Origin of the sequence: Bacillus cereus group sp. BceL291, from assembly GCF_051776705.1 — a bacterium.
GTDB classification, from domain to species: domain Bacteria; phylum Bacillota; class Bacilli; order Bacillales; family Bacillaceae_G; genus Bacillus_A; species Bacillus_A cereus.
In genome coordinates this window covers 1-46,365 of record NZ_JBPWAP010000043.1, presented here as the reverse complement: position 1 = coordinate 46,365, position 46,365 = coordinate 1, and the positions used below count along the sequence as shown (strand labels likewise).

Here is a 46,365-nt window from a genome sequence, read left to right as displayed (position 1 = left end):
CACAAAAGAATTAAAACAAAACTAAAAGGATTGTCCCCTGTGCAATACAGAGTTCAATCCTTAGTAGCTGCTTAATATATTTGTCTAATTTTTTGGGTTCAGTTCAATTTTATCGGTGGTCTTTTATTGAGAAAAAATATATATGCATAAAAGCATATTTTATCCTACCCATTATCGTATACAATATTAATTGTAACAAAACTGATTACAACTAATAAGGAGGCTTTTTCTATTATGAAAAAAATGATTTTAGCAGGTGCATTAACTTTAGCAGGAATTACTGGAGCTACTGCGTTTATTCCTGAAACAAAAGTCGCTGCTGCCGCTCAAGAACAAAGCTTTACAAAATTTTATTCTTTGCAAACTGGAGGTAGTTCTGAACAAGAACCTATTTTCCTTCAAAAAGGACAAGAACTAACAATTCATCCTAACAGCAAAACTCCTAGTTACAGTGTTTATGACTCAAATCATAACCTAATTGGACGTTATTCTGATGGTTACGGCCGAATTTTCACTGCAAAAACAGATGGAAATATGTATGTTCAATTTCATGCACCTTACGTTTACTATAGTCCTGTTAGTTTTTCTGTTACTTATACTATTCAATAAAAAAGAGGTCCTTTATAGGGCCCCTTTTATTTCTCTTGCCAATTCACTTTTACAAATCCATCTTTTACTGTTAATCCGCTTATATTCAATACATATTCTTCATTTGCTTTTAAAGTAACTGTAAAAGTACCTTTTTTCGATTCACAAATTTCCTTTAACTCTTTTATACCTTCTCCTTGTCTTTCATACACACTAAAACATAAGTTTCCTCGTTTTGCATCTGTCTCATAAGAAAATGTCACTTCTGTATCCTTTTCATACTGAAATTCAATATCCTTACTGGCAATATCCCATGATGAGAATTTTGCCTCATAACTTGTTTTCCCTTGCTTCTCATTTGCTAAATATATATCCCCGGCTCTCCATGCATCATCTAACGTTTGTGCAAAAGTAAAAGCACTAAGTAATACAAACATTGTGCTTGCCAATATCGCAACTAATGTTACTTTCTGTTTTTTAACAAAATTCACCTTACATTCTCCTTCAACCTTCTTTTTACTTCTTCTTACCATATATAATAAAAACCCAATAAAGAATGGCAATATAACTGCTAAAATACTCCATCCTTTGCTCATTTGATGTGCTTTAGCATCTGTATATACCCATGATGCAACACATATTAAAAGTGCTATAAAAGCTAAAAACATCGTCACTCCAGCTACTTCAAATAGTACAAACGGATTAGCGAACTCTTTCATGTAATCTATACTCCTTCTTTAAAAATGACTGTATTACAACATATATCGGAATGTATACATGCATCATAATCACAATGGCTATCAACATAGGAATTTTATAATCCAAATGTGTGACAAATTGTTCTATAACAATTGTTAACAAAACAATCCAAATGGTGTGAATACAAATCATCCATTTCCTCTCTAACTTCTGAGCCTTTCGCACGCCCTGCTTCGTGTTATTTATTAGCTCTTCGCTTGGAGTTATCTCTTCTGCTAAGCTACTCTTTACCTTCTGTTCAAATTTATCTTCTGTCATAAACGAACCCCTCCAAATGTTCTCGCATTTGCTTCTTCGCATAATTAAGGCGATATTTCACTGTACCAATCGGTATATTTAATATTTCGCTCATTTCTTTATAAGAGTATTGTTCATAATAGTAGAGTACGAGCACGGTTTTATATTTTTCATTCAATAGCTGTATAACTTCCCGTATCATTTCCGCTTCCACTTTTTGAATAAATTCTTCTGATATATTCACATCATCTGCGAAATCTATTTCTCCACCATCTTCTTTATGAAATAAATCTAAGACGCGATCTTTCCATCTTTTCTTCTTGCGGTAAAAGTCATAAAATGTACGAACGCAAATTGTAGTAATCCACTTTTTATAATTATCCACATAAAAAAAGTTGGTGCCTTGATGAAAAAACCTTTATCCACGTCTCTTGAAAAATATCTTCCGCATCTTCTTTCGTTTTCGCTAACTTATAGCATAAGGAATATATTTGCTGCTTATATATATCAATTAATTCTTCTATCTTTTCTTCCATCATAAGCCTCCTGTCATTTATATAAGACGACGCAAATTCCCCTTTTGTTTGATAAATTTTTTTTATTATCTCCACATAAAAAGGCAATCACAACATCGTGTGATTGCCTTTTATTTAAAAACGAAAGTCCGCTTCCGCTTTTCTTTATGTCCAGCTCTGCCTCCTAGCCCCTTCTGTCTAAGAACCTTAGCCTTCGGGACTAAACAGTCGGCTCCGCTTTTCTTTATTGTCCAGTTCCAGCGGCTAGAATACTCGGTGGCTTCGCGCCTTCCTCCGAGGCAAAGTACACCTCTCTGTCAGGAGCTCCATCCCCCTCCTATTCTAAACGAGCCGCTTCCGCTTTTCTTCATTACATTTTTTCTGGTGCAGATACTCCTACGATTGCTAATGCATTTTGAAGTGTAGTGCGTACTGCTTTCATTAACTCATAACGAGCTTTACTTAATTCTAAGTTATCTTGGTTTAATACTTTTTCTGCATTGTAGAAGCTGTGTAATGTTGCTGCTAATTCAAATACATAGTTTGTAATACGGTGTGGTAGACGTTTTTGTGCTGCATCCGCAACTACCGCTGGGAATTCACCAAGTTTTTTCAGTAACTCTACTTCTTTCTCAGAAGTAACAAGTTTATAGTTCACATCTCCATCTACAGCTAATCCTAATTCTTCGCCTTGACGAAGGATACTGCATACGCGAGCATGAGCATATTGTGCATAGTATACTGGGTTTTCATTAGATTTTGATACAGCTAAGTCCATATCGAAGTCTAAATGAGAATCACCGCTACGCATTGCGAAGAAGTAACGCATTGCGTCCACGCCTACTTCTTCCATAAGCTCACGAAGTGTAACTGCTTTACCCGTACGCTTACTCATCTTCATTTTTTCACCATTTTGGTATAGTTGTACCATTTGGATGATTTCTACTTCAAGCGTGTCTTTATCGTAACCAAGTGCTTGAATAGCAGCCTTCATACGAGGAATGTAACCGTGGTGGTCAGCACCCCAAATGTTGATTAACTTATCAAAACCACGCTCTAATTTATCACGGTGATACGCGATATCTGGCGTTAAGTATGTGTAAGAACCGTCGTTTTTAATTAATACACGATTTTTGTCATCGCCGTAAGTCATTGAACGGAACCAAGTTGCGCCGTCTTCTTCAAAGATCTCTTCACGCTCTTTTAATACAGCAAGAGCTTGATCGATTTTTCCGTTTTTGTATAGTGATGTTTCTGAGAACCATACATCAAATTTAACGCGGAAGCTTTCTAAGTCTTTTTGAAGTTTTGCTAATTCATATTTTAAACCGTACTCACGGTAGAATTCATAGCTTTCTTTTTCATCAGCTTTCGCATAACGATCGCCGAATTCTTCTGCTAAACGTTTACCAATTCCAATGATATCCGCACCATGGTAACCGTCTTCTGGCATTTCTTTATCTAAGCCTAAAGCTTGCATGTAACGAGCTTCAACAGAAAGAGCTAAGTTATGAATTTGGTTACCAGCATCATTAATGTAGTACTCACGAGATACATCGTAGCCTGCTTTTGCTAATAGGTTACATAAAGTGTCACCTACTGCCGCACCACGTGCATGTCCTAAGTGAAGGTCACCTGTTGGATTAGCAGATACGAACTCAACTTGTACTTTTTCACCTTTACCAGTATTCGTTTCACCGTAAGCTTCACCAGCGTTTACGATTGTTGGAATTAAATCTGTTAAGTAGCTATTATCCATATAGAAGTTAATAAAACCAGGACCAGCGATTTCGATTTTTTCAATAGAAGCTTTTGCTTTATCGAAGTTTGCAACTAGTTCTTCTGCAATCATACGAGGTGCTTTTTTCGCAACGCGTGCAAGTTGCATTGCCATATTTGTAGAGAAGTCACCATTTGTTTTATCTTTTGGAGATTCTAATACAACGTTTGGAATCTGTTCTTCTGTCGCTAATTCTGCCTTTAATACAGCAGCCTGAATTTCTTCTTTAATCAATCCTTTTACTTGTTCTAAGGAATTCATTATTTTGCCTCCTTCAAATTAATTGTAATAGTATATCTGCCAGCTTCTTGTTCACTTAGAAGCAATGCGTAAGTTAAGAAGAGTTGTCCTTTTTTCTTTTCATCCGACCATTTAAAAAGAACGTTATCAGTCTTTGTTTGCAATGCAAACGTACCAAGTTCACTCGTATACGTACCAGTTGTCCATTCACCTTTCACATGCGTCTGACGCATAGAAACAGCACCTGAACGCATAATGAGAACTTGTTCATCTTGAATTTTAATAATTGTTTTCACTTCGCCTTGTTCGTTCGGCTCCTGGAATGTTACATATGTACCTTGACCTTTTACATAGTATTGACCATTTGCTTCAAAAGCAACGGTTTCCTTCCTCGCCCCTTCACGGATTTCTGTTACGAAATGAACGTGTACCGGCAAGCCTGCAAGTTGTTTCTCCACGTCTTGCACACCTTTCAAATGTTATAGATATTAAATACTACTTATAATAAATCACTTTTCCTATCATATCAAAAAAAGACTCTGTCTGTCTGCTGAAAAATCAGGAAAACTCCATTTCAAAAAATAATTCACTTCTACTTTATTTCATATGATAAAATATTTTTTAAATCTAAATATTCTTTCAATTAAAGAGGTGAATATAGTGATACCAACAAAGTTAAAAAAGGGTGATGAAATACGAGTGATTTCACCATCGTGTAGTTTAAGTATTGTTTCAAATGAAAATAGAAAACTTGCTATAAAGAGATTAACCGACATGGGCTTTCAAGTTACATTCTCAAAATATGCCGATGAGATAGATCGATTTGCTTCCTCTTCTATTTCTTCCCGCATTCAAGACCTCCATAAAGCATTTGGAGACCCTAATGTAAAAGCTATTTTGACGACACTTGGCGGATACAACTCCAATGGTTTATTGAAACATCTCGATTATGATCTAATTCATAAAAACCCGAAATTTTTCTGTGGTTATTCAGATATTACTGCTTTAAATAATGCAATTTACGCAAAAACAGGTCTCGTTACATATTCAGGACCCCATTTCTCTTCCTTTGGAATGGAGAAAGGGCTCGAGTATACAACCGATTACTTTTTAAAGTGCTTAACTTCTAATGAGCCTATTGAAGTCCTGCCATCTGAAACATGGAGCGATGATTCTTGGTATATAGATCAGGAAAATCGAGAATTTATTAAAAATGAAGGATACGTTTCAATTCAGGAAGGAGAAGCTACGGGAGATATTATCGGTGGCAATATGAGCACATTTAACTTACTGCAAGGCACACCATATATGCCAAATTTAAAGGACAAAATTTTATTTATTGAAGAAGATAGTTTAACTGGAACATCTACTCTTAAAACTTTTGATCGTTATTTACATTCCCTTATGCAGCAGCAAGATTTTGAATACATAAAGGGAATCATTATAGGAAAGATGCAAAAAGGTGCAGAATGTACGATAGAAGACATTCAAGAAATGATTGCTTCAAAACCTGAACTTGCACATATTCCTATCATTGCAAACGCAAGTTTCGGGCATACAACCCCGATTTTCACTTTCCCAATTGGTAGACGTGCAAAAATTATTTCTAACAAGGAAAAAACATCTATCACTATTTTAACGCACTAAAAAGGAGCGAATGAGTCGCTCCTTTTATGGTTTTTCTATTTTTTCCAACGCTTTTTGTGGAATAGATTCTTTCGGGATTTCAGCCCATCCTTTTCCTTGCATACCTTTTGCATAAATTTTTATAAACGCCCCCGTATGCAATTCACGGTTCATCATTCTTTTAATGATCTGTAACTTTCCGTCTTCTGTATACCCTTTAAAAGTATACAAGTATTCTCCGTCTTTTTTCTCACCTTTACCTATAACCGCATAATAATCTTGTATTTCTTTATTTGAAAAGAAGTTGTCTACAAAAGCATGTACACCTTCTGTTTTTGTGTTCAAATAATACGCTGTTCCACCTAGAATAATGGCGAATATAGCTAAAACTTTAATTACCAATTTCATACATGAACCTCCTGTTTGCACTTCTTTCTCACTAGTATTATATCTATACTTGTATTATACGGAAAAGAGCATACTATACTCTATCTAAAAGTCTTACACTTTCCTTACATTATTGTAAGGGATTTTTTCTTACAGCAAGTTCCCAAGAAAAAATTTTTCCGTTTCATACACTTTTATATTATTATTGAATGATACGAATTTTTATTACAAAAATCAAAGGAGACAGTTTTCAAATGGCTATCTTGCAAGGTTTAGCACTATTACTTGTTGTACTTTGTCTATTTACACTTTTTAGTTACCGTGCGCCTTATGGAATGAAGGCGATGGGTGCTTTAGCTAATGCAGCAATCGCAAGTTTTCTTATTGAAGCATTTCACCGTTATATAGGTGGAGAAATGTTTCATAATGACTTTTTACAATCAGTAGGAGAAGCTTCCGGTAGTATGAGCGGTGTCGCAGCAGCGATTTTAGTCGCATTAGCAATCGGTGTTTCCCCCGTATACGCTGTTTTAATTGGTATCGCTACTAGTGGATTCGGTATTTTACCAGGATTTTTCGCTGGATACGTTTGTGCTTTCGTCGTGAAATTTCTCGAAAAGAAATTACCAGCTGGCGTGGAATTTTTAGCAATCCTATTTATCGCTGCACCAATCTCACGCGGAATGGCAATGCTTATGGATCCGCTTGTTAACGCAACACTCGGTAAAATCGGTTCTATGATTTCAGTTGCAACTACAGAAAGTCCTATCATTATGGGTATTATGCTTGGTGGATTAATAACAGTTATTTCTACCTCTCCACTAAGTTCTATGGCACTAACTGCAATGCTTGGATTAACAGGTTTACCTATGGCAATTGGTAGTCTTGCCGTTGCGGCCTCAGCCCCGATGAACTTTATTTTCTTTAAACGATTAAAAATTTGTTCAAAGAAAGATACAATTGCTGTAGCAATCGAGCCTTTAACACAAGCCGATATTGTCTCAGCAAATCCAATTCCTATCTATATGACAAATTTCGTTGGCGGTGCACTTGCCGGTATTATTACATCGCTATTCCAACTTGTTAATAATGCACCAGGAACAGCATCACCAATTCCAGGTCTTCTTGTCCTATTCGGATTTAATGACGTTATAAAAGTAACGATCGCTGCCGTACTATGTGGAATCGTTACCACTATTGTCGGATACATTGGATCTATTGTGTTCCGTAAATATCCAATCCGCTCTGCTGATGAAATTCGCGGAGTTACTTCGGAAGAGAAGGTTGCATAAGAAAAAGAGCTATTCCCATCGTTTGAGAATAGCTTTTTTTTGTGTTGCGTAACGGTAAATGAAATTATATCGGCGGTTTTTTTAATATATCAGCGCAACTCGAATTATATCGGCGATTTTTTTAATATATCGGCGCAACTCGAATTATATCAGCGATTTTTTTAATATATCGGCGCAACTCGAATTATATCAGCGATTTTTTTAATATATCGGCGCAACTCGAATTATATCAGCGATTTTTTTAATATATCGACTTACCGACACATAACGACAAAATAAGAGCCCTCTAATCATATAGAGGGCTCTTACTTTATCTAGCTGCAGCGGCTAGAATCTCCAGCCATTTCACACTCTCGGCCTACGCTAAAAGTACTTCTCGGTCGAGCGTTCCAATGACCTGCGATTCTGAGCGAGCTGCCTCCGCTTTTATTACTATCCAGTTACGCCTCCTAGACCCTTGCGTCTAAGAACCTTAGTCACCGGGTCTAAACAGTCGGCTTCCGCTTTTATTTCACCCAACCGAGCAGCATTTCCCGCACGAATTTGCTTGCTGCGACTGGTGTTTGATCACTATGGTCGTAGACTGGAGCTACTTCTACTAAGTCTGCTCCAACTACATTTATATTTGAATTTGCAATTGCTACGATGGAATCTAATAATTCTTTAGATGTGATACCGCCAGCTTCTAACGTTCCTGTTCCTGGAGCGTGAGCTGGGTCTAATACATCAATGTCGATTGTGACATAGACTGGGCGGCCAGCAAGTTTCGGTAATACTTCTTTTAACGGTTCTAATACGTCAAATTTGTATAAGTTCATACCTACTTCTTTCGCCCATTCAAATTCTTCCTTCATTCCAGAACGAATTCCGAAAGAATATACGTTTTCCGGACCAATTAAATCACACACTTTACGAATTGGTGTAGAGTGGGATAAAGGCTCCCCTTCATACGATTCACGTAAATCAGTATGAGCATCCATGTGGATGATTGCTAAATCCGGATATTTTTTTGCCATTGCCTTAAAAATTGGCCAAGACACTAGGTGCTCACCGCCGAGACCTAGTGGAAACTTATCGGCATCTAAAAGTTTTGATACATACTCTTCAATCATGTCTAAGCTGCGTTGTGCGTTTCCGAATGGTAATGGGATATCACCCGCATCAAAATATTTTACCTCTTCTAGTTCACGATCTAAATACGGGCTATATTCTTCAAGACCGATTGATACTTCACGAATACGTGCAGGGCCAAAACGAGATCCCGGACGGTAACTTACTGTCCAATCCATAGGCATCCCATAAATAACTACCTTTGACTCTTCAAAACTTGGATGACTTTTAATAAATACTTTACCTGAATAAGCTTCATCAAAACGCATATTCTTTTCCTCCTTATGTGGAACTTAAGGTATCCCAACCTTTCACTATTTCTCAAATTTGGAGCGAATTGCTCCTCTTTCTCGATTTACCGGGTCTTCTTTTTAACAACAAGAAGAAGATTTTCTTTACAGGAGTGTAAGTAGCTAGCATGTTCAAGTCTTCTGGACAAACACCTTAAATGAGCTACTTACACTTTATTTATTTGATACAATTCTCTTACTTAATTAAATCGCCAACAAATTTCGGTAATGCGAATGCTGCATTGTGTAATTCTTTTGTGTAGTATTTCGTTTCGATTTCGTGGAAACGCTCTTCACTTACTTCTAATGGATCATGTTTTTTAGATCCAATTGTGAACGTCCAAAGACCACTTGGGTAAGTTGGAATGTTTGCTGTGTATAAACGAGTAATTGGGAAGATCTCTTTTACGTCTTTAAACACAGTTGTAATTAGTTCTGGTGTAAACCAAGGGTTGTCCGTTTGTGCAACGAAAATACCATCTTCTTTTAACGCTTTTGAAATTCCAGCGTAGAAGCCTTTTGTAAATAGGTTTACTGCTGGTCCTACTGGCTCAGTAGAATCTACCATAATTACATCGTATTCATTTTCGCTTTCTGCGATATGTAGGAAACCGTCTCCTACTTTTACTTCTACACGCTCATTATCTAATGCGCCTGCAATTGATGGTAAGTATTGTTTAGAGTACTCAATTACTTTTCCATCGATTTCAACAAGAGTTGCTTTCTTTACACTTGGGTGTTTTAACACTTCACGAATAACACCACCATCACCGCCACCAACAACTAATACGTTTTCAGGGTTTGGATGTGTAAATAAGGGTACGTGTGCTACCATTTCGTGATAAACGAACTCATCTTTTTCTGTTGTCATAACCATGCCATCTAAAATAAGCATGTTTCCGAACTCTTCCGTTTCGACCATATCAAGTTTTTGGAATTCTGTTTGCTCCGTATGTAATGTGCGGTTAATACGCGCCGTAATCCCAAAATGTTTTGTTTGTTTTTCAGTGAACCATAGTTCCATCGTACAATCACGCCTTTCAATGCAAATTTATAATAGGGACATCATTAATGTCCCCTAACAAAAATAAAACAAAACATCCAAAATGTATAGTTAAAAGTACAAAAATACCGAAAATATATTTTAGTCAGAGGGTTCTAACATATGTGCGGAAAGGGTTTGCACCGTAAAAGGAAAGAAAACCCTTTCTTAAGAAAGGGCTTTTGTCTCTATTTCTACTGGTTTACGAATTGGAATTAGGATCATAATACAACCAACTAACACAACAATTCCACCTACTAAAAACGGACTTTGTGGTGAAACAGTATGACCGATAATTCCTGATAAAATTGGAGCAATCGCACCACCTAACCAACGAACAAAGTTATAAACACCTGACGTAACAGATCTTTCATAAGGTGAAATATCCATTACATAACTTGTATATAATGCATTGTTTAAGCCAGATGCCAATCCTGATAAAACGATAAGAGTAATTTGTAACCACATAATTTTCACAAAGAATAGTGCAATTAAGAAAATCGCAAATACGAGTAAACTACCCTTTAATAATGTTTTTGGTTCATATTTCCCTTCTAGCTTATGTGCTAAAATTGCAGAACCGTAAGCTAACGCGAGCCCCCATCCGCAAAATACAAAGCCTAATTGAATAGCTGATAAATGCATAATAAGTGGTGAATATGCTAACACAACGAAAAATCCGTAGTAGTATAACATTCCTGAAATCGCACCTTGCATAAACGGTTTATACTTCACCAGGTTAAGTAATTCCCCTACCCCAGCAGCCTTACGCTTCACTTTTCGCTCCGGTTCTTTTACAAAAAAGAATACTAAAATAAATGCTAAGAAAATTAAAATACTTGTCGCGAAAAACGGATAACGCCAAGAATGACCACCTAATATCCCGCCTAATAATGGTCCGCCAGCCATGCCTAAACCGATAGCTGCTTCGTATAATCCTACTGCTTCATGAACTTCTTTACTTAATGCTATTAATAGCGTCATTGCTGTAGCAAAAAACATCGCATTTCCTAATCCCCATCCAGCGCGGAAAAGAGATAATTGAGCAATCGTTTGCGATATACCGCATATAAACGCAAATACAGTCACAATCGCAAGACCGATTGTCATCATCCGTTTATCACCAAATCTCGATGCAAATATACCAGCTGGTAACATCATGATTGCCATCGTTAAAATATAAGCGGTAAATAACATTTCAACTTGCCAATGCGTTGCACCGATTTTCTCAGCAATAATTGGCAAAATTGGGTCAACTACCCCTATACCCGAAAAGGCAAGGAAGGTAGCCACCACTGTAATCAATCTCCCTAGTTTTTGTTTGCTCTCCATTTTGATTACTCTCCTTTTGTGTTCTCTAAAAATGTTACTGCACGATGTAAACTATCTTCTAGTTCTGCCTTTACACGTTGCATTTGCTCCATTTTTTCGTCTAGCGTTTCCACTTGTTTTTCAAGCATATCTTTAATTTCTTGAATCACTTCACGATCACGAGGGTTTTCGCTATTTCTTCTTTGCTCCATTCTTTCTTTTAACGATAAAAAATGCTGCATCTCTTGAAGCGTAATTCCTAACACTTCTTTCGCTTCCACAATTTTTTTAATTCTGGCGATATCCCCGTCTGTATACAGGCGAATGTTCCCCTCACTACGTTCAGGGGGATGAATTAAACCAATTTCCTCATAATAACGAAGTGTACGTTTTGTCAAACCAACTTGCTTTGTTACTTCATCAATTTTATACATGTTTATTCCTCCCTTCACTTGATTATTACATTTTACGTTAACGTTAACTTTTGTGCAACTGTTAGACTTTTGTAAATGTTTGTCATATTCAATTGTATTTTCCCTAAAGCAGTTTCATAATGAAAGAAAAGAGATAATAAGGAGAATTTCACATGAGTAAACCACTTATTTTCGCTCACCGCGGAGTAAAAGGAACACATCCCGAAAATACGATGATTGCCTTCCAAGAAGCAGAACGCATTGGCGCTCACGGAATTGAACTCGATGTCCACTTATCAAAAGATGGTGAACTTGTCGTAATTCACGATGAAACCGTCGATCGTACAACAAATGGCGTTGGACTTGTTTCGGAAAAAACGGTAGAGGAACTACAATCATTGGACGCTGGTAGCTATAAAGACCCTTCTTTCCATGAAGCAAAAATCCCAACGTTGCGTGAGGTTTTCATTTGGCTTTCCACAACGAACTTACAACTAAATATTGAATTAAAGACAGATGTTATTCATTACCCAAATATTGAGGAAAAAGCTGTTGCACTTGTGCGTGAATATCATCTTTCTAATCAAATTGTATTTTCATCATTTAACCATGACTCTGTTTCATTATTAGCAGAAATTGCTCCTGAAATCCCAAGAGCAATTTTATATGATACACCACTTTCTGATCCAATTGCCGAAGCAAAACATAGAGAAGCAAATGGATTACATCCAAACTTCCAGTTATTAACGAAAGAATTTGTGCAGTTAGCACAAGAGCAAGGGTATGTTTTCCGTCCATATACAATTAATGAATACAAAGATTTACAAACTATGATTGATTATGGTGTAGATGTCATCATTACTGATTGGCCAGCACGTGCCTTTGAGCTCCTTTCTTAATGGAAGGGGCTTTTTTATTTTCGAAATTTCATTGTTTAAAATAAATGAAAACCCTCAATACTAATACAATAACGCTTGTATTAATGAGGGGCTGAAAAAAGATGGATCAAACTATGAATCCAAAACTTAAAAAATATAAACGTCTTTTCTTCACCGCAATGTTTTCTTGCGTCCTTTTCTTCGTTTTTTCTTTTTTTATTATTATTATAGTTGCAAAAATTATGGGACCTCCTCCTGTTGCGGTCCCGCAAACAAGCGTCTTTTACGCAAATGATGACACTGTTATAGGACAAAGTAATGAAATGCAAAAACGTTACAATGTATCTCTTAATGAAATTTCACCTTATGTAAAAGAGGCGACACTATCTATTGAAGATCAACGATTCTACAAACATCATGGCTTTGATATGAAACGTATTGCTGGTGCCATTGTTGCCGATTTAAAAGCGATGGCAAAAGTCCAAGGTGCTAGTACGATTACACAACAGTATGCTCGTAACCTTTACTTAGATCATGATAAAACGTGGAAACGTAAACTATTAGAAGCAATGTACACAATTCGCCTTGAGGTGAATTATAATAAAAATCATATTTTAGAAGGATATTTAAATACAATTTATTACGGACATGGCGCTTATGGCATCGAAGCTGCATCCCGTCTATATTTCGATAAAACGGCAAAAGAGTTAACATTAGCAGAAGCTAGTATGCTCGCAGGTATCCCGAAAGGGCCAAGTGTCTATTCTCCCTTTTTGAAAGAGGATCGTGCGAAAGGACGACAAGCTCTCATATTAGATGAAATGGTAGAACAAGGATATATTACGAAGCAACAAGCAGCCTTAGCGAAGAAAGAGCCACTAACTTTTGCCTCATTAGATACGAAAAAAGTAGCAGAGGTCGCACCATATTTCCAAGATGCTGTACAAGCTTCGCTCCTTCGTGATGTTGGATTAGACGAACAAGCTTTACAACGGGGTGGCTTGCGAATTTATACAACGCTAGACCCTAAACTACAAGCTGTAGCAGAACAAGCTGTAAAAGATCACATACCTGACACAACAAACATACAAACTGCTCTCGTCTCTATGAATCCAAAGACAGGTGAAGTGGCTGCTCTTGTTGGTGGAACTGATTATACTACGAGTCAATTTAACAGGGCTACACAAGCCATTCGTCAGCCTGGTTCTACATTTAAGCCATTTCTATATTATGCGGCATTAGAACGAGGATTCACGCCTGCTACGCGCTTAAAAAGCGAATATACTGTATTCACCTTAGGTGACGGCGTTTCAAAGTATAAACCGAAGAACTATAAAGATTATTATGCAGATGATTTCGTAACGATGGCACAAGCTCTCGCAGTCTCTGATAACATATATGCTGTGAAAACGAATTTGTTTTTAGGCGATGACGCGCTTGCAAAAACAGCGAAACAATTTGGAATTAAAAGTGCATTAAAAGATGTGCCTTCTCTAGCTCTTGGTACATCACCAGTAAAACCAATTGAAATGGTTAACGCTTATAGCATGTTCGCAAATGGTGGCAAAGAAGTAAAACCTACTTTCATTCGCCGCATTATGGATCATGAAGGAAATATATTATACGATGCTCATTTAGAGAGTAAACAAGTTCTCGACAAGAGCAAAGCGTTTGTAATGGAAGAAATGATGACTGGTATGTTTAATAAGAAACTAAGCAGCTATGCTGCTGTAACTGGTCAATCGATGTTATCCAAACTATCAAGAACATATGCCGGCAAATCTGGTTCTACTGAAACGGATAGTTGGATGATCGGATTTACTCCGCAAATCGTAACTGGTGTGTGGGTCGGATATGATCAACCTAAATCTATTTCAAACGTAGCAGAACAAGGATATGCGAAGAAAATATGGACTGATACGATGGAGAAAGGGTTAGAGGGACAACCAAAAAAAGAATTTAAACAACCAAGTGACGTCGTAGCGGTTAATATCAATCCAGAGAACGGTAAAATTGCTACAAAAAATTGTCCTATTTCTGTGAAAATGTATTTCGCTAAAGGTACCGAACCGACTGAATATTGTATGGATCACGTCGATGATAAAGAAGAATTTGAAAAAACGACTGAAGAAAAGAAAAAAACAAGTTGGTGGAAAAAATATCTTCCTTGGTAAAAAAAATAGCTGACGGGCATCCGTCAGCTATTTTTTATTCACTTAATAATGCACGGCGCAATTCTTCACTAGATTCGTTCCAAATCGCTTCATTATGTTCTTTCAAGAACGTACCAAGTACCTTTTTAGATGATTCATCCATATGGTCAACCATAATGTGACGCTTCAATGATTTATCCATTTTATTTACGTGCTCTGGAAGTGATTTATATCCGCGGCGAATTTCACGGTCTACTGTCATTTCACAAGCTGTTACACCTGCATAATACGCACCTGTCGCAGTTCTTTCAATCGTTACCCAAACAAGCCAAAATGGTTTTCCGTTTGGAACTTCATCTTTATTTGTTAAAAACTTAATACCTTTTTCTACTGTACTACGCGCGTGCATCGCACCAATATCAACGAATGCAGTTCTCTCTAGTACATCAACAAATACAGGTGAAATGTTTTCTAAGCTTAATGCCCCAACACCAAATCCACCATGTCCATCTGTTGAATCATTTTTCACGATATTAAAACCGATTTTTTTCTTTTTCTCTGTCATATGTAAGTTCCTCCTCGTTTAAAGGCCGAAAATAGGCGCAATGATATTCTGTAAAAATATTAATACATACGGAATAACAACATTAAAAATAGGCTGAATTGTGTAATTACTAAGCGGTGTAATAACAAGAATTAATAACGCAATTGCCCCGTATTTTTCATACTGTGTCATTTTCGCGCGAATATTTGCTGGTGCTAAATCTTCCACTACGCGATACCCATCAAGTGGCGGTATCGGTAATAAATTAAAGACAAGTAAAACGATATTCAGCATAATAAAAATCTGGAAAAATTGAGCTAACGTATCTGCTACTGCAGATGGAATTGAGTATAATACACCAAATTTTAATAAGCTATACCAAATAATTAAACCAATTGCGCTTAAAATTAAGTTACTAATCGGCCCTGCAATTGAAACTAATATACCTGCAAGACGCGGTCTTTTAAAGTTATATGGGTTAACAGGAACCGGTCTTGCCCAACCGAATCCAAGAATTAATACTGCAATCAAACCTATAGGATCTAAGTGTGCCATCGGTGATAACGTTAAACGGCCTTGTCTCTTTGCTGTATCGTCTCCAAATTTATATGCTACATATGCATGTGCAAATTCATGAACTGATAATGCGATAATAATGGCCATTGCTACCAAAGGAATTTGGTGCAACGGGTATCTAAATAACTGATCCATGCTTCATCTCCTCTTCCATATGTCAAAAAAAGAAATTATTTGTTTTTTCGATTGTTCTTCCCCATAATCCGCTATAATAAGAGTGTAACTTACATAAAAGGAGCGATTGTACATGCCATACGTAACAGTGAAAATGCTAGAAGGACGCACAGAAGAACAAAAGAAAGCTCTTGCTGAGAAAGTAACAGCAGCAGTAAGCGAAACAACTGGTGCTCCTGAAGAAAACATCGTTGTTTTCATCGAAGAAATGTCTAAAAACCATTATGCAGTTGGCGGAAAACGCTTAAGCGACAAATAATTTCAAGTTTTTTCATAAGAAGCAGTCATTAGCTGCTTCTTATTTCTTTCCTTCTAACAACTCAATAATTCTCTCTTTATATTTTCCTTTTCTTCCATCTTCATAGATTAAATCATGCGGATAGAATGGCTTTTGATCTGTTCTTTTCTTACCTGTAATCGCCTCAACAATATCCGACTCACGTGAAAGCTCTCTAAGCTCTCCGTTTGGCATAAGAAGTAGGATTGGTAGACGCTCTTCTTCTTCTCCTGCACGATAAAAGTCATACGGTAAGTCTGATGTTGAATCAACTACTAAATAATACTCTGGATCAAGTCCAATCTTTTTAAATAAACTACTTAACTCCATCCAATTATCTAAACCGTGTTTATCTGTAAACTCTACATATTTAAATAGATTTCGATTCATAAAACGGCGGCATAAATCGCTTAAAATTGGATCTTCTTCTTCCTGCCATACTTGGAAGTAGTAATACATAACGTTCTCGTCTAACTTTAAATAATCCTCTACTGTTACTTCTTCTTCAAATAAAGAATAGAAATGAACAGGATGATTTTTAAATGTATAATACTTCTCGTGCAGTGATTTCGCACGGTGTAAAATCTTCGTTAAAATAACTTCTGCACTTCGCGTTACCGGGTGGAAATATACTTGCCAATACATTTGATAACGACTCATAATGTAATGCTCAACAGCATGCATACCACTATTTTTAATGACTACTTGATTCCCATACGGACGCATTACACGCAGTATACGTTCCATATCGAAGTTTCCGTACTTTACGCCTGTAAAATAAGCATCTCTTAATAAATAATCCATACGATCCGCATCAATTTGGCTCGAAATCATACTAATCGCTAATTTATTAGTAGATGTTTTTGCAATTACATCTGCTACCTTTTGTGGAAACTCCTTATCAACACGACTTAATACATCATTAATCTCCGTATCGCCTACGATAATCTTTTGCGTAAATTTCTCATGATCTAATGAAAATACTTTTTCAAACGAGTGAGAAAATGGGCCGTGACCGACATCATGAAGTAATGCCGCACATAAACATAACAATCTATCTTCAGCATTCCAATTTGGTCTGCCATCAAACACATCATCAATCATACGACGAATAATTTCGTATACACCTAACGAATGAGTAAAGCGACTATGCTCTGCACCGTGAAATGTAAAAAATGTCGTTCCAAGCTGCTTAATACGGCGCAAGCGTTGAAATTCTTTCGTTCCGATTAAATCCCAAATAACACGATCACGCACGTGCACATATTTATGTACTGGGTCTTTAAACACTTTTGTTTCGCTGAGTTTGTCGTTTAAATATACCACTTTCCGACATCCCCCTTTCTTTACTACATTCTTACTTTATATTATAAACGAAATGAGAAACAGAAAGAAATGAAAGACTGTATTAATTCCCTTTATAAAAAGAAAAAATCACCTTTACCGAAGTAAAAGTGATTTCCTTTATACATTATTTACCTAAAACGAATTCAGCAACTTCGTCTAAGATCATATCTTTCCCTAGTGGGAAGTAACCTTTGTTTAAGTCTTCATTTTTAATTGTAAATACGTGGTTATTTTTAACAGCGTTCATGTTTTTCCAAATTGATTCTTCTTGGAATTCTTTTAAGCGCTGAGAACCGTCACCAGTTGTAAATACGAATAAGTAATCTGGGTTGTAATCGATTAAAGCTTCTTTTTGTACTTGTACTAACGGTTTATCAGTTGGTGTACCTTTAACTGCTGGTAGTTTTAAATCATTAAAGATTACGCTACCGTAACCGTAATCACCATATACGCGGAAAGCATTTGGATATGCAGCCATTTTCATAAATGTTGCTTCACCAGTTTTAGCGACGATTTTGTCATGTAATTTGCTTGCTTTTTCATCATACTTTTTGAACCATTCTTTTGTTTCTTTTTCTTTACCGAAGATTTGACCTACTTCTTCGAATTTTGGACGCCATTGATCTAATGGAGTGTTTAACATAACTGTTGGTGCAATTTTAGATAATTGATCATAAATCTTTTCTTGACGATTATTTACAAGAATTAAATCTGGTTTTGCAGCAGCTACTGCTTCAATGTTAATTTTATCGCCCCAAGCAGAACCAACTGGTTTAACGTCTTTTAGTTTCTTTTCAATATGTGCATCAATTTTTTCTTGAGATGTATTAGCAGTAATAACCGGTTTCATACCGAAAATTAATAATTCTTCTGTTGAACCACTAAGGTCAGCAATTTTCTTTGGGTTTGCAGGAATTTTAATTTCCCCTTTTGCATGTTTTACAGTGCGCTCTTCAGTCTTTGCATCTGCTTTCTTTTCTTCTTCTTTGTTAGAACAAGCTGCAAATAGTACAGAAGTCACAACTAGTACCATTGCTAATAGTGCCATTTTAAAATTCTTCATGTTCCCACTCCTTCTAGCTGTATTTATCTTATAAGTTACAATGAACTATAAGAAACAAAGATAACAATTAATTAATATATATTTATTAACTGTTGTTAATAACCCATTCTAACGGGCGTTCAACTTCCCATTCATATATAAGAAGCTCAACGTCCATTAGAAGCCCCCCTCTTTACGAGGGGGTTCTACTTATGCTTTTTTACGCAATTGATTACTAATCATCGCTAAATCATATGTTAAACAAATTGGCTTACAGTTTACTGGACATGGAACGATTTGAGCTTCAATCTCAAATACGTTACGAAGTGTTTCACTTGTCATAACTTCATCTGGCGTTCCTTGTTTCATTAACTTACCTGCTTTTAATGCAATCATATGATCAGAGAAACGAGAAGCGTGGTTTAAGTCATGGATAACCATAACAATCGTTCTACCTTCTTCTTCATTTAACTTTTTCAATAAGTTTAATACTTCTAATTGATGAGCCATATCTAAGTACGTTGTTGGTTCATCCAATACAAGTAATTCTGTTCCTTGTGCAAGAGCCATTGCGATCCAAACACGTTGACGTTGGCCACCTGATAGCGCTTCTGCTGGACGATTCGCAAATTCTTTCATTCCTGTCACTTCAAGTGCCCAGTTAATGTAGCGATAATCCTCTTCTTTCAACGTGCCAAACCCTTTTTGATGAGGGAATCTTCCATATGACACAAGCTCAAATACAGTAAGGCCCGTTGGCACTTCTGCAGTTTGTGGTAAAATCGCCATTTTCTTTGCAATTTCTTTCGTTGGCTGTTTCTCAATTGCTTTTCCGTCGAGATAAACAGTACCTTGCTTTGCCTTCAAAATACGAGACGCCGTTTTTAATAATGTGGACTTCCCACAACCATTTGGTCCAATAATTGTTGTAATTTTCCCTTCCGGAATTTCAACTGTTAACCCGTCAATAATTAAACCTTCATTATAGCCAACAGATACCGCATCCACCGCTAAAGTTGCCATACGAAAAGCCTCCCTTTATTTTGTCCTCATAAGTAAATAAATGAAATATGGTGCACCAATTACAGAAATAACAAGACCGACTGGTATTTCTGAAGTTGTTAATACACTTCTTGAAATTACGTCTGCGAATAAAAGTAAAAACGTTCCTATTAGCGCAGCGGTGGGCAACATAATTTGATGTTTACCACCAACAAGGCGCCTTGCTAAATGCGGGGCCATTAAACCGATAAAGCCAATTCCGCCCGCAACAGCAACAGATGCACCTGCTAAACAAACTGCAATAAATAATAATTTACGTCTTTCTTTTTCTACGTTTACACCAAGGCCAACTGCTGTAGAATCGCCTAGGTTCATTACATTTAATATGTGTGCTTTACTTATAGCAAGCGGTAAGAAAATAACCATCCATGGAAGTACACTTAATACGAATTTCCAATCTGTACCCCATAGACTTCCCGCCAGCCAAATCGTAGCAAAACGAAAATCGTTAGATGTCATCTTCATAGAGAAAATTAAACTAACAGCTCCAAATCCAGCTGCAACGGCAATACCGACAAGTATTAATCGAGTCGATGAAACGCCATCTTTCCATGCTAGTAAATAAATAATTACCGCTGCTAATATCGCTCCAACTAGTGCGAAGAATGGAAGAATGAATACAGATAAAAATGTACCAGTCCCTACTTTCCCGAAGAAGAAGTAGACGAATATAACAACTGTTAATCCCGCTCCAGCATTAATACCTATAATACCTGGATCAGCAAGCGGATTTCGTGATAAACCTTGCAAAATCGCACCTGACATAGCTAAAGCAGATCCGACTAGTATAGCAATTACCATACGCGGCATGCGGAATTCAAATAAAATAACAGACTGATCTTCAGCCCCTAGTCCAACCAATGACTTTAATACGTCCATTGGCGGGATTTTAAAAGTTCCTGTATTTAAACTAATAAGAAATATAGAAACGATTAGTCCTACTAAAATCGTTAATATAGAAATGTTCTTTTTTGTTAAGACACTCGTCCTCACATCTTTCCTCTCCCTTCATTACGTGCTAAGTAGAGGAAGAATGGAACCCCAATTAGCGCTGTAATTGCTCCAATTGGCGTTTCAAATGGCGGGTTAATAACGCGAGATAACATATCTGCACATTCAATTAACAGCCCGCCTAAGACCGCAGAACATGGAATAACCCATCTATAGTCCGAGCCTACAAGAAAACGAGTCATATGCGGAATTACAAGACCAACAAATCCAACTGATCCTGCCATGGAAACTGCGGAACCCGTTAAAACAAGAACAAGTACTGTTCCGATAAATTTAATTAATGTCGTATTTTGACCAAGTCCAATTGCAATTTCTTCACCGAAGCTCAAAATTGTAATATATCTCGACATCATAATTGCGATAAAAAGACAAACAAGGCCAATTGGCACTAACATATTAATACTTTGCCATTTCACTCCAGCAACCCCGCCTGCATTCCACATGCTTACCTCTTGGGCAAGATTGAAATACAATGCGATTCCAGATGAAATTGCCCCTAATAAAGCACTAATAGCTGCACCTGCTAAAGCTAATTTCACAGGTGTTAATCCACCTGGTGAAGAAGACCCAATTCCATATACAATGCTTGCACCAAACGCAGCTCCAATAAAAGATGCGATAACAAACATTAAATAAGGTGAATTAGGAAAAAATGCATACATAATTGCAATTCCAAATACAGCCCCATCTGTAATCCCCATTAACGATGGCGAAGCAAGTGGATTTCGCGTCATACCTTGCATAATTGCTCCCGATACCGCTAAAAAGGCACCTGCAACTACGCCCCCTATTGCTCTAGGCATGCGAAGCTCTTGAATTACATTATGATGTGTAATAGATCCATCAAACTGAAATACAGCTTGCCATACAGTCTTTAAACTAATATCTGCAGCCCCAAAAGAAATAGAAACTGCCATGCTTAAAGCTAACAAAACTGTACCCGCTACTAAAATAATAGAAGCGATAAGCGGTCTGCTCTTAATCTCTTTAACATTCTCTTCTTGCTGTTCTATACTGCTTGCGCTCGCTTCCATCCCTCAACCATCCTAACTAACAACATATATTTATTGAAATGAAATTTATTCTCAAATAGTAATAAAAAAATTAGGTGAATTGTTATTTTCCTGATAATGATTCTCAGAATCAGACACTTCTATTCTACCTATCGCTTTAAAAGACTGTCAACCATTATTTTGAAATATAAATTTATACAAATTGGAATTTTAATACAAAAGTTGTGTCTATCCTTTAGAAAACGTTCGTCCATACAAGAGTACTTTCGCAGAATAAATTATTCCTCTTATGGGCATAAAAAAGAAGAGTAATCTTTTCACTCTTCTTTTTCTTACTTATTTAACTTTGCTTCAATTTTTGCGATTAACTCATCTTCTGTTGGAGCCGCAACTGGACGGTTATTTACAAATGCGAATGATTTTTTACGACCAGGACCACAGTAAGACTGACATCCAACTTCAATCGTTGCACATGAATCTACTTTTTTTAACTTCGGAACTAACGTTTTAACGTTCGTTGCCTGACAGTCATCGCACACGCGAAACTCGTTTCCCATTATATAACACTTCCTCTATTTTAAACTTTTCTCAAGTACGTTTAAAAATAAACACTAAATGGTATTTTACCGCTCTTTGAAGCTCGTTGCAAGTTTCCCTACAAAGCCTATTCTCTACATAATGCTACATATTTTATATGCTCTCCTACAGAAGCGCTCACCATTCATGGGAAAATTTTTACCTTTCATCGAAATCTACCATATTTTTAAAAGCTTTGTATAAAAGTTTATTTTTTTGCCCATTATAAAAATAGGAAGTTCATAAAAAGAAAGGGAGTTGAATCTATGAAAGTAAGACAAGATGCTTGGACAGATGAGGATGATTTATTACTTGCTGAAACGGTACTTCGTCATGTTAGAGAAGGAAGTACGCAATTAAATGCATTTGAGGAAGTAGGGGATCAGTTAAATCGTACATCTGCTGCTTGTGGTTTCCGCTGGAATGCTGTTGTTCGCTATAGCTATGAACAAGCTCTTCAACTAGCAAAAAAACATCGTAAAGATAAAATGCGTGCTGCAAGCGGTGAACAAGCGAAAAAACGTTTACTTTATACACCACCAGCTTCAGATTCGATAACTGATTATGAAGAATTAGTACAAGAAGAATCAATCGTACAATATAAAGAAGCTATTCCATATCAAGAATCTACTGCTCCTGCTGCAAGAAGCTCTATGACAATGCAAGATGTTATTTATTTTTTACAAACAGTCGGATCTTCAAATATAAAAGTGACAGCTCTTGAAAACGAGAATACGAGATTGAAACAAGAAATTAAAGCACAAATCCTTCGGAATGAGGAACTAGAAAAGAAACTAGAAAAATTAGAAAAGCAATCTCATACTGTACAAGAAGATTACGAAACACTTATGAACATTATGAACCGAGCTCGTAAATTGGCAGTCATGGATGACGAAGAACGTTCTCAAACATCTTTCCGAATGGACCGAAACGGTAATTTAGAAAAAATTGCAGAATAAAAAGGATGCATGTAATGCATCCTTTTTATTATTTCACCTATAAGCTCCCCCTTTATATGTGAGAAAACTCCATTCTTCATTTTTTGCTATAATAGAGATTGTCATTTTAAAGATAAGGGGTTAGTTATATGAGCAATTCCCGTTCCATTTTATCTCAGCCAGAGTGGCGCATTGTAGATCAATCTAGTTTAGGACCAACATTCCATGCACTTCAGTCATTCGCAATGGATGACACATTATGCACAAGCATTGGAAATGGCAAGTCAGCGGCAACAATGCGTTCATGGGTTCATCACAATACAATTGTCCTTGGCATTCAAGATTCACGCCTTCCGCATTTAGAAGAAGGTATTTCTTTTTTAAAACAAAACAACTTCAATGTTATTGTCCGTAATTCTGGCGGGCTTGCGGTCGTGCTTGATGAAGGTGTTTTAAACGTATCACTTTTATTCCAAGAAACAGAAAAAGGTATCGATATTGACCTTGGATACGATACAATGTGGCATTTGATTAAGGAGATGTTAAAGGATTACGACGTTACTATCGAGGCAAAAGAAATTGTCGGCTCTTACTGTCCTGGTAGTTATGACTTAAGTATTCGCGATCAAAAATTCGCTGGTATTTCACAACGTCGTATTCGCGGAGGTGTCGCTGTCCAAATCTATCTCTGCGCTACCGGAAGTGGCTCTGAGCGTGCCGCACTCGTTCGTGATTTCTACAACCTAGCAATTCAAGGGGAAGAAACACGCTTTACGTACCCTGAAATTGTACCAAGTACGATGGCCTCACTCTCAGAATTACTTGGTGAAACCATTACAGTACAAGATTTAATGATGCGTCTTTTAAAAACATTGCAGCAATTCGCTCCAAAGTTAACACCATCTCAATTAACAATAGATGAGATTCCTTTATATGAGACGAATTTACAACGTATTATTGATCGTAATAATAAAGCACTTGGTTTAGAAAAATAAAGACCGTCGCTATAATAGCGACGGTCTTTATTTCAATTCATTATAGAATTAAAGTGCTTGAGCTGCTGTAATTAAAGCTAACTTGTACACTTCTTCCTCGTTACATCCACGAGATAGGTCATTTACAGGCATGTTTAAGCCTTGTAAGATTGGTCCTACTGCTTCGAAGTTACCTAAACGTTGAGCGATTTTGTAGCCGATATTACCAGCTTCTAAGCTTGGGAATACGAATACGTTAGCATCACCTTTAATTGTAGAACCTGGAGCTTTTTTCTCAGCTACAGATGGTACGAATGCAGCATCGAATTGGAATTCTCCATCTAAAGTTAACTCAGGAGCCATTTCTTTTGCAATACGAGTTGCTTCTACAACTTTTTCTGTTTCTGGAGATTTCGCAGAACCTTTTGTAGAGAAGCTTAACATAGCAACGCGTGGATCAATGCCGAATAACTCAGCAGTTTTCGCACTTTCGATACCGATTTCAGCTAAATCTTGGCTGTTTGGTGCAATGTTAATTGCGCAATCAGCGAATACATATTTCTCTTCTTCACGTACCATGATGAATACGCCAGAAGTTTTTGTAACGCCTGGTTTTGTTTTAATAATTTGAAGTGCTGGACGAACTGTATCAGCTGTAGAGTGAGCTGCACCACTTACTAGACCGTGTGCTTTGCCCATGTATACAAGCATTGTACCGAAGTAGTTTTCGTCTTTAAGGATTTTGCGAGCGTCTTCTTCAGTTGCTTTACCTTTACGGCGTTCAACGAAAGATGCTACCATTGCATCCATTTCTTCGTATGTAGCTGGGTCGTAAATATCAACGCCTGCTAATGTTAAATTCATGCTAGCAGCTTTTGCGCTAATTTCTTCTCTATTACCAACTAAGATTGGTTTTACTAACTCTTCTTTTGCTAAACGCTCTGCAGCGCCTAAAATTCTTTCATCAGTTCCTTCAGGAAGTACGATAGAAATGCCTTTTCCTTGAACTTTTTCTTTTACTGTTGTAAATAAGTTGCTCACGAATAAACCCTCCTACATATGTTAAAAAAACTCTATCTTTAAGAATACTGCTTTTCTTCTATATTTTAAACTTATAGCTCCCAAAAAATAGATAAAATAAAAATGATTATATTTTCATAAAATTCAGCCGTTAAATTCACCTTGCTTAAACACTTAAATGTGACAATTTTATGCGCCAAGGTTTTATATAGATGATTTTAAAACTATATATGCTATAGTTAACGTGTAAAACTATCATTAACTGAGGTGAATAGAATGAGTGAAGCAACAACAACGTTAGATGGCTGGTATTGTTTACATGATTTACGTTCTATTGATTGGGCTGCATGGAAAACATTATCTAGCGACGAACGCGGACAAGCAGTGTCTGAATTTTTAAATGTCGTTGAAAAATGGAACGAAGTAGCTACTGCGAAAAAAGGTAGTCACGCAATGTATACAGTTGTTGGCCAAAAAGCTGATATTATGCTTATGATTTTACGTCCAACAATGGAAGAGTTAAATGAAATTGAGACAGAATTGAATAAAACAACTTTAGCTGAATATATGGTTCCTGCATATTCTTACGTATCTGTTGTTGAATTAAGCAACTATCTTCCAGCTGATGAGGATCCATACCAAAACCCGCAAATTTTAGCTCGCTTATATCCTGAATTGCCGAAAGCAAATCATATTTGCTTCTATCCAATGGATAAGCGTCGCCAAGGTGATGACAACTGGTACATGCTTCCTATGGAAGAGCGTAAAAAAATGATGTACAGTCATAGTAAAATTGGCCGTCAATACGCAGGTAAAGTACGCCAAGTGATTTCAGGATCTGTTGGATTCGACGATTTCGAATGGGGCGTAACATTATTCGCTGACGATGTTCTTCAATTTAAAAAACTTATATATGAAATGCGCTTCGATGAAGTAAGTGCTCGTTATGGTGAATTTGGAACATTCTTCGTTGGAAACATTTTACCAGACGAAAAAGTAGAGAAATTTTTACACATATAAATGGTGAAAAGGAACGAAATTCGTTCCTTTTTTTATTCTTCTCTATATTTATCCTCAAAAATCTCCTTTTTTCTGCACTTTTGAAGAAAAACCGACATTTTTTCAAATTTATTGTAAAATTGTAACCTTTTTATATATAAAGATATGCTAAAATGATACGAGCTATATGCTAAATAACGATGCGAAGGTGATAATCTATATGAAAAAAATTTTGTCTATTTTACTATTGCTTGTATTGTCAATTTCTTCCTTAGGAGTAACAACATCCCATGCGGAAGAAAAAATACATATTGAGGCAGCCGCTGCACTTTTATTTGATGCAGATACTGGAAAAATACTTCACGAGCAAAATCCAGATGAATTGCTGGCTATTGCTAGTATGTCGAAATTAATTGTTGTTTACGCTGTTTTAGAAGCAATTAAAGAAGGAAAAATCACATGGGATACGAAAGTAAATATTTCTGATTACGCTTATGAAGTCTCTCGTAATAATGAATTCTCTAATGTACCGTTCGAAAAAGGACGTCAATATACTGTAAAAGAATTATATCATTCTATTGTTATATTCTCAGCAAATGGATCTAGTATCGCTTTAGCAGAACTTCTTGCAGGAAGTGAGAAAAACTTCTTAAATCTTGCAAATGAACATGCTAAAAAGCTAGGATTAAAGAAATATAAATTTGTAAACGCTACTGGCTTAAATAACGCTGACTTAAAAGGAAAACATCCTGAGGGTACTGATCCAAATGCAGAAAACTCTATGTCAGCTCGTGATATGGGTATGCTTTCAAAAGCAATGATTACAAAGTATCCAGAAATACTAGAGGATACAAAACAAAGATTTAGAAACTTCCCAGACAATCACCCAAAACCAATTCGTATGGAAAACTGGAATTGGATGTTACCAGGAGCTTCTTTCGCTTATGAAGGTACCGATGGTTTAAAAACCGGAAGCTCTGATACAGCTGGATACGGATTTACTATTACTGCTAAACGTGGTGATGTACGTCTTATCTCGGTTATTATTAAAACAAAATCAATGGATGAACGTTTCACAGAATCTCGTGAATTAATCGAATATGGATTTAATAACTTTGAAAAACAAAAACTAAAAGTTAATAAGAACAATACAATCTCTGTAGTAAAAGGGAAAGAAGACCAAGTAACTGTTGCACCCGAAAAAGAAATAACAGTAATTGCGAAAAAAGGTAGCAAAGAACCTTATAAAATTGGGACTGAATTAGATAAATCTCTTGCTGAAGATGGACATTTAGTTGCTCCTATTAAGAAAGATGCCAAAGTAGGCTCAATTACTTTAGAATCAACTGATAAATATGGTTTCTTAGACGGTAGTAAAAGTATGAAAGTTACTGCAAAAACGACAGAGGAAGTTGAAAAAGCAAATTGGTTTGTGTTAACAATGCGCTCTATTGGTGATTTCTTCTCAAACTTATGGTCTAAAGTTTTTTAATAAAAAAGCTGGCTCACGCTAGCTTTTTTTATTTTCCACTCTCAATGTAAAACTTCGTTTGGTTGTCATATCTGAGCCCTTTTCCTCATACGTATGAACTAGTAATTGTTACACACTTCATCTAGAGATAAACCTCTTTCCAAAAGGTATTCCAAAAAGAGAGGTGACACATAATGGGTGTTATTGCTTATAACGAAGAAGATGTAAAGTTGTTGGCTAGACTGATGCGTGCTGAAGCCGAAGGAGAAGGGCAACAAGGAATGTTAATGGTCGGAAACGTTGGGGTAAATCGTGTCCGCGGAAATTGTTTAGACTTTAAAAGCATTCGTAATTTACGTCAAATGGTTTATCAAAACCCCGGCGGTTTTGAAGCAACGCAAAAAGGATACTTTTATCAACGGGCACGTGAACAAGATATTGCCCTAGCGAGACGGACCATTCAAGGGCAACGTTTTTGGCCTGCCAACTTTGCCTTATGGTTCTTTAGACCTGAAGGGGCATGTCCACCGACTTGGTATAACCAACAAAACTCTGGTCGCTTTAAAAAGCACTGCTTCTTCCAGCCATCTGCTGGAGACTGCCCTAGCGTATATTAAGGAATAAAAATGAGGAGGGATTTTTGAATGACACAGCAACAAAACCCGTATTATGGAACAGGTTTTTATCAACCATCTGGAACTTATGTACAACCGCAACAAATGACCGCTGGGCAACAGCAACAAATGACCGCTGGGCAACAGCAACAACAAGCAATGCAGCAACAAGCTGCGCAAGCGCAATATGCAATTTCTCAAGGGATGTTACCTCTAGAACAATCATATATTGAAAATATCCTTCGTCTAAACAAAGGTAAGCAAGCTACAGTTGTAATGACTTATGAGCGTGGTAGTTCTCTTGGTACTCAATCTTATACAGGTATTATCGAGGCAGCTGGTCGTGATCATATTATCATTAGTGAGCCTGAATCCGGAAAGCGTTACTTATTACTAATGATTTACTTAGATTATGTAGAATTTCCAGAAAGAATTACGTATTTACCGGGTCAACAAGCAACTTATGCTCCAAGACCATAAAAAAGCTGGCAAATGCCAGCTTTTGTTTTTTATAATCCTTTTACAACTGCAGTCCCTACTAGAATCCACGCCACAATAAACGCTACACCACCAAGAGGTGTAATTGGACCAAAGAACTTAATGCCTGTCGTACTTAATGCATACAAACTACCTGAGAACATAATAATTCCAGCTACCATTAGCCAACCAGCAGTAGTTAAAAGTGATGATTGAACCTTATCCATCAATAAAGCAACTACGAATAGTCCACCTGCATGAAACATTTGATATGTAACGCCTGTTTTCCAAACTTCTAACATTTTTGCAGAAATTTTATTTTCTAAACCGTGTGCTCCAAAGGCCCCTAACGCAACAGATAGCCCCGCTGCAATACAACCTAGTAAAAAGAAAATTTTCATCTTAATTCCCCTTTTTTACCTTTATCATAAGCAATTTTTGCATATAAGCCAAACGATTTATCTTCTAAAAATCAAATAAAGAATTACCGTTTGCATCACTTTCTTTTATATATACTGGCTCCCCAGAAACAGGTGCAATTGGTTGCATAGTTGTTACTGGTTGTGATCCAATTACTTGCGATTGAATTTTCGGTTCTCTATATGTAGATGTTTCAACTTGTTCATCTAATAATAAGTCACATAAAGCACGCACAACTAATAAATGTTCTTTTGACTTTTGTCCTTCACTACTTTTTGCCTTCGCAATTTCATTCGCCATTTTATTTAAAATCTTGTCGCTAGATATTTGCATTCCTTATCACCTCGTACTTTGTAATTCTTTCTCGAATTGTCCCAATTTTTCTACTGAACCAAATACTATTATCATATCACGTTCTTTCAATTTTTCCTGCCCTGCCGGATTATGTATAATATTCCCATTTCTTGAAATCGCTAATATTGTTACATCAAACTGATTCCTTACATTACTCTCTAGTAACGATTTACCAACTAATATTGAATCTTTTCCAACTAGAATTTCTTCAATGACAAATGACTGTTCTACTCCATACAACACTGTATCAATATAATGAACGGTTAATGGATTTGCAATACCTTTTGCGATATGAATACCCGCCATACTAGATGGATTAATAACCTTATTTGCACCAGCACGCCTTAATTTCTCTTCAGTTTCTGGCTTTTCAGATCTCGCCACAATTTTAATCGTATCGTTTAACCCTCTTGCTGTTAATGTAATAAATACATTTTCGGCATCATTTGCAACAATAGCAACTAAACCAGCTGCTTTTAAAATTCCGGCATTATGTAATACTTGATCTTCCGTTGCATCTCCATGTACAAATAAAAGCTTTTCCTGCTCCAATATACTTTCATCTTTATCAACAACGACAAATGGAATATTCTTTTCTTGCAATTCATGTACAACTTGAAGCCCCACTCTACCGCAACCACATACTATAATATGATTTTTCAACTGCGCTATTTGTTTATCCATCTTCTTCCTCCGTACTGCATGAAATAAATTCCCTTCAATAATCATAGCTGCCACTACCCCAATTGCATACGTAACAATACCTACGCCAACAGGAATAATAAGAAGCGCAAATACTTTCCCCGTTTGCGTTACAGGAACGGCATCTCCGTATCCAACAGTCAATACAGTAATCATTGTCATCCAAAATGCTTGAAACAAACTAATCTCTTCAATCGTCATAAATCCTATCGTTCCTAGAATTACAACAAAAGTCATACATATAACTGCTATCCATAATTGCTTACGTGCATTCATACTGTGTTTCAACTCTTTTCTCTATCTACAATCTTTGCCAGTGGAAATAAAATACGTATATACTAGATACGGAATCTATGAAAGAGGTTGATATAATGAAGACATTTCTTTCCGCCTTACAATGGGCACTATTTATTTTAGCTGGAAGCCTTATTGTACCAATTAGTGTCGCAACTAGTTATGGTCTTAATGGCGCTGAAGCCATCGCATTTGTACAAAGAACATTATTTGTTCTAGGTTTTGCTGGTCTCTTGCAAGCTATATTTGGGCATAAACTTCCTATTCAAGAAGGTCCTGCTGGCCTTTGGTGGGGAATTTTCTCCCTTTACGCAAGTTTAGGCGTCGTACTATTTGGATCAAATAATGAGACACTTAAAGTTCTTCAATATGCTTTCTTATTAAGTGGTATTATTTGTATTATTCTTAGCGTTTTTGGACTTATTGATAAACTCGTTCGCTATTTTACACCGACAGTCATTGGAACGTATTTATTTCTTCTTGTCGCGCAGCTTAGTGGCTCCTTCTTAAAGGGAATGTTTGGCCTTGATGGAAAACATTCAGAAGTACAACCTAACGTATTTATTCTTTCACTCATTGTTATTTTACTATCTTTTTTCATCATGAAGCTACCTATTATTGGACAATATTCCGTTCTTTTCAGTATCGTATGCGGCTGGATATTATTCGCATGCTTCGGATTATCTAATCCAATAACACCAGTGACAGACATAATCCGTTTTCCATCCTTATTTGTTTTCGGAATGCCTCGTGTTGAATGGAACATGGTAATTACGGTCATTTTCGTTACGCTCTTACTTCTAACAAATATGTTAGCAAGTATTCGCGTTGTACAAAAGGTTGTCTCTAAATATGAAGAAAACGCTGCATCAGATCGTTTTAAACAAGCTGGCATTATAACAGGAATCAACCAATTGCTAGGCGGCCTATTTTCAGCTATTGGGCCTGTCGCTATTTCTGGATCAGCAGGTTTTATTGCAACGACTAATATTTATAAACGTCTCCCGTTTATATTAGGGTCAAGCTTTATTATTGTCGTTAGTATATTTCCAAAGATTACTTCATTCTTTGCAGCAATCCCTGTTGCAGTTGGTTATGCCGCTATTTATCCTGTATTCGCAAGCATGATTGGCCTCGCCTTTCGAGAATACGAAACTGTCCAGGATAAAGAACGATTATTTAAAGTAGCCGGTCTTTCAATCTTTACGGGAGTCGGAGTTATGTTTGTTCCAGCAGGAGCATATTCCACACTTCCACCATTTCTAGCATCGTTTTTAAGTAATGGTCTCGTTCTTGGATCTGTAATGGCAATCTTGCTAGAAATACTATTTTCTCGTTCCACAGCAAAACAAATATCTTAAATTGGAAAACTTCCATTATTGCACTCTACCTTTAGAGTTGTTACGATAAAATCAAACTTTAATCATTGGGGTTTTATTCATCCCCAATGATTATTAACCAATATTATGAGCAACACACTCATAATAATTTACCTACTTCTTTTCAAAGAGGTTTGATGTCTTACTATTATTCCTCAATCTCTTCATGAACATGTATTTTGATTTCAATTAAAGAAAGGAATTTTCTATATGACTTATAAAATGATTGTTTTAGATTTAGATGATACTTTATTACGTGATGACCATACTATTTCACCTCGTACGAAAGAAGCGTTAATGACTGCACAAGAGCAAGGCGTAAAGGTTGTACTTGCTTCTGGACGTCCAACGTTCGGTATGCGCAATGTAGCGAAAGAACTTCGTTTAGAAGAATACGGCAGTTTCATTTTATCTTTTAATGGTGCAAAAATTATTAACTGTAAAACAAACGAAGAAATCTTTAGTAGTACACTATCTCCTGAAATCGTTCACAACCTATTTGAAATTAGTCAAACTGAAGATGTATGGATTCATACTTATATGGGCGATGATATCGTAACGGAAGAAAATAATCCTTATACTGAAATTGAGGGCGATATTACTGGTATGCCAATTGTTGTAGTAGATGACTTTAAAGCTGCAGTTAAAGAGCCCGTAGTAAAAGTATTAATGAATAAAGAAGCTGAACGCCTTGTTGAAGTTGAAAAGAAACTACAAAAACAGCTAGAAGGCCAATTAAGCGTGATGCGTTCGAAACCATTCTTCTTAGAATTTACTGAAGCTGGTGTTACAAAAGGAACGAGCTTAAACAAACTGATCCAAAAGCTTGGCATTAAGCGTGAAGAAGTTATCGCAATGGGCGATAGCTATAACGACCAAGCGATGATTGAATTTGCTGGTCTTGGCGTTGCAATGGGCAATGCACCTGATGATATTAAAGAAATTGCAAACTACGTAACAGATACAAATATGAACGATGGTGTTGCAAAAGTTGTAGAGAAATTCGTTTTAAAAACGGATGTACTTGTTTAATATTTTCATTCACAAAACCTATTTGAAGTCAAATACTTCAAATAGGTTTTTATTTAAATTCTCATGCTTTTGTGACTATATTTTGAACTTTGCACTATTCTCGTAGTGTAAACTTTCTTTTTGTATATAATGAAACAAAATAGACTATTTTATTTTGAAAAAGAATACAAATTTACTATATACAAGCATACGTTAAAGGAGGCTACTTTATGTTATCTACACCAATCGGACGATTAAGAGCAATTGGACTAGTTGAGGGTATTTCTTTCCTATTACTATTATTTGTAGCAATGCCATTGAAATATTTCGCAGGATTTGCAACAGCTGTTAAAATTACAGGCATGGCTCATGGTGTTCTATTTATTCTATTCATCTTTGCAGTAATTCAAGTAACAATCGTACACCGTAAATCAATTTTATGGGCACTTGGAGCATTTGTTTCATCAGTTATCCCATTTGGCACTTTTGTACTAGATGCAAAATTAAAGAACGAGCAACAATAATAATAAAAAGGTAGTTAACGACTGTTAACTACCTTTTCTATTTATAAATTTGGAATTTCCCAATCAATTTCTCTTTCGCCCATATTAGCTAAAATCGTATTTACTTTAGAATATGGCTTACTACCAAAGAAACCACGTCTTGCCGATAATGGGCTTGGATGTACAGATTCGATAATATGATGATTCGGATTCGTAATTAACTTCTTCTTCGCCTGCGCATGGCGCCCCCACAATATGAAAATAACTGGCTTTTCACGTTCATTCAACAGTTCAATTACACGATCTGTAAAGTGCTCCCATCCTTTTCCCTTATGAGAATTTGCTTCGCCTTGACGAACTGTTAATACGGTATTTAGTAATAATACTCCTTGTTCCGCCCATTTTACTAAATAACCGTTATTCGGGATTTCATAACCATATTCATCTCGAAGTTCTTTATACATATTTAACAATGACGGTGGTGTTTTAACACCAGGTTGCACAGAAAAGCTTAAACCATGCGCTTGATTCGGTCCATGATATGGATCTTGTCCTAAAATAACAACCTTTGTATTTTCATAACTTGTATACTGAAGAGCGTTAAAAATATCTTCTACCTTCGGATAAACAACATGCGTGCTGTATTCTTCTGTCAAAAAACTGGATAGAGTAAGATAATACTCTTTCTCGAATTCTGGTGCCAATAGTGGCTCCCAATCATTCTTTAAAACATTTTCCATACTGTCACTTCCTGTCTAATTAATTCACCATATCCTGTCTTGTAAATACTACGAACGAAATAACAAGAGAAACAACTGCCCAAACAGTTAAATTCATCAAAGAAAATCCCATCGATAAACCTTGTAATGCAGGTAATTTTCCTGATAAATAATCCGTTAATGATAAATTCACACTAAAAATATATTTGGCGCCTTCCCAAGATGTTGCGAACGAGCTTAAAATACCGCCTGCAATTAATGCAGCTAGCATAACGCCCATACCAGCTGGTGTATTACGAATTAAAACAGAGACCATAAATGATATAGTTCCGACAACGATAGCAACAAACCATGCTAGTCCATACGCCATTAAGATGTATTGCCACTGCGGAATAAGATGCACAAAGTTCGTATTTAGCGTTTCCTTATCAATAACAAATCCTGTTAAAACAGGTAAATTCCATCCCGAGTATCCAAATACAAGCCCTGATAATATGTAAGCAAACAAACCTACAAGAAACAGTATGAGCGAAATGAAAAATAACATCGTCACGTATTTACTAAGGAGTATTTTCCAACGCCGAATTGGCCGCGTAAGTAACATCTTCATCGTCCCATCACTTCGTTCTCCTGAAACGATATCAATGGCTACAATCATTACAAGAAGCGGAATAAATAATGTAATTCCTTGTTCAATAAATGCTCTGACAAAAGTCGGTGCACCCGGTGCCATCGGATTAATATCATGATCTAAATAATATTGTTGTTGCTCAACTCTTACCTTTAACCAATCACGCCATTCTTCTGGCAACCTAGAATTGTTCAACCGGTTCTGAGAATCAACAATTTGCTGTTGCAATGAAACCTTCCAATCAGTTGTACCGAGTCTTTTTTGTGTCGTTTCTATTTCACGATACTGCGCATACACAAAAAGCGGGATCAAGATTGCTAAAATAAGCATGACAACAAAAATACGTTTCTTGCGGTAAATCTTTTCTGATTCATTTAAAACTAGATTCGCAAATTCACGCATGCTGCTCACCCCTTGTGAGTTCAATAAATAAATCTTCTAGCGTAAATACAAGCTCCTTAACGCTATGTACATCTATTTCATTTTCGACAAAGTGTTTATTCCAACTACTTATAGATGCAATATCCATGCGGCATAGTAATCGATCGCCTTCTACACTCACTTCCCTTACTTCTTCGGCCGCTTCTAGCATATCTTTCGCCTTAGAAATTGGTGTAACAATCCATTCTACACGATCACTTGCTGTTTTAATTAATTCTTCAACCTTGGCAACTGTTATCATTTTTCCTTTATGAATAATAGCAACGCGATCGCATATCATTTGCACTTCACTTAGCAAGTGACTTGAAATAAACACGCTCATATTTTCTTCTTTTACAAGCTTATGTATAAATTCCCTAAGTTCTCTAATCCCTGCTGGATCTAAACCATTCGTTGGCTCATCTAATATGAGCAATTTGGGATTCCCAAGGAGCGCCTGCGCAATTCCAAGGCGTTGTTTCATACCAAGTGAGTACGTTTTTACCTTGTCATGAATTCTTTCATCTAAATGAACCATTTCAGCAATTTCAATAATACGTTCATCTGATATATCACCTAACATACGAGCAAATTGCTTTAAATTTTCCCATCCCGTTAAATATGTATACAACTCTGGGTTTTCAACGATACTCCCAATTTGACGCATCGCTTCTCTGAAATTTTCCTTAATCGAATAACCACCAATAGAAATCGTACCTTCTGTCGCCTTAATCAATCCGACTAACATTCGAATGGTAGTCGTCTTTCCAGCACCATTTGGTCCTAAGAACCCGAACACTTCTCCTTGCTTTACATCAAAGGAAATATTCTCTACAAGAGTCTTCTTTCCAATTACCTTCTTCAAATCTCGTACGGAAAGTATCGTCGTCATTTTACCCCTCCTTGTTCTAGTTTTAATTTACTTACAACATTTTGAACTAAACGTTCTGCCATATACGTATAACCTACTTCGTTCGGATGAAAATGATCAGAGTATAATAAATCTTTCCCACGGTTTTGGAATAAATCAAATGTCGGTGTAATATACACATTTTTATCGTTTAGCGCTAACTTCTCTAAAGATGCATTCCAGTCCACAACAATGTTTGAAGACCCTTTTAAATCTTCTACATCTTCAAAAGGATTGTATAAACCAAGCCAAAAAATCGGACTATCTGTATTTAATTTACGAATTTCTTCTATAATTTTCTTTGCTTCATTTTGAAACGTTTCTGTGTCAGGACGATACGTCTCTAAATCTATTTTCCCAAGCGATTCCCAGCCTGGGAACAAATCATTCCCACCAATCGTTAACACGATTACATCTGCTTGCTTAATTGAATATTGAGCGCCATTACTTTCAATTTGTTTTAATAAATCGGGCATTTTTGCACCACTAACTGCTAAATTTGTTAATGCAATTTTTTGCTTATAATCTTTTTGTAAATCCTCTTTCATTCGCCCAACATAGCCAATTCCTTCTTTATCACCAACGCCACGCGTTAATGAATCACCTAAACTAACGATTTGTAACGTTCCCGTTTTCTTTTTCTCTTTTGCCACTACATCGGTCTTTTTAATTAAATTTGAAGCTTTCGGATTTAATACATCATTTACACCTGAAACAAAGCCATATGCAAATAAACAGAAAGATGCAATTGTAATGAGTAGAATTACTTTTACTACTTTTGATCTCATATCAAAACCCCTTTTAGCCCTCATAGATTGTCCATAATTATACCAAACGAAATTTTGAAAAGCGATTTTCACACCTTCTCAATTACGTCGTTTCTCTATTTACTAACTCTGGTAATAACTCTATATGCTTCACATCTAATTTCTCTTCATTAATCTTTTCATATAATAATTCAAACGCTTTTACTCCAACGTTTTTACTAGAATGCGAAATCGTCGTTATACCCAATATATCTGCCACCTCTTGATCATCACACCCGATAATCGTAATATCCTCTGGAATACGAATTCCTTGTTTTTTTGCTTCTGTAACCATCCCCGCTGCAATATGGTTACAAGATACAAGGAACGCCGTCGGTTTTACTGACATATGAGCCCATTCTCTAATTACATTGCGTCCATCTTCCACTGTAAAACAACCCTCAAATTTCCAGGTCTCTAACGGTGTTACGATACTCTGTTGAAGCGAATCTTCATATGCCTTCTTTCGTCTTTGGCTATTAACACTATTACTTCTTCCAATACAATATCCAATATGTGTATGACCGGCATCTATTAAGCTTTTCATCCCAAGTGAAAATACTTTGTAGTAATCGATATGGACACTTGAAATGCATTTTGAATCTATTTCTTCACACATAACAATCGGGCCGAATTTTGTATATTCTTCAAGCTTCTCCTTACTATTTGCCCGAGAACAAATAATAACCCCATCAAGCTTTTTCATTTTTAACATATTTAAAATCTCTAGTTCTCTTTCTTCGCTATAATTCGTCTGGCAAAGCATCATATTATAATTATTCTTTGCTGTCTCTTTTGATATCCCCTCGATAATAGCGCTATAATATTGATCATTTACGTGTGGCAATAAAACGCCAATTACATTCGTTTTTCCTTTCACTAAATGAATTGCATTCACATTTTGCGTGTAATTTAATTCTTCTATAATCGCTAAAATTTCTTTTCGTTTCTGTTCATTTACGTACGGATGATTATTTAGTACACGTGAAACAGTTGAAACAGATACTCCAGCAAGTTCAGCAATCTTTCTTATATTTGTCATCTCATTTTCCCCTTCTCACAAAAATTCTCCCTTGACCTGGTAAGCTTTCCACAATATATCCTTTCCTAGCAAATACATTTAGAAAGGATATACAACTATGCTTCGATTCAAATTAGAATATATATTTTTCATTGGCGGTTTACTCATTCTTGCCATCGGTATTAATATGATGACGACAATTACTTCCTTTGGACTTAGCCCTTATGATTCCTTCTTTATTGCACTATATCAAAATTTTGGCATAAGTATTGGTTTTTGGATTTTTATGATTAACTTTGCCTTTACACTTATCGTACTCTTTTGGAATAAAAAACAAATTACAATAGGTACAATTGTAACGATGGTTCTTATTTCTCTTTTTGTTGATTGGATTGGTTCCATTACAACTATTATGGACGCTATCCGCTCTCTTCCAAAATATATAACACTTATTTGCGGAAATCTATTCGTTGGAGCTGGAATTGGTCTTTACGTCTCTACAAACCTTTGCGCAGCGCCTCAAGAAGCTTTCGTTTTAACGGTTGCTGAGAAGAAAAAATGGACGTTTAGAAGAACAGAGATTTCATTAGCCTTTTTATTTTTAACGTTAAGCTTTTTATTAGACGGACCTATCTATTTTGGAACAATCATCTTATCCTTTACAACAGGCTGGATTATCCAAGCATTTATTCAAGTTGGTACGCAGATTTTAAATAGAAAAGAGCCTATTAAGCAAGCTGCTTAATAGGCTCTTTCTGTTTTATGGTAAGGATACTACTTAGCATCCCCTTCAATTCGATAGTTCGCTTTCAAACAATCTATTTCTTCATACCCTTGCAACGTATGTAGAATATAATCATAATCAGCAAGAGACGCACGATGCGTTACAATTACAATTTCAGCCTTTCCTTTCTCTTCAAGCGGCATTTGAATAATTTTCTCAAAGCTAACTCCGCACTCAGAGAACAATGAAGTAATTTTTGCAAATACACCAATTTCGTCTTTTACATGCAGTCTTAAAAACTTTTTCACGACAATTTCGTCTGGCTCTTTTAATACTTTTTGATATTGTGGGACTACAGCACTATTTCCTGTTACCCCTAATCTAATATTTTGCATTACAGCAACTAAATCCGAAACAACAGCTGTCGCTGTTGGTAAACTTCCTGCGCCTGGTCCATAAAACATCGTTTCCCCAACTGCTTCACCGTACACATACACAGCGTTATATTCATTTTGTACTGCCGCAAGAGGATGTGTATTTGGAAGTAAAGTTGGTTCAACTGTAACCTCCAATTTTTCACCATCTCGTTTTGCAAGACCGATTAATTTAATTGTATAACCTAAGCTCTTACTATATTCAATATCTTCCTCTGTAATAGAGGTAATCCCTTTTACTTTCACGTCTCCAAGCTCTACATTTGTAGAGAAACCGAGAGTAGCTAAAATCGTCATTTTTCTTGCTGCATCTAAACCTTCTACATCTGATGTTGGATCTGCTTCTGCAAATCCAAGTTGTTGGGCTTCTTTTAACACGTCGTTATATGCTCTCCCTTCGTCTGACATTTTCGTCAAAATAAAATTTGTCGTTCCATTTACAATTCCCATTACTTTCGTAATAAGATCTGAGGAAAGTCCTTCTACGATACTGCGTAAAATTGGAATTCCCCCTGCCACACTCGCCTCATAGAATAAATCAGCCTTATTATCTTTTGCTGTCGCTAATAATTCAGCTCCATGTAATGCCATTAAGTCTTTATTTGCAGTTACAACATGCTTTCCGCTTTTTAAAGCTTGTAAAATATATGATTTTGCATCATCAATGCCACCCATCACTTCAATGACAACATCAATATTTGGATTATCTAAAATTTCATTTGCATCTTGTGTTAATAGAGTAGAAGGTACCTCTACCTCTCTCTCTTTCTCAATGTTTTGCACTAATACTTTCGTTACCTTCACTGGACAACCTACTTGGTGTATGAGTCGTTCTTGATGATCCGTAATAATACGAACCACACCACTGCCAACTGTCCCAAGACCTAATAACCCAACTTGAATTTCTTTCATAGTACTGTCCACCCCTCAAAAATTGTGTTTAGATGAAATTATATGAGTAAAAAATCTGAAAAACAATGTATTTTGAACATTCGGAAAAATAAAGGTTAATCTTTACAAGGAAAACGTTGCCACGTGTTACACAATCTTTCTTTACAATATATAAGGGGTTTCTTGATACACGTAATAATTCAACCAATTAGAAAACAATAAATTACCATGACTCCTCCACCTAACAAGCGGCTTTTCATCTGGATTATTATGTTTAAAATAGTTTTTTGGCACATCAATATTTAATCCCTTGTCACGATCTCGTTCGTATTCTTGTTTTAACGTCTCACAACTATATTCGCTATGTCCAAGGGCAAACACTTGCCTTCCTTCTGGCCCAATAACAAGGTGAACACCTGCTTCTTCAGAGTTTGCTAACAATGTTAAGTCTTTCACTCCTCTAATATCATTCTCTCGTACTTCTGTATGACGAGAATGCGGAGCAAAAAACAATTCATCAAATCCTTGTAACAATTTCACATGTTGCTCGCAAACTTCATGTTCAAATACACCGAACATTTTTTCCTTAAGGGGATACTTTGGAACACCATAATGATAGTACAAGCCAGCCTGTGCTCCCCAGCAAATATGGAGCGTAGATGTTACATTCGTTTTTGAATACTCCATAATATGTTTAAGCTCTTCCCAATAATCTACCTCTTCAAAAGCAAGGGTCTCCACTGGCGCTCCTGTAATAATGAGCCCATCAAACTTTTCATTTTCAATATCACGAAACGTTTTATAAAAGCTTGTTAAATGTTCTTGCGTTACATTACGAGATAGATGTGATTCCATATGAAGCAAATGAACATCTAATTGTAACGGTGTGTTTCCAATTAAGCGAAGTAATTGCGCCTCTGTGTCTTGCTTCGTTGGCATTAAATTTAATATAGCAATTTTCAAAGCGCGTATATCTTGTGTTTCCGCTCGCTCCTTCGTCATTACAAAAATATTTTCTTTTTGTAACACTTTGCGAGCCGGTAAATCTTTATCAATTATGATCGGCATGTGTTTTGCCCCCAACTAGAGCTGCTTCCAAATCTGCAATAATATCAGAAACATCTTCTATACCAACTGATAAACGAATTAAATCAGATGTAACACCAGCTAAACGCTGATCTTCAGCATTTAATTGTCTATGCGTCGTACTAGCAGGATGTATAACGCAAGTTCGTGCATCAGCTACGTGTGTTACAAGAGTTGCTAGTTTTACATTTGCGATAAATTCTTTTGCTGCTTCTAATCCGCCTTTAATACCGAAAGTTAAAACACCACTAGCACCTTTTTTCAAGTACTGTTGTGCCAATGAGTAATTTTCATTACTATCTAAGCCCGGATAATTCACCCATTCAATACGTTCATGATTAGCAAGCCACTTAGCAACTGCAAGAGCATTTTCACTATGACGTTCCATTCGTAAATGCAATGTTTCTAAGCCAATATTGCTAATATATGCATTGAATGGGCTCATACAATTTCCATAATCTCTTAATAGCTGAACACGTGCTTTCACAATATACGCTGCTGCACCAAAGTTTTGAACGTAACTTACACCGTGATAACTTGGATCTGGTTCAACAAGTTCAGGATACTTTCCATTTGTCCAATCAAAGTTTCCACCGTCAATTACAATACCGCCTAAGGAGCTCGCATGCCCATCGATATACTTCGTCGTAGAATGAACAATAATATTTGCCCCATGTTCAAACGCCTGGCATAAATAAGGAGTTGCTAATGTATTATCAACGATAAAAGGTACCTCTAATTCTTTAGCAGCAGCTGAAAATTCTTTAAAATTTAAAACATTCATCGCTGGATTTCCTAACGATTCTGCATAGATAAGTTTCGTCTTGTCATTAGCAAGCGCCGTAATTTCATCTGCCGTTAAATTTGGATTAAAGAACGTAACATCAATGCCCAGTTTACGCAAACTCACTCCAAATAAATTAAACGTTCCCCCGTAAACCGTTGAAGAACAAAGTAAATGATCCCCACTACTACAAATATTTAAAACTGCGAGCATAATAGCTGCTTGCCCAGAAGCCGTTGCAACAGCTCCTACACCGCCTTCTAAATCTGATAACTTCTGCTCAAATGCGGCTAGAGTAGGGTTTCCAATACGTGTATAAATATATCCTTCTGCCTCTAAGTTAAATAGGGCTGCTAAATCATCTGAAGTATCGTATTTATATGTTGTACTTTGATAAAGTGGTAAAACACGTGGTTCACCATTTTTTGGCGTATAGCCACCTTGCACACAAATTGTTCCTTTTCCCCATGATTCTCCCATCTCTCATTCTCCTTTCTTTTATACAAAATAAAAAACTGCCCCTTTCCTGAAAACAAGAAAGGAGCAGTTTGAAAACACGCTCTAAAGGCTCTTTCTTATCTCTCAGGATTATTACCTGCAGGATTTGGCACAATTCCGTTATACGGCTGTTGCCAAGGTTTCATCGGGCCTGTCCCTCCACCTTTTCTTGATAAGACTATGCAATTACCGTTGATTTTATAGCAATAATTTCCTAATGTCAAACTTTTTTTCTGAATGTTCTAAAATAAATGTTAACAGTTTCATATAAAGCAACAAAAGAAATATATTCTAGTCTATTTCAAAAAAGACCTTTAAAAACCTCAAATCAGTCTATAAAATTAAATAAGTAATTTAACCTATAAATTCAAATTCCCCTAAAGTTAGCCTATATGTTGAATAGGCCATCTTCTCAAAAAGATACTATATATATTCAATCCATTTTTCACTAGTGTATTTCACTTTTTTACCTACTAAGATTTACATAACGGAGGTATAACATGACAAATAAAAAAGATATGCAGTACATACTTGCTCTATATGGCATTCTTCTAGGATCTATAGTAGGAGCTACAGTCTGGTTATTTTTAGTCACAATAAATATTGGAATCCACTTTATTTGGGGATACTTGCCTGAAGTTCTCTCTTTTCCCTCTTATTACACCCTTTGCGTAACAATAATTGGCGGGGTCCTTGTTGGTCTATCACAAAAACATTTCGGTACATACCCACGCCTTATGCCTGAAGTGATGGCTGAATATAAAAAAACTGGTCGAATCGAATATCGCTTTGTCCATCAGGCTACTTTAACAGCGATTATTGTTTTAATTTTCGGTGCTAGTCTTGGTCCAGAAGCCGCACTAGTTGGAATTATAGGCGGACTGTGCACATGGGTAGGGGATCGCTTTAAATTTGCCTTAAAGGGTATGAATGAGCTAACCGAGATCGGAATTGGAGCTACTTTAAGTGTCATTTTTAACGCACCATTATTCGGTTATTTAGCACCAAATGAAAATGAGGGGGAACAAATTGCTGCTTTTTCTAAAGGAAAAAAGGCGATTGTATACTTAGCTACTACTTTCGCAGGTTTTTCTGTTTATTTACTACTGAGTAAACTCGATAATCGTGGATCCTTTATTGTTGATTTTGGGGAAGGTGCACTTTCTTTCAATGAATGGATCGCATTTCTTCCACTTGCTAGTATCGGTGCTATAGTTGGTTTCTTTTATTTCAAGTTAGAATTCACATTAGAGAAGTTAATTCACCCTTTTAGGGAATACAAACTGACACTCGGAATTATCGGTGGTATTTTATTAGGAATTGCGGGAACTTTTCTTCCGTACACATTATTTTCAGGGGAACATCAATTAAAAGAATTAGTTGTTGAATGGAGCCATTTATCTTTTTGGATACTACTTCTTTCAGGGATTTTAAAGTTGTGCATTACTGCCGTTTGTTTGAACACAGGGTGGCGAGGTGGACATATCTTCCCAATTATATTTTCCGGGTCAAGTATCGGATACGCTGTAGCATCTATTCTTCCTATAGATCCAGTAGCATCTGTTGCCATCGTAACGACAGCAATTTCAAGCTATGCGTTACGAAAGCCAATAGCTATAACATTACTATTACTTATGTTTTTCCCGCTTAATTTACTATTGCCCATGCTTGGTGCAGCTGCTATCGGGAATGCCTTTCCGCTGCCAAAACATAACGAAAATAAAAATTAATAAAAATAGGCAGTGGGGATGAAAGCTCCACTGCCTATTTTTTTATTACACATGCTGCTTTAATAACGCTTCTAACTCCTCAAAATTATGCACTTCATATGTCGGTATAATCCCACTATCATTTAATTTCCTTTCTGGATTAAACCAACAAGTATCAATTCCCGCTACATATCCACCTTTAATATCCGCGCTTAATGAATCTCCAATAATCAGCCCTTCTTCAGGTGCAAAGTTAGGAATCCGTTCAAAAACATAATCAAAATACTCTTTCATCGGCTTTTGAAAACCTGTATCTTCCGAAACAAAAACATCTTTAAACAATGAATGTAACCCTGCATTACGCAAACGTTTATCTTGCGTCTTAGAAACACCATTTGTCACTATATACAACTCATACTCCCCTTGAATTTGATTTATAAATTTAAACGCACCTTGCATGAGTTGATTTCCTTCTTCTAAGTAGTTACGGTAATTATTTTCCAATAATATTCCGTCTACTTCTTCTCCATACTCTTTAAACAACAGAGAGAATCGTGTATTTACAACTTCATTGCGTGATAGTTCACCTTTTTCAAAAGCATCCCAAAGACCTTTATTTATTTTTTTATAACGAGCCTCTATCTCGTCTGTTAAAGGGATTCCCTTCTCTTCAAAAAGCACCCGTAAAGCCACTTTTTCAGCCTTTTGGAAATCTAATAATGTATCATCTACATCAAATAGCAATGTTTTATATTTTTTCATAAACTCATCACACTCTCTTTTCTACAAAAACAAATTTACATAAATCGTATCATTCCTTCTTGTAAAGATAATAGGAGATATCTCATACTATACATAGGGGTGAAAATATGAAAATCAGCAAAAATGAGGAAGAAATTTATCAATACATGCAAATCCATCAATTCCATACCCTATTTTCATTTCATGTCTTGCCATATGTAGAGCTACATTCTTTTCAAACGAAAGAGATGATATGTAGCGAAGGAAATACTCTCCCTTATCTCTATTACTTAATTTCTGGGAAGGCAAAAATATATATGAGTCATAAAAACGGGAAGGTTTCATTAATTAATTTTATTCAAGCACCATCTTTTATCGGGGAATTAGGATTAATAGGAGTAGAAAATATTACTAAGTCCGTTGAAGTACTAGAAGATTGTGTGTGTTTGGCACTTCCTCTTAAAGATTGTCAGCAACTTTTATTACAAGATGCAACGTTTTTACAGCACTTATGTAAATTTATTGGAGAAAAGACAATTACTCGCACTGAAAATTACGCAAAAAACTATAGTTATCCTTTTGAAAATCGATTAGCTGCTTTTATTTTATTAACAGAGCAAAATAATTGTTATATAGAAAAGCATACCGAGGCCTCGGAATATTTAAATGTCAGCTACCGTCATCTTTTATATGTATTAAATCAGTTTTGCCAACAAAATTATTTAAGAAAAGAAGGCCGAACATATTATATACAAGATCGAAATACATTAGAAAAACTTGCTGATGAACTAAAAATATAAAAAAACAGCATTAACGTTTACATGTTAATGCTGTTTTTTCGAGTGACGATTATACTTTTAATTAAAATTTACTTGCTACTTTAGCTGCTTCTTCAAGACCTGCAGCAATGATTTCTTCTGCTTTATCTGGGAATTGGTTATGCCCTTCAATAACTACTGTTTCCATGTTTGTTGCGCCGAAGAAGCCCATCATACTTGCTACATATTTAACAGCCATTTCTACCTCAGCTGCTGGACCTTCTGAATATACGCCGCCTCTTGCATTTAATAATGCAATCTTCTTATCTCCGATTAGGCCAACTGGACCCTCTGGCGTATATTTGAACGTTTTACCAGCACGGTTTAAATAATCAATATATGTGTGCAATACTGCTGGAATCGTTAAGTTCCATAATGGGAAGCCGAAAACAACTTTATCAGCTTCTAGGAATTGATTTAAATACTTATCAGCAACTGCTACTGCTTTTGCCTCTTCTTCTGTTAAATCAAATCCTTTACCTACCTTGAATGTACCATTAATCATATCTACGCCTACATATGGTAATTCTTCTTTATATAAATCAAGTTCTACTACTGTATCATTTGGGTGTGCTTCTTTATAGTTTGCTAAAAATGCCTCATATAATTTTACACTAACTGCTTGTTCCGCTGGACGGTTATTTGCTTTAACGAATAAAACTGTTATTGTCGATAGGTAAGTCTTTGAGTTTATCTCCAACTTTTCCCCCGATCCGCACCGTACGTGCCACTTTCATGGCATACGGCGGTCTACCTAAATTGTAGTTTTCGTCT

Annotated in this window: 50 protein-coding genes, 1 pseudogene and 1 riboswitch; of the genes and pseudogenes, 19 read left to right on the top strand and 32 right to left on the bottom strand. The window is 36.3% G+C overall.

Going from position 1 to position 46,365, the window contains the following annotated elements:
- Nucleotides 1–75 (top strand): IS3 family transposase (locus tag ACS2CR_RS23075; RefSeq protein ID WP_139784074.1); only part of this gene is annotated, 75 nt, incomplete at its 5' end.
- 159 nt (nucleotides 76–234) lie between these two features.
- Nucleotides 235–609, top strand: a complete 375-nt coding sequence (locus tag ACS2CR_RS23070) for a hypothetical protein (protein ID WP_000738221.1) — start codon at nucleotides 235–237, stop codon at nucleotides 607–609.
- Between the two features lie 26 nt (nucleotides 610–635).
- Here ACS2CR_RS23070 and ACS2CR_RS23065 read toward each other — a convergent pair whose 3' ends face one another.
- From ACS2CR_RS23065 to ACS2CR_RS23045, 5 genes and pseudogenes are all read right to left on the bottom strand, one after another.
- On the bottom strand, nucleotides 636–1,307 hold the full coding sequence (locus ACS2CR_RS23065) for a hypothetical protein (RefSeq protein WP_000657191.1): 672 nt from the start codon (nucleotides 1,305–1,307) through the stop codon (nucleotides 636–638).
- Nucleotides 1,291–1,605: a hypothetical protein gene (locus ACS2CR_RS23060; protein ID WP_000133823.1), complete on the bottom strand. Its 315-nt coding sequence runs from the start codon at nucleotides 1,603–1,605 to the stop codon at nucleotides 1,291–1,293. The genes ACS2CR_RS23065 and ACS2CR_RS23060 overlap by 17 nt, the downstream gene beginning before the upstream one ends.
- Nucleotides 1,592–2,120: pseudogene (locus ACS2CR_RS23055) on the bottom strand (RNA polymerase sigma factor). Before ACS2CR_RS23055 ends, ACS2CR_RS23060 begins: the two are co-directional and overlap by 14 nt.
- 349 nt (nucleotides 2,121–2,469) lie before the next feature.
- On the bottom strand, nucleotides 2,470–4,140 hold the full coding sequence (gene argS / locus ACS2CR_RS23050) for an arginine--tRNA ligase (RefSeq protein ID WP_153602657.1): 1,671 nt from the start codon (nucleotides 4,138–4,140) through the stop codon (nucleotides 2,470–2,472).
- Entirely contained in the window at nucleotides 4,140–4,577 is a 438-nt protein-coding gene (locus ACS2CR_RS23045) for a DUF1934 domain-containing protein (protein ID WP_000414867.1), read from the bottom strand. The genes argS and ACS2CR_RS23045 overlap by 1 nt, the downstream gene beginning before the upstream one ends.
- Nucleotides 4,578–4,779: 202 nt before the next feature.
- On the opposite strand from ACS2CR_RS23045, the gene ACS2CR_RS23040 reads away from it, so the two are divergent.
- Entirely contained in the window at nucleotides 4,780–5,766 is a 987-nt protein-coding gene (locus tag ACS2CR_RS23040) for a S66 family peptidase (RefSeq protein ID WP_309567881.1), read from the top strand.
- Nucleotides 5,767–5,790: 24 nt separating this feature from the next.
- Here ACS2CR_RS23040 and ACS2CR_RS23035 read toward each other — a convergent pair whose 3' ends face one another.
- Nucleotides 5,791–6,153, bottom strand: a complete 363-nt coding sequence (locus tag ACS2CR_RS23035; protein ID WP_153602655.1) for a YxeA family protein — start codon at nucleotides 6,151–6,153, stop codon at nucleotides 5,791–5,793.
- Between the two features lie 233 nt (nucleotides 6,154–6,386).
- On the opposite strand from ACS2CR_RS23035, the gene ACS2CR_RS23030 reads away from it, so the two are divergent.
- On the top strand, nucleotides 6,387–7,424 hold the full coding sequence (locus ACS2CR_RS23030) for a PTS sugar transporter subunit IIC (protein ID WP_000996309.1): 1,038 nt from the start codon (nucleotides 6,387–6,389) through the stop codon (nucleotides 7,422–7,424).
- A gap of 506 nt (nucleotides 7,425–7,930) precedes the next feature.
- Here the strand turns inward: ACS2CR_RS23030 and speB are convergent.
- The 4 genes from speB to ACS2CR_RS23010 form a co-directional block, all read right to left on the bottom strand.
- A complete protein-coding gene (speB, locus tag ACS2CR_RS23025) occupies nucleotides 7,931–8,803 on the bottom strand; it encodes an agmatinase (protein ID WP_001209831.1) in 873 nt (290 codons plus the stop codon).
- A 217-nt stretch (nucleotides 8,804–9,020) separates the two neighbouring features.
- On the bottom strand, nucleotides 9,021–9,848 hold the full coding sequence (speE, locus tag ACS2CR_RS23020) for a polyamine aminopropyltransferase (RefSeq protein WP_000424696.1): 828 nt from the start codon (nucleotides 9,846–9,848) through the stop codon (nucleotides 9,021–9,023).
- Nucleotides 9,849–10,034: 186 nt separating this feature from the next.
- A complete protein-coding gene (locus ACS2CR_RS23015) occupies nucleotides 10,035–11,198 on the bottom strand; it encodes an MFS transporter (RefSeq protein WP_000444233.1) in 1,164 nt (387 codons plus the stop codon).
- Between the two features lie 5 nt (nucleotides 11,199–11,203).
- Nucleotides 11,204–11,611, bottom strand: coding sequence for a MerR family transcriptional regulator (locus ACS2CR_RS23010; protein WP_000276578.1), 408 nt, complete (start codon nucleotides 11,609–11,611; stop codon nucleotides 11,204–11,206).
- Nucleotides 11,612–11,763: 152 nt separating this feature from the next.
- On the opposite strand from ACS2CR_RS23010, the gene ACS2CR_RS23005 reads away from it, so the two are divergent.
- Entirely contained in the window at nucleotides 11,764–12,489 is a 726-nt protein-coding gene (locus ACS2CR_RS23005; RefSeq protein ID WP_000042788.1) for a glycerophosphodiester phosphodiesterase, read from the top strand.
- A 101-nt stretch (nucleotides 12,490–12,590) separates the two neighbouring features.
- Complete coding sequence (locus ACS2CR_RS23000) at nucleotides 12,591–14,642, top strand: transglycosylase domain-containing protein (RefSeq protein ID WP_016111035.1); 2,052 nt, start codon at nucleotides 12,591–12,593, stop codon at nucleotides 14,640–14,642.
- 34 nt (nucleotides 14,643–14,676) lie between these two features.
- Here the strand turns inward: ACS2CR_RS23000 and ACS2CR_RS22995 are convergent, their stop codons facing one another.
- Together ACS2CR_RS22995 and ACS2CR_RS22990 are read right to left on the bottom strand one after the other, a co-directional pair.
- Nucleotides 14,677–15,186, bottom strand: coding sequence for a YwhD family protein (locus ACS2CR_RS22995; protein ID WP_016111036.1), 510 nt, complete (start codon nucleotides 15,184–15,186; stop codon nucleotides 14,677–14,679).
- An 18-nt stretch (nucleotides 15,187–15,204) separates the two neighbouring features.
- Nucleotides 15,205–15,876, bottom strand: a complete 672-nt coding sequence (locus tag ACS2CR_RS22990) for a site-2 protease family protein (RefSeq protein ID WP_016111037.1) — start codon at nucleotides 15,874–15,876, stop codon at nucleotides 15,205–15,207.
- 112 nt (nucleotides 15,877–15,988) lie between these two features.
- Here ACS2CR_RS22990 and ACS2CR_RS22985 point away from each other — a divergent pair, with 112 nt between their 5' ends.
- Nucleotides 15,989–16,174 (top strand): 2-hydroxymuconate tautomerase, encoded by a 186-nt coding sequence (locus tag ACS2CR_RS22985; protein WP_001147171.1) that lies wholly within the window; start codon nucleotides 15,989–15,991, stop codon nucleotides 16,172–16,174.
- Nucleotides 16,175–16,213: 39 nt separating this feature from the next.
- Here the strand turns inward: ACS2CR_RS22985 and ACS2CR_RS22980 are convergent, their stop codons facing one another.
- The 6 genes from ACS2CR_RS22980 to ACS2CR_RS22955 form a co-directional block, all read right to left on the bottom strand.
- Nucleotides 16,214–17,518: an HD domain-containing protein gene (locus ACS2CR_RS22980; RefSeq protein WP_309567882.1), complete on the bottom strand. Its 1,305-nt coding sequence runs from the start codon at nucleotides 17,516–17,518 to the stop codon at nucleotides 16,214–16,216.
- Between the two features lie 145 nt (nucleotides 17,519–17,663).
- Nucleotides 17,664–18,602 (bottom strand): ABC transporter substrate-binding protein, encoded by a 939-nt coding sequence (locus ACS2CR_RS22975; protein ID WP_000787724.1) that lies wholly within the window; start codon nucleotides 18,600–18,602, stop codon nucleotides 17,664–17,666.
- A 189-nt stretch (nucleotides 18,603–18,791) separates the two neighbouring features.
- The gene (locus ACS2CR_RS22970; protein WP_000212068.1) at nucleotides 18,792–19,604 is read right to left on the bottom strand and encodes an ABC transporter ATP-binding protein; all 813 of its coding nucleotides are present in this window, start codon (nucleotides 19,602–19,604) and stop codon (nucleotides 18,792–18,794) included.
- A gap of 15 nt (nucleotides 19,605–19,619) precedes the next feature.
- Entirely contained in the window at nucleotides 19,620–20,636 is a 1,017-nt protein-coding gene (locus ACS2CR_RS22965; RefSeq protein ID WP_001260757.1) for a FecCD family ABC transporter permease, read from the bottom strand.
- Entirely contained in the window at nucleotides 20,633–21,688 is a 1,056-nt protein-coding gene (locus ACS2CR_RS22960) for a FecCD family ABC transporter permease (protein WP_000388296.1), read from the bottom strand. The genes ACS2CR_RS22965 and ACS2CR_RS22960 overlap by 4 nt, the downstream gene beginning before the upstream one ends.
- Before the next feature lie 311 nt (nucleotides 21,689–21,999).
- Complete coding sequence (locus ACS2CR_RS22955; RefSeq protein WP_000526078.1) at nucleotides 22,000–22,224, bottom strand: DUF1450 domain-containing protein; 225 nt, start codon at nucleotides 22,222–22,224, stop codon at nucleotides 22,000–22,002.
- 285 nt (nucleotides 22,225–22,509) lie between these two features.
- Between ACS2CR_RS22955 and ACS2CR_RS22950 the strand changes: the two genes are divergently transcribed.
- A complete protein-coding gene (locus ACS2CR_RS22950; protein WP_000868358.1) occupies nucleotides 22,510–23,202 on the top strand; it encodes an RsfA family transcriptional regulator in 693 nt (230 codons plus the stop codon).
- A gap of 128 nt (nucleotides 23,203–23,330) precedes the next feature.
- Complete coding sequence (locus ACS2CR_RS22945; protein WP_000071949.1) at nucleotides 23,331–24,176, top strand: lipoate--protein ligase family protein; 846 nt, start codon at nucleotides 23,331–23,333, stop codon at nucleotides 24,174–24,176.
- A 48-nt stretch (nucleotides 24,177–24,224) separates the two neighbouring features.
- Here the strand turns inward: ACS2CR_RS22945 and pta are convergent, their stop codons facing one another.
- Nucleotides 24,225–25,196 carry a phosphate acetyltransferase gene (gene pta / locus ACS2CR_RS22940; RefSeq protein WP_000067225.1) on the bottom strand — a complete coding sequence of 324 codons (972 nt, stop codon included), beginning with the start codon at nucleotides 25,194–25,196 and terminating at the stop codon, nucleotides 24,225–24,227.
- Between the two features lie 255 nt (nucleotides 25,197–25,451).
- On the opposite strand from pta, the gene hemQ reads away from it, so the two are divergent.
- The 4 genes from hemQ to gerQ all read left to right on the top strand — a co-directional run bounded on the left by hemQ (nucleotide 25,452) and on the right by gerQ (nucleotide 28,739).
- Nucleotides 25,452–26,195, top strand: a complete 744-nt coding sequence (gene hemQ / locus ACS2CR_RS22935; protein ID WP_001287595.1) for a hydrogen peroxide-dependent heme synthase — start codon at nucleotides 25,452–25,454, stop codon at nucleotides 26,193–26,195.
- 199 nt (nucleotides 26,196–26,394) lie between these two features.
- A complete protein-coding gene (locus ACS2CR_RS22930; RefSeq protein ID WP_016111040.1) occupies nucleotides 26,395–27,666 on the top strand; it encodes a serine hydrolase in 1,272 nt (423 codons plus the stop codon).
- Between the two features lie 173 nt (nucleotides 27,667–27,839).
- Complete coding sequence (gene cwlJ / locus ACS2CR_RS22925) at nucleotides 27,840–28,262, top strand: cell wall hydrolase CwlJ (RefSeq protein WP_000538167.1); 423 nt, start codon at nucleotides 27,840–27,842, stop codon at nucleotides 28,260–28,262.
- 27 nt (nucleotides 28,263–28,289) lie between these two features.
- Nucleotides 28,290–28,739: a spore coat protein GerQ gene (gene gerQ, locus ACS2CR_RS22920; RefSeq protein WP_438906078.1), complete on the top strand. Its 450-nt coding sequence runs from the start codon at nucleotides 28,290–28,292 to the stop codon at nucleotides 28,737–28,739.
- 29 nt (nucleotides 28,740–28,768) lie between these two features.
- Here gerQ and ACS2CR_RS22915 read toward each other — a convergent pair whose 3' ends face one another.
- From ACS2CR_RS22915 to ACS2CR_RS22905, 3 genes are all read right to left on the bottom strand, one after another.
- Complete coding sequence (locus ACS2CR_RS22915; protein ID WP_000688315.1) at nucleotides 28,769–29,137, bottom strand: DUF423 domain-containing protein; 369 nt, start codon at nucleotides 29,135–29,137, stop codon at nucleotides 28,769–28,771.
- 64 nt (nucleotides 29,138–29,201) lie between these two features.
- Nucleotides 29,202–29,489 (bottom strand): YwdI family protein, encoded by a 288-nt coding sequence (locus ACS2CR_RS22910; protein ID WP_001167349.1) that lies wholly within the window; start codon nucleotides 29,487–29,489, stop codon nucleotides 29,202–29,204.
- 6 nt (nucleotides 29,490–29,495) lie between these two features.
- Nucleotides 29,496–30,488, bottom strand: coding sequence for a potassium channel family protein (locus ACS2CR_RS22905; RefSeq protein ID WP_000993988.1), 993 nt, complete (start codon nucleotides 30,486–30,488; stop codon nucleotides 29,496–29,498).
- A 95-nt stretch (nucleotides 30,489–30,583) separates the two neighbouring features.
- On the opposite strand from ACS2CR_RS22905, the gene ACS2CR_RS22900 reads away from it, so the two are divergent.
- The 3 genes from ACS2CR_RS22900 (at nucleotide 30,584) to ACS2CR_RS22890 (ending at nucleotide 33,420) form a co-directional block, all read left to right on the top strand.
- Nucleotides 30,584–31,867, top strand: a complete 1,284-nt coding sequence (locus tag ACS2CR_RS22900) for a purine/pyrimidine permease (RefSeq protein ID WP_016111041.1) — start codon at nucleotides 30,584–30,586, stop codon at nucleotides 31,865–31,867.
- Nucleotides 31,868–32,095: 228 nt separating this feature from the next.
- Nucleotides 32,096–32,917: a Cof-type HAD-IIB family hydrolase gene (locus tag ACS2CR_RS22895; protein ID WP_000221395.1), complete on the top strand. Its 822-nt coding sequence runs from the start codon at nucleotides 32,096–32,098 to the stop codon at nucleotides 32,915–32,917.
- 209 nt (nucleotides 32,918–33,126) lie between these two features.
- A complete protein-coding gene (locus ACS2CR_RS22890; RefSeq protein ID WP_000953396.1) occupies nucleotides 33,127–33,420 on the top strand; it encodes a DUF3817 domain-containing protein in 294 nt (97 codons plus the stop codon).
- 41 nt (nucleotides 33,421–33,461) lie between these two features.
- On the opposite strand, the gene ACS2CR_RS22885 is transcribed toward ACS2CR_RS22890, so the two are convergent.
- The 5 genes from ACS2CR_RS22885 to ACS2CR_RS22865 are packed head-to-tail and all read right to left on the bottom strand — an operon-like array spanning nucleotide 33,462 to nucleotide 37,927.
- Entirely contained in the window at nucleotides 33,462–34,139 is a 678-nt protein-coding gene (locus ACS2CR_RS22885; RefSeq protein ID WP_000432520.1) for a uracil-DNA glycosylase, read from the bottom strand.
- 19 nt (nucleotides 34,140–34,158) lie between these two features.
- Nucleotides 34,159–35,151 carry an ABC transporter permease subunit gene (locus tag ACS2CR_RS22880; protein ID WP_001206477.1) on the bottom strand — a complete coding sequence of 331 codons (993 nt, stop codon included), beginning with the start codon at nucleotides 35,149–35,151 and terminating at the stop codon, nucleotides 34,159–34,161.
- On the bottom strand, nucleotides 35,144–36,061 hold the full coding sequence (locus ACS2CR_RS22875) for an ABC transporter ATP-binding protein (RefSeq protein ID WP_000207719.1): 918 nt from the start codon (nucleotides 36,059–36,061) through the stop codon (nucleotides 35,144–35,146). The genes ACS2CR_RS22880 and ACS2CR_RS22875 overlap by 8 nt, the downstream gene beginning before the upstream one ends.
- Nucleotides 36,058–36,939 carry an SGNH/GDSL hydrolase family protein gene (locus tag ACS2CR_RS22870; RefSeq protein WP_002022849.1) on the bottom strand — a complete coding sequence of 294 codons (882 nt, stop codon included), beginning with the start codon at nucleotides 36,937–36,939 and terminating at the stop codon, nucleotides 36,058–36,060. Before ACS2CR_RS22870 ends, ACS2CR_RS22875 begins: the two co-directional genes overlap by 4 nt.
- Before the next feature lie 10 nt (nucleotides 36,940–36,949).
- Nucleotides 36,950–37,927 (bottom strand): LacI family DNA-binding transcriptional regulator, encoded by a 978-nt coding sequence (locus ACS2CR_RS22865; protein ID WP_000181959.1) that lies wholly within the window; start codon nucleotides 37,925–37,927, stop codon nucleotides 36,950–36,952.
- Between the two features lie 97 nt (nucleotides 37,928–38,024).
- Between ACS2CR_RS22865 and ACS2CR_RS22860 the strand changes: the two genes are divergently transcribed.
- Nucleotides 38,025–38,651, top strand: a complete 627-nt coding sequence (locus ACS2CR_RS22860) for a YczE/YyaS/YitT family protein (RefSeq protein ID WP_000943411.1) — start codon at nucleotides 38,025–38,027, stop codon at nucleotides 38,649–38,651.
- A 29-nt stretch (nucleotides 38,652–38,680) separates the two neighbouring features.
- Here ACS2CR_RS22860 and ACS2CR_RS22855 read toward each other — a convergent pair whose 3' ends face one another.
- From ACS2CR_RS22855 to ACS2CR_RS22845, 3 genes are all read right to left on the bottom strand, one after another.
- Nucleotides 38,681–39,976 carry a homoserine dehydrogenase gene (locus ACS2CR_RS22855; RefSeq protein ID WP_016111042.1) on the bottom strand — a complete coding sequence of 432 codons (1,296 nt, stop codon included), beginning with the start codon at nucleotides 39,974–39,976 and terminating at the stop codon, nucleotides 38,681–38,683.
- 141 nt (nucleotides 39,977–40,117) lie between these two features.
- Complete coding sequence (gene metA / locus ACS2CR_RS22850) at nucleotides 40,118–41,023, bottom strand: homoserine O-acetyltransferase MetA (protein ID WP_001121538.1); 906 nt, start codon at nucleotides 41,021–41,023, stop codon at nucleotides 40,118–40,120.
- The gene (locus ACS2CR_RS22845; RefSeq protein WP_000504780.1) at nucleotides 41,007–42,305 is read right to left on the bottom strand and encodes a bifunctional O-acetylhomoserine aminocarboxypropyltransferase/cysteine synthase; all 1,299 of its coding nucleotides are present in this window, start codon (nucleotides 42,303–42,305) and stop codon (nucleotides 41,007–41,009) included. The genes metA and ACS2CR_RS22845 overlap by 17 nt, the downstream gene beginning before the upstream one ends.
- Before the next feature lie 92 nt (nucleotides 42,306–42,397).
- A riboswitch (SAM riboswitch) is annotated at nucleotides 42,398–42,502 on the bottom strand.
- 321 nt (nucleotides 42,503–42,823) lie between these two features.
- On the opposite strand from ACS2CR_RS22845, the gene ACS2CR_RS22840 reads away from it, so the two are divergent.
- Nucleotides 42,824–44,053 (top strand): chloride channel protein, encoded by a 1,230-nt coding sequence (locus ACS2CR_RS22840; RefSeq protein WP_000182464.1) that lies wholly within the window; start codon nucleotides 42,824–42,826, stop codon nucleotides 44,051–44,053.
- Between the two features lie 45 nt (nucleotides 44,054–44,098).
- On the opposite strand, the gene ACS2CR_RS22835 is transcribed toward ACS2CR_RS22840, so the two are convergent.
- Entirely contained in the window at nucleotides 44,099–44,794 is a 696-nt protein-coding gene (locus ACS2CR_RS22835) for a YjjG family noncanonical pyrimidine nucleotidase (RefSeq protein ID WP_053513769.1), read from the bottom strand.
- A 107-nt stretch (nucleotides 44,795–44,901) separates the two neighbouring features.
- Here ACS2CR_RS22835 and ACS2CR_RS22830 point away from each other — a divergent pair, with 107 nt between their 5' ends.
- A complete protein-coding gene (locus ACS2CR_RS22830; RefSeq protein ID WP_000703312.1) occupies nucleotides 44,902–45,573 on the top strand; it encodes a transcriptional regulator YeiL in 672 nt (223 codons plus the stop codon).
- 61 nt (nucleotides 45,574–45,634) lie between these two features.
- Here the strand turns inward: ACS2CR_RS22830 and ACS2CR_RS22825 are convergent, their stop codons facing one another.
- Nucleotides 45,635–46,258, bottom strand: a complete 624-nt coding sequence (locus ACS2CR_RS22825; protein ID WP_309567883.1) for an FMN-dependent NADH-azoreductase — start codon at nucleotides 46,256–46,258, stop codon at nucleotides 45,635–45,637.
- Between the last annotated feature and the right edge of the window lie 107 nt (nucleotides 46,259–46,365).

What these genes read in the sequence shown, in the direction of transcription:
- ACS2CR_RS23070 (WP_000738221.1), top strand. Translation starts at nt 235, where the DNA reads ATGAAAAAAATGATTTTAGCAGGTGCATTAACTTTAGCAGGAATTACT.
- ACS2CR_RS23065 (WP_000657191.1), bottom strand. Translation starts at nt 1,307, where the DNA reads ATGAAAGAGTTCGCTAATCCGTTTGTACTATTTGAAGTAGCTGGAGTG.
- ACS2CR_RS23060 (WP_000133823.1), bottom strand. Translation starts at nt 1,605, where the DNA reads ATGACAGAAGATAAATTTGAACAGAAGGTAAAGAGTAGCTTAGCAGAA.
- argS (WP_153602657.1), bottom strand. Translation starts at nt 4,140, where the DNA reads ATGAATTCCTTAGAACAAGTAAAAGGATTGATTAAAGAAGAAATTCAG.
- ACS2CR_RS23035 (WP_153602655.1), bottom strand. Translation starts at nt 6,153, where the DNA reads ATGAAATTGGTAATTAAAGTTTTAGCTATATTCGCCATTATTCTAGGT.
- ACS2CR_RS23030 (WP_000996309.1), top strand. Translation starts at nt 6,387, where the DNA reads ATGGCTATCTTGCAAGGTTTAGCACTATTACTTGTTGTACTTTGTCTA.
- speB (WP_001209831.1), bottom strand. Translation starts at nt 8,803, where the DNA reads ATGCGTTTTGATGAAGCTTATTCAGGTAAAGTATTTATTAAAAGTCAT.
- speE (WP_000424696.1), bottom strand. Translation starts at nt 9,848, where the DNA reads ATGGAACTATGGTTCACTGAAAAACAAACAAAACATTTTGGGATTACG.
- ACS2CR_RS23015 (WP_000444233.1), bottom strand. Translation starts at nt 11,198, where the DNA reads ATGGAGAGCAAACAAAAACTAGGGAGATTGATTACAGTGGTGGCTACC.
- ACS2CR_RS23010 (WP_000276578.1), bottom strand. Translation starts at nt 11,611, where the DNA reads ATGTATAAAATTGATGAAGTAACAAAGCAAGTTGGTTTGACAAAACGT.
- ACS2CR_RS23005 (WP_000042788.1), top strand. Translation starts at nt 11,764, where the DNA reads ATGAGTAAACCACTTATTTTCGCTCACCGCGGAGTAAAAGGAACACAT.
- ACS2CR_RS23000 (WP_016111035.1), top strand. Translation starts at nt 12,591, where the DNA reads ATGGATCAAACTATGAATCCAAAACTTAAAAAATATAAACGTCTTTTC.
- ACS2CR_RS22995 (WP_016111036.1), bottom strand. Translation starts at nt 15,186, where the DNA reads ATGACAGAGAAAAAGAAAAAAATCGGTTTTAATATCGTGAAAAATGAT.
- ACS2CR_RS22990 (WP_016111037.1), bottom strand. Translation starts at nt 15,876, where the DNA reads ATGGATCAGTTATTTAGATACCCGTTGCACCAAATTCCTTTGGTAGCA.
- ACS2CR_RS22985 (WP_001147171.1), top strand. Translation starts at nt 15,989, where the DNA reads ATGCCATACGTAACAGTGAAAATGCTAGAAGGACGCACAGAAGAACAA.
- ACS2CR_RS22975 (WP_000787724.1), bottom strand. Translation starts at nt 18,602, where the DNA reads ATGAAGAATTTTAAAATGGCACTATTAGCAATGGTACTAGTTGTGACT.
- ACS2CR_RS22970 (WP_000212068.1), bottom strand. Translation starts at nt 19,604, where the DNA reads ATGGCAACTTTAGCGGTGGATGCGGTATCTGTTGGCTATAATGAAGGT.
- ACS2CR_RS22960 (WP_000388296.1), bottom strand. Translation starts at nt 21,688, where the DNA reads ATGGAAGCGAGCGCAAGCAGTATAGAACAGCAAGAAGAGAATGTTAAA.
- ACS2CR_RS22955 (WP_000526078.1), bottom strand. Translation starts at nt 22,224, where the DNA reads ATGGGAAACGAGTTTCGCGTGTGCGATGACTGTCAGGCAACGAACGTT.
- ACS2CR_RS22950 (WP_000868358.1), top strand. Translation starts at nt 22,510, where the DNA reads ATGAAAGTAAGACAAGATGCTTGGACAGATGAGGATGATTTATTACTT.
- ACS2CR_RS22945 (WP_000071949.1), top strand. Translation starts at nt 23,331, where the DNA reads ATGAGCAATTCCCGTTCCATTTTATCTCAGCCAGAGTGGCGCATTGTA.
- hemQ (WP_001287595.1), top strand. Translation starts at nt 25,452, where the DNA reads ATGAGTGAAGCAACAACAACGTTAGATGGCTGGTATTGTTTACATGAT.
- ACS2CR_RS22930 (WP_016111040.1), top strand. Translation starts at nt 26,395, where the DNA reads ATGAAAAAAATTTTGTCTATTTTACTATTGCTTGTATTGTCAATTTCT.
- cwlJ (WP_000538167.1), top strand. Translation starts at nt 27,840, where the DNA reads ATGGGTGTTATTGCTTATAACGAAGAAGATGTAAAGTTGTTGGCTAGA.
- gerQ (WP_438906078.1), top strand. Translation starts at nt 28,290, where the DNA reads ATGACACAGCAACAAAACCCGTATTATGGAACAGGTTTTTATCAACCA.
- ACS2CR_RS22915 (WP_000688315.1), bottom strand. Translation starts at nt 29,137, where the DNA reads ATGAAAATTTTCTTTTTACTAGGTTGTATTGCAGCGGGGCTATCTGTT.
- ACS2CR_RS22910 (WP_001167349.1), bottom strand. Translation starts at nt 29,489, where the DNA reads ATGCAAATATCTAGCGACAAGATTTTAAATAAAATGGCGAATGAAATT.
- ACS2CR_RS22905 (WP_000993988.1), bottom strand. Translation starts at nt 30,488, where the DNA reads ATGAATGCACGTAAGCAATTATGGATAGCAGTTATATGTATGACTTTT.
- ACS2CR_RS22900 (WP_016111041.1), top strand. Translation starts at nt 30,584, where the DNA reads ATGAAGACATTTCTTTCCGCCTTACAATGGGCACTATTTATTTTAGCT.
- ACS2CR_RS22895 (WP_000221395.1), top strand. Translation starts at nt 32,096, where the DNA reads ATGACTTATAAAATGATTGTTTTAGATTTAGATGATACTTTATTACGT.
- ACS2CR_RS22890 (WP_000953396.1), top strand. Translation starts at nt 33,127, where the DNA reads ATGTTATCTACACCAATCGGACGATTAAGAGCAATTGGACTAGTTGAG.
- ACS2CR_RS22885 (WP_000432520.1), bottom strand. Translation starts at nt 34,139, where the DNA reads ATGGAAAATGTTTTAAAGAATGATTGGGAGCCACTATTGGCACCAGAA.
- ACS2CR_RS22880 (WP_001206477.1), bottom strand. Translation starts at nt 35,151, where the DNA reads ATGCGTGAATTTGCGAATCTAGTTTTAAATGAATCAGAAAAGATTTAC.
- ACS2CR_RS22875 (WP_000207719.1), bottom strand. Translation starts at nt 36,061, where the DNA reads ATGACGACGATACTTTCCGTACGAGATTTGAAGAAGGTAATTGGAAAG.
- ACS2CR_RS22865 (WP_000181959.1), bottom strand. Translation starts at nt 37,927, where the DNA reads ATGACAAATATAAGAAAGATTGCTGAACTTGCTGGAGTATCTGTTTCA.
- ACS2CR_RS22860 (WP_000943411.1), top strand. Translation starts at nt 38,025, where the DNA reads ATGCTTCGATTCAAATTAGAATATATATTTTTCATTGGCGGTTTACTC.
- ACS2CR_RS22855 (WP_016111042.1), bottom strand. Translation starts at nt 39,976, where the DNA reads ATGAAAGAAATTCAAGTTGGGTTATTAGGTCTTGGGACAGTTGGCAGT.
- metA (WP_001121538.1), bottom strand. Translation starts at nt 41,023, where the DNA reads ATGCCGATCATAATTGATAAAGATTTACCGGCTCGCAAAGTGTTACAA.
- ACS2CR_RS22845 (WP_000504780.1), bottom strand. Translation starts at nt 42,305, where the DNA reads ATGGGAGAATCATGGGGAAAAGGAACAATTTGTGTGCAAGGTGGCTAT.
- ACS2CR_RS22840 (WP_000182464.1), top strand. Translation starts at nt 42,824, where the DNA reads ATGACAAATAAAAAAGATATGCAGTACATACTTGCTCTATATGGCATT.
- ACS2CR_RS22835 (WP_053513769.1), bottom strand. Translation starts at nt 44,794, where the DNA reads ATGAAAAAATATAAAACATTGCTATTTGATGTAGATGATACATTATTA.
- ACS2CR_RS22830 (WP_000703312.1), top strand. Translation starts at nt 44,902, where the DNA reads ATGAAAATCAGCAAAAATGAGGAAGAAATTTATCAATACATGCAAATC.